This is a genomic window from Streptomyces albicerus, assembly GCF_008905045.1.
Classification (GTDB): domain Bacteria; phylum Actinomycetota; class Actinomycetes; order Streptomycetales; family Streptomycetaceae; genus Streptomyces; species Streptomyces albicerus.
Map to the genome: position 1 here is coordinate 8,245 of NZ_VWMY01000033.1, position 55,362 is coordinate 63,606.

The window sequence follows — 55,362 nt, forward strand, 5'->3', positions numbered from 1 at the left end:
ACGGACATCCCGCCACGTCCCCTCCGGCCGGAACCTACTAAGCCCCGCAAGGGGCACGGGCCCCTTTAGGGGCGCGGGGAACGGCGCGAGCAACCCAAGACGACCGGCACTCGACAACGGGCCCCTTAAGGGGCGCGGGGAACTGCGCGACCAGCCCACGACGGCCCGCACCCGGCGAACCGTCCGAAACCCCCACCCACCCGGGGCGGAGCCCCAGTTTCGGGAAGGGGTGGGGTTGGGGAAGGAAAGGGCCCGCACACCCGCCCGCAGCCGACGTCGTACCCCCCGCCCCCGCCCCGGTAAAGTGCAGCTATGCATGATCTTGGCGTGGGGTTCGGCTACTTGATGCGGGGTCAGCGATGGGTGGCCCGGCACGGGAAGCAGTTCGGGTTCGGACTGATCCCGGGCCTGATCACACTCGTGCTGTATGCGGCCGCACTGACCGCCCTGGCCCTGTGGGGCAGCGACTTCGTCACCTGGTCCACCCCGTTCGCCGACGAGTGGGAAAGCCCCTGGCTGGGCCTCTTCCGAGGATTCCTGACGGCAGTCCTCTTCGCCCTCGCGCTCCTCCTCGCCGTACTCACCTTCACCGCGGTCACGCTCCTCCTGGGCCAGCCCTTCTACGAGAACCTCTCGGAGAAGGTGGACCGGGACGTCTCCCCGGACGGCACGGCCCCCGAGTCGGGCCTGCCCCTGTGGCGCGAGCTGCTGATCTCGGCACGGGACAGCCTCCGGATCGTGGCCAGGGCCCTGGTGTGGGGCGTGCTGCTCTTCGCCCTCGGGTTCATCCCGCTCGTGGGCCAGACCGTCGTCCCGGTGATCGGCTTCGTCGTCACCGGCTTCTTCCTCACCGAGGAGCTGACGGCGGTCGCGCTCCAACGCCGCGGCGTCGTACTCCGCGACCGCCTCACCATGCTCCGTTCCCGCAAGGCCCTGGTCTGGGGCTTCGGCACCCCGCTGGGCCTCGCCTTCCTCGTCCCGTTCGTCGCCGTCTTCCTGATGCCCGGCGCGGTCGCGGGCGCCACGCTGATGGCCCGCGACCTGCTGGGCGAGGAAACCCGTGAGGAGCCCGACGCGGAGGACGAGGAGCCCGCGGGCAGCGACAGCGTCAGTCGGTGACGTCCGCCGCCACCGTCAGGATCGACCGGACCTGAGCGATGATGTCCAGCCGGTTCTGAATGAACTCGGGGTCCGTGACCGTCCCGCTCGCCGGATCCGTGTTGCCCGTGCCGAACTGCAGCACCGGCGTGTGGACGTGCCCGCCGGGGAGTGTGGCGGTGAGGCCCAGCCGGTCCCGCAACAGCGTCGCGCGGTACGCGATCTCGTTGGAGAGGTAGTCCCCGCCACCGCCCGCCCGGGCCGTCGAGCCGGCGGTCGGCCCCTCGGGGCGTACGACGGGATCCGTGCCGCCCGCCGGGATCTCGGTCACCGACGTGTTGTCGTACACGGGGAAGCGACCCGTACTGGCGGCCACGATCTCCTTGTACGGCAAGGTCGTTGACGTCCACTGCGGCTGCGAGGCGGGATCGGTGACGGGGATCGTCTCGGTGCGGGAGAGGTTCTCGTTGTCCGGGAAGCCGCCCCGCCAGGCCCCGTTGGTGCGCTCGACGTCGAAGCGGCCCACCCGCCCCTGGCTGACCGTCGCGAACAAGTCGACACGGGGGAGTTGCGGGCGCAACGTCCGCTCCACCGTGCCGTCGGCGAAGTCCTGCCAGCGGACGGGGAAGACGGCCGTCTCGACGCGGGCGGGACCGTCGGCCGTCTCGATCACCGTGCCGTCGAGCGCCAGCGCCGTCGCGCCGGACGGGTTGGAGATCCGGATGTCCCGGTCCAGCGTGAACGGGTCGAAGCCGGTCACCAGGATCCGCTTGACGCCCTTGCCATGCGGATAGCGGATGGTGTCCTGACCCCGGGAGGTTCGCTCGAGTGACGCGAGAAGGCGGCTGCGTTGGGCTTCGGTGAGGCCGAACTCCGGCTCCCACTGGCGTACTTCGCGGGTCATGCCGAGCCGCGCCCAGTACAGCGGCCGGTCGTCGTCCCGGCTGAGGTCACCGGCCGCCGGGCCCCGGCCCTGCGCCCGGTCGACCGCCCGCTGCCACAGCCGCGCACCCTGCCGTACGACCACGCGCTCGGCCTGCGCGTACGAGCGGGTCTTGCCCAGCGCCCGCGTGAACTCCGGTGCCACCGTGTCGAATCCGGAGCGGGCCAGGATCTCCTGGGGCGCCGCCTTGTCGAGGCGCTGCTCCTCCACGGTGGGCGCGGCGGCGGGATTCTCGGCGGCCAGGGCGGGCGGGGCGGCGAGTCCCGTCAGCAGGGCCAGGCCGAGGGCACCGATCCGAACACGTATGTGCGTCAAGGGAGTTCAGGTCCTTCCGTCGCGAGTGGTGGGGGCCGTCGTCGGATGGCCGCAGTATGCGTGACGGAAGTTTCGTACGCCATGGTGCGTGGTTTCCGAGGTGGGAGTGAGAGGTGGGAGTGATCCGCGCGGCTCACGTGGGAATCCTCGCGGCGGCCGCCCGCAACGCCGCCAGGAACGCCTCCGCGGTGGGCGCGAGCTGCCGCCCCCGCACCGTCGCCGCGTACACCGCCCGCGCGGGAGCGCCCTCGTCGCGGACGGGCAGGAGCGCGATGTCGGGGCGTACGGACTCGGCGGCGAGCGCCGGGATCAGGGTGACTCCGAGCCCGGCGGCCACGTACCCCTGTTTGGCCGTCCACTCGGCGACGACATGCGCCACACGCGGGCGGAAACCGTGCCGCAGGGCCGTGTCGAGGAGTGTGCCCTCGGGGCGGGAGCTGCCGGATATCCAGTCGGCGTCGGCGAGTTGGGGCAGCTCGACGGAGGGGAGGGCCGCGAGCGGATGGCCGGCGGGGACGGCGACGTACAGGGACTCGTCGAGAAGGTGGCGCAGTTCGTACGCGTCCAGCGGGGCGCGGCCCGTCGTGGAGACCACCGCGAGGTCGAGGTCACCGGCGGTGAGACCGTCGAGGAGGGCCGGGGTGAGTCCTTCTTCGCGGGTGAGCAGCACCCCTGGGTGCCGGGCGCGGAACGCGGCGATGGCGCGCGGCACCAGCGCCGCGTCGGCCGTCGCGAACGCGCCGACCCGCAACCGCCCGCCCGCCCCCTCGCGCAGTGCCGTCAACTCCCGCCCCGCGTCCCGCAGTCTCCCGGCCACGGCCTCGGCGTGCGGTGCGAGCGCCCGCCCCGCCTCCGTCAGCCGCACCCCGCGCGGCAGCCGGTCGAAGAGCGGCGTCCCGCCAAGGGCCGCCTCCAGCGAGGCGACCTGCCGCGACACCGCGGACTGCGTCCAGCCGAGCACCCGCCCGGCCACCGTGAACGACCCGTGCCTGGCCACCTCCAGGAACACCCGCAGCCACACGGTCGAGAGGTCGGGCATGTCGTCCGGCCCGGCGGCGTCCACTCCGACGGCTCCGCCGACCAGCGCGTCCGCAGCGTCTCCGAGCTCGTCTCCGATATGCGTTTCAGGCATGTCAGCCATGCTAGACATTCGCTTGTCGCATCGAATGTCCGCGCCTAGCGTCGAGACGACGAGACCGACCGGTAACCGACGTTGAAGGACCGCTGTGCAGACGACACTCGACAATCCATCCTCGGCTCCGCAGCCCGCGAACGCCTATTACTCCCAGGTCGCCCGGGTCGAACTCGACGGCGGGGGAGTGATGTTGTACCTCTCCGGACAGATCGCCGACGGGGACACCCTGGCCGAACAGACCCGCGGCGTCTTCGAGACCATCGACGCCCTGCTCAAGGCGCATGGCGCGACGCTCGCCGACGTCATCAACATCCGTACGTATCTGACGGACATCGGCAGGCTCCACGAATACGGCGCCGTACGAAGGGAGTTCCTCACCGGAACCGCCCCCACCAGCATGACGTTCGAGGTGTCCCGCCTGTTCAAGCCGGAGGCCCTCGTGGAGGTCGAGGTAGTCGCCGCGCTCAGCCCTCGCCGAGCAGAGTGAGGAAGTCCGATTGGTGGTTGCGGTCCCGAGTGCTTCGCAGGCGGCCGAGGCAGGATGGAGACGTCCAGGACTTCAACGAGGAGGCACCGCCATGGCGGGAACCCAGCCCACCCCGGCCGATCGGGCGCGCGAGGCGGTGGTCGGGGCGGCACTCGCGGAACTCGACCTGGACGCGAAGGCGCGGCTGCTCGCCGGACAGGACATGTGGTCCCTGCCCGCACTGCCCGAGATCGGCCTGCCGTCGCTGGTCATGTCCGACGGCCCGATCGGGGTACGCGGCACGCGCTGGACCGCCGACGACCCGTCCATCGCCCTGCCGTCCCCGACCGCGCTCGCCGCCACCTGGGACCCCGCCCTGGCCCGCCGCGCCGGCACCCTCCTCGCCCAGGAGGCCCGCCGCAAGGGCGTCCACGTCCTGCTCGCCCCCACGGTCAACCTGCACCGATCGCCGCTCGGCGGCCGCCACTTCGAGGCGTACAGCGAGGACCCGTACCTGACGGGGCGGATCGGCTCCGCGTACGTGACCGGCGTACAGGAAGGCGGCGTCGGCACCACCGTCAAGCACTTCGTCGCCAACGACGCCGAGACCGACCGCTTCACCGTGAACAACGTGATCTCCGAACGCGCCCTGCGCGAGCTCTACTTGGCCCCCTTCGAAGCCATCGTCGAGAACGCCCACCCCTGGGGCATCATGACCGCCTACAACTCGGTCAACGGCACGACGATGACCGAGCACCGCCACCTCGTGAACGAGATCCTGCGCGGCGAGTGGGGCTTCGACGGCTTCAACGTCTCCGACTGGATGGCCGCCCGCTCGACCGTCCGCGACATCGAGGGCGGCCTGGACGTCGCGATGCCAGGACCGACCACCGTGTACGGCGAGGCGCTCGCCGCCGCCGTCCGCGCCGGAGAGGTGGCCGAGGCCAAGGTCGACGAGGCCGTACGGAACGTTCTGCGGCTCGCCGCCCGCGTCGGCATCCTGGCAGGAGCCGAGCCGGTGATCACCGAGCTGCCCGAACCCGTCGACGGCGAAGCCCTGGCCCGCGAGATCGCCCGCCGCGCCTTCGTCCTCGTACGCAACGAAGGCGTCCTCCCGATCGCCGAAGGCCACTCCGTCGCCCTCATCGGCGCCGCCGCCCGCGACGCCCGCGTCCTCGGCGGCGGCTCCGCCACGGTCTTCCCCGCCCGGATCGTCTCCCCGCTCGACGGCCTCACCGCCGCCCTGCCCGAGGGCACACTGACGTACGCGCTCGGCGCCGACCCCAGCGAGGAACTCGCCGCCGCAGACAAGGGCTTCGAGCTGCGCGCGGTCTGCCGCGACGCCGCCGGCCACGTCGTGGGTACGGGCTCTGCTCCCAACGGCCAGATCCAGTGGATGGGCACCGACCTGCCCGACGGCGTCACCCAGGACAACCTCCACAGCGTCGAACTGACCGGCACGTTCACCCCGCGCGAGAGCGGCCGCACACCTTCGGAATCAAGGGACTGGGCGTCTTCACGCTGACGGTCGACGGCACGACGCACTTCGACGAGGTGCAGCGTGCCGAGAAGGGCGACCCGTTCGTGACGTTCTTCGGCGCACCCGTCGAGCGTGCCACCGTCGAGCTCACCGCCGGGGACACCTACGAGGTGTCACTGCGCCACGTCGTCGTCCTCCCCGAGAACGTCCCCATGCGGGTCATCGGCTTCACGCTCGCCCACCAGGAGCCCCGGCGCGACTCCGACGACCTGATCGCCGAGGCCGTCGAGGCCGCCCGCGCCGCCGACACCGCCGTCGTCGTGGTCGCCACCACCGAACGCGTCGAGTCCGAGGGCTTCGACCGCAAGGACCTCCGGCTCCCCGGCCGCCAGGACGAACTGGTCCGCGCGGTCGCCGCCGCCAACCCGAACACCGTCGTGGTCGTCAACTCCGGCTCCCCGGTGGAACTCCCGTGGCGTGACGAGGTCGCCGCCGTGCTCCTCACCTGGTTCCCGGGCCAGGAGGGCGGCGCCGCCCTCGCCGACGTCCTCACCGGCGCCCACGAGCCCGGCGGCCGCCTCCCCACCACCTGGGGCACCCTCACCGACGCCCCGGTCACGCAGGTCACCCCCGCCGACGGCGAACTCCCCTACACCGAGGACGTGTTCATCGGCTACCGAGCCTGGGAGAGGGCGTCCAGGACCCCGACGTACCCTTTCGGCCACGGCCTCGGCTACACCGACTGGACGTACGACGAGATCGAGGCCGCGGGCACGACGGTCACGGTCCGCATCACGAACTCCGGTACGCGCAGGGGCCGCGAGGTCATCCAGCTCTACGTGACCCCCACCGATCCGGATGCCGCCCGGCCGCCCCGCTGGCTGGCCGGCTTTGCGTCCATCGAGGCGGCCCCGGGCGAAAGCACCGAGGTCACCGTCGAACTCCCCCGCCGAGCCTTCGAGACCTGGGACGAGCAGACCAACTCCTGGACGTACATGAAGGGTTCGTACGAGATCGAGGCGTCCCGCTCCATCGCGGACCGCAGGCTGAGGGCAACGGTGAAACTCTGACCCGCTCTCCCTCAAGCCGGAGGCTTACGCGAAGTCACCACCGCGTACGCCATCTCGGCGAGCCGCGCCTGCCCGTTCTTGCTCGGATGGAACCAGTCCCAGTGACTCAACTGCTTGGTGCCGAAGCGGTACTCGAAGACCGCCCCGCCGTCGAAACGGCATCGGAGATCCTTCGCGCACACTTCCTTCAGCACCGAGTTGTACTCCTCCACCCGATCCTGCACCGTGTCCCGCCGCAGCGTCGCCGCCGAGTCGAGGGCGTCCGCGTCACCGAGCATCGACGGACAGATGCCGAGCTTCCAGATCTGCTTGCTCAGCTGGTTGGTCCGGCCCTCCGACCACAGCCGCTTCAGATCGGGCACGCTCGACACGTACACCTGGGTCTTGGGCAACTCGTCGCGCAGCGTGGTCAGCGCGTCCTCGAACTGGGCGCGGAATTCCGACACCGATGTCATCGCGTCCACCGACGAACGGCAGGCGTCGTTCGCGCCGGCCATCACCGTGACCAGTTCGGGCTTCCTCGTGGCGGCCTGGGCCATCTGGCCGGGCAGGTCGGCCATGCGAGAGCCGGTCACCGCGTAGTTCCAGCTGCGCTGGGCGGCCCCGGCCTTCCCGAGGAGGCGTACCGCGAGGCTGTTCACCTCCGCGTCGGTGCCGGTCGCCCACGAGACCTCGGGGCAGTCGGACAGCACCGAGCAGGCGTCGAAGCCGCGCGTGATGGAGTCGCCGACGGCGGCCAGCGAGCGTGGGCTGCGGTCCCAGGTGGGCGTGGGCTTCGGGGAGGGCTTCACGGCCCGCGCGGTGGTGCCCGACGGTCCTGGGGAGTTGCCGCCGCTGGCGTCGCATCCGGCGAGTCCGCCGACGCCCAGAAGGGCCGCCGCGGCGACCGCGGCGGCACCTCGTGAAGGGTGACCACGCTTCCGCATCCCCAGTTCCCCTCGTTCGTCACGCAACGGCAGCCCACCCCTGGGGCGTCCCCCTGGGTGAAACCTCCGTGTTTCCGGGCGCTGGGACCGACGGTACGTCACACTCCTTGCGCCGCCGCACGGTAGCCTCGCCCCGTGGCGGCCCTGCCACTGACGTTCCGCCAAAGTAACAAGATGCCCGCTCTGTCCGGAGGTCCCAGTGACGACACGTGGAGTTCTCTACGTGCACTCCGCGCCGCGCGCGCTGTGCCCGCACGTCGAGTGGGCAGTCGCGGGCGTACTCGGCACGCGCGTCAGCCTCGACTGGATCCGGCAGCCCGCGGCGCCCGGCACGTGGAGATCGGAGTTCTCCTGGAAGGGCGAGGTCGGCACCGCCTCCAAGCTCGCCTCCGCGCTGCGCGGCTGGCAGATGCTGCGCTTCGAGGTCACCGCCGAACCGTGCGCCACCGCTGAGGGCGAGCGCTACAGCTGCACCCCTGAACTGGGCATCTTCCACGCCGTGACGGGCATCCACGGCGACATCCTGATCCCCGAGGACCGCCTGCGCGCCGCCCTCGTCCGCTCCCAACGAGGCGAAACCCAACTGGAGTCCGAACTCACCAGACTCCTGGGCAAACCCTGGGACGACGAACTGGAGCCTTTCCGCTACGCAGGCGAGGGAGCCCCGGTCCGCTGGCTCCACCAGGTGGTCTGACGTACAAGCCCCGTGCACGGGAGCGCCCCTTCAGGGGCGCGGGGAACTGCGCGATCAGCCCCCACCTCCCGCAGCAGGCCAACAACAGATAACGAACGACGAGTGGCCCGGGTTCCTCAAGGAGGAGCCCGGGCCACTCACCGTCATGACAAAAACGGCCGAATTCAGACCGTACGGAACGCCAGCACCACGTTGTGCCCACCAAACCCGAACGAGTCGTTCAACGCGGCAATCCGCCCCTCGACGGGCAACTTGCGAGCCTCTCCGCGAACGACATCGGCCGCAGCCTCCGCCTCCGGGTCGAGGTTGTCGACGTTGATGGTCGGCGGCGCGATCCGGTGATACAGCGCAAGCACCGTGGCGACCGACTCCACACCACCCGCACCACCCAGCAGATGCCCGGTCATGGACTTCGTACCGGAGACCGCGAAGTGGTCGGTGTCGTCACCGAAGACCTTCCGCAGCGCCTTCAGCTCGGCCACGTCACCGGCCGGCGTGGAGGTCGCATGCGCGTTCACGTGCATGATCTCGGCCGGGTTCAGATCAGTGTTGTCCAGCAGGTTCTGCAAGGCGTGGGCGATGCCACGCCCTTCCGGCTCCGGCTGCACGATGTCGTGGCCGTCGGCCGAGATACCCTGGCCGACCGCCTCCGCGTACACGCGGGCACCGCGCTTGGCGGCGTGCTCGGCGGACTCCAGGACGATGACGCCGGCGCCCTCACCGAGGACGAAGCCGTCACGGCCGATGTCGTAGGGACGCGAGGCGCCCTGCGGGTCGTCGTTGTTCTTGGACATCGCCATCATGTTGCCGAACGCGGCGATGGGCAGCGGGTGGATCGCCGCCTCCGTACCACCGGCGACGACGACGTCGGCGCGGCCGGTGCGGATCATCTCGATGGCGTAGCCGATGGCCTCGGCGCCCGAAGCACAGGCGGAGACCGGGGTGTGCACACCGGCGCGGGCGCCGACGAGCAGACCCACGTTGGCCGACGGGCCGTTCGGCATCAGCATGGGAACGGTGTGCGGGGAGACGCGGCGTACGCCCTTCTCCTTCAGCACGTCGTACTGGTCGAGCAGGGTGGTGACGCCGCCGATGCCGGAGGCGATGACCGCGCCGAGACGGTCGGGGTCGACGTTTCCGTCCTCGCCCGCCGTGTCGGTGTAACCGGCGTCCGCCCAGGCCTCCTTGGCCGCGATCAGCGCGAACTGCGCCGAGCGGTCGAGGCGGCGGGCCTGCGGGCGCGGAATGACCTCGCCCGGCTCCACGGCGATCTGCGCCGCGATACGGACCGCCTGATCGGCGGCCCACTCCTGTTCGAGGGCGCGGACACCGGAACGTCCGGCGACCAGGCCCTCCCAGGTAGAGGCTGCGTCGCCACCCAGCGGTGTGGTTGCGCCGATACCGGTGACGACCACGGTGCGATTGGTCGGGCTCACGGGAATTCTTTCTCCAACGGATACGAGGATTCAGCGGCGCCACCGCCGGGTGGCGGGGCTTGCAGCATCCGGGGTGAGGGGTTACTCAGCCCTGGTGCTCGAGGATGTACTTGGTCGCGTCGCCGACCGTCTTGAGGTTCTTGACGTCGTCGTCCGGGATCTTGACGTCGAAGCGCTCTTCGGCGGCGACGACGACCTCGACCATGGACAGCGAGTCGACGTCCAGGTCGTCGGTGAAGGACTTCTCCAGCTGGACGTCCTCGACCGGGATGCCGGCGATCTCGTTCACGATGTCGGCGAGACCGGCGACGATCTCTTCCTGAGTGGCGGCCATGTCAGGCGCTCCTTCTTGTGTATCCAGAGGGTGTGGCGGTACTCCCGCCCGGAGATGATCCGAACGGTGTGCCTAGGGGAGGGTAACGACCGTCGCGGCGTATACGAGACCCGCCCCGAAGCCGATGACGAGCGCGGTGTCGCCGCTCTTCGCCTCGCCGGTCGCCAGGAGCCGCTCCATCGCGAGCGGAATCGAGGCGGCCGAGGTGTTGCCGGTGGTGCGCACGTCACGCGCGACCGTGACGTGCTCCGGCAGCTTGAGAGTCTTCACCATCGAGTCGATGATCCGCTCGTTGGCCTGGTGGGGAATGAAGACGTCCAAGTCGTCCGCAGTGAGTCCGGCGGCGTCCAGCGCCTCCTTGGCGACCTTCGCCATCTCGAACACGGCCCAGCGGAACACCGCCTGGCCTTCCTGCGTGATCGCGGGGAACTTGACCTCGCCCTTGGAGTCCAGGGGCAGTTGGGAGACGTCACCGATCCGGTAACGGTCCCAGGGCACGGTCTGCTTGATCGTGGCGGCCTTGTCGCCCTCGGAACCCCAGACGGTCGGGCCGATGTGCGGCTCCTGGGAGGGGCCCACGACGACCGCGCCCGCGCCGTCGCCGAACAGGAAGGCCGTCGCGCGGTCCTCCAGGTCGGTGAGGTCGGACAGCCGCTCGACGCCGATGACGAGTACGTACTCGGCGGAGCCCTCGACGATCATGCCCTTGGCCAGGGTCAGTCCGTAGCCGAAGCCGGCGCAGCCCGCCGAGATGTCGAAGGCCGCGGCCTTCGCGGTGCCGAGCTTGTCGGCGATCTCGGTGGCGACGGCCGGGGTCTGGCTGAAGTGCGAGACGGTCGAGACGACCACGGCACCGATCTGCTCGGCGTTGATCCCGGCGTCGGCGATGGCCTTGCCGGACGCCTCGATCGACATGGCGGCGACGGTCTCCTCGTCGTTCGCCCAGTGCCGGGTCTCGATGCCGGAGCGCGAGCGGATCCACTCGTCGGACGACTCGATCCGCTCGAGGATCACCTCGTTCGGCACGACACGGGTCGGGCGGTAGCCGCCGACACCCAGGATGCGCGCGTACGGGGCGCCCTTGCGGGCCTTGATCTTCGACATGCTCTGTCGGCTCCTTACGCGCTCAGGCGGAGGCGTGCTCGGCGATGAGCTCGCGAGCCGCGTCGAGGTCGTCGGGTGTCTTCAGCGCCAGCGTCTTCACGCCGGGCAGCGCGCGTTTGGCGAGACCGGTCAGCGTGCCGCCGGGGCACACCTCGAGCAGCGCGGTCGCGCCGAGTTCCTTGAAGGTCTCCATGCACTGGTCCCAGCGGACCGGGTTGGCGACCTGGCCGACCAGCCGGGAGAGGACCTCCGCGCCGGTGGCGACGGCCTGGCCGTCCCTGTTGGAGACGTACGTGAGCTTCGGGTCGGCGGGGGTGAGCGCCTCGGCGGCCTTCGCCAGCGCGTCGACCGCGGGAGCCATGTGGTGCGTGTGGAAGGCGCCGGCCACCTTCAGGGCGACGATCTTGCGCACCCCCTCGGGCTTGTCCTCGGTCAGCGCGGCGAGTTGCTCCATCGTGCCCGCGGCCACGATCTGGCCGGCGCCGTTGACGTTCGCGGGCGTCAGGCCCAGCTTCTCCAGGTGCGCGACGCTCACCTCGGGGTCGCCGCCGAGCAGCGCGGCCATGCCGGTCTCGGTGACGGCGGCGGCCTCGGCCATGGCGAGCCCGCGGGTGCGGACCAGGCGGACGGTCTCCTCGTCGGGGAGCACTCCGGCGAGCGCGGCGGCGGTGAGCTCGCCGACGCTGTGTCCGGCGATGGCGCCGACCTTGCGGGGCAGCTCCGCCGGGTCGTCGAAGAGCGTGTACGCGGAAACCAGCCCGGCCGCGACCAGCAGCGGCTGCGCCACCGCGGTGTCGCGGATCTCCTCCGCGTCACCCTCGGTGCCGTAGCGGATCAGGTCGACCTTCGCGGCGTCCGACCATGCCTCGAGGGCACCGCGGACACCGGGGAGTTCGAGCCAAGGAGTCAGGAAGCCGGGCGTCTGGGCGCCCTGGCCGGGAGCGACGAGTACGAGCACTCTCACACTCTCTCTTGTGGACGGGCACGGCCGCCCGTGGGGACAGGGACGAAGAACAGGAGGGGGAATTGTAGGGCCCCGACAAAAGCCTAGAGCTGGGGATCTCCATCGGCCAGACGCCCCAGGATCAGCGCGATCCGCAGCGTGAACGCCGACCGTACATCGGAAGGCGACCAGCCGGTGACGTCAGTCACACGTCGAAGCCGGTAGCGCACGGTGTTGGGATGCACGAAGAGCATCCGGGCCGCGCCCTCGAGACTGCTCGCCTGTTCCAGATAGACGCTCAGGGTCTCCAGGAGTGCCGACCCGGCCTCCTCCAGCGGTCTGTAGATCTCCTCCACCAGCTGCTCGCGAGCCGAGGGGTCTCCGGCGATCGCGCGCTCCGGCAGCAGATCGTCCGCCAGCACCGGCCGCGGGGCGTCCTGCCAGGCGAAACACGCCTTGAGTCCGGCGGCCGCGGCCTGCGCGGAACGGGTCGCGGCGAGCAGGTCGGGCACCACCGGACCGGCCACCACGGGCCCCGCGGCATACGGCCCGATCAGGGACTTGGCGACCCCGATCGGGTTGTCGCTGCCGCCCGCGATGACGACGAGCCGGTCGCCGAGCACACCGGTCAGCACCTGGAGCTTGGCGTGCCGGGCGGCCCGCCGGATCGCCTCGACGGTCAGCTCGCTGTCACCGTCGGGAGCCGTACCGAGCACCACGCACACATGCTCGGGCGAGTTCCAGCCGAGCGCCGCGGCGCGGCTGACGGCGCCCTCGTCGGCCTCTCCCGACAGGACCGCGTTCACCACCAGCGACTCCAGCCGGGCGTCCCAGGCGCCGCGCGCCTCGGCGGCCTGCGCGTACACCTGGGCGGTGGCGAAGGCGATCTCCCGTGCGTACACGAGCAGCGCCTCGCGGAGCAGGCCCTCGTCGCCCGGAGCGGCCACCTCGTCGATGGCGCTCTCCATGACCTCGATCGTCGTCCGCACCATCTCCACGGTCTGCCGCAGGGTGATCGCTCTGGTCAGCTCGCGCGGCGCGGTGCCGAAGACGTCCGTGGAGATCGCCTGCGGAGCGTCCGGATGCCGGAACCACTCCGTGAACGCGGCGATACCGGCCTGGGCCACGAGGCCGATCCAGGACCGGTTCTCCGGTGGCATCGCCCGGTACCACGGCAGCGTCTCGTCCATGCGCGCGATGGCCTGGGCGGCGAGACTTCCGGACGACTTCTCCAGCCGCTTCAGGGTCGCGGCATGCGCGTGGGCGGCGCGTGCTGCTCGTTCGGTGTTGCTGGATTCGGGTTCGGGCACGGGACAAGACTGCCTTATCAGGACGGGAGTGTGCGGCGGCGGGTCTCGGGTGAGCGACGCGGCCGTGTGCCGTGCGGGTCTCAGACGAAGGGCTCCGCGGGTCTACGGTGGGTGCGTGATGGACGTACGGCGCGCCGACGAGCGCTACCGCGGAGGCGACCCGGCGGCCGGGATCGAGTCCCTGCATGCCTTCTCCTTCGGCCCGCACTACGACCCGGACAACCTCCGCTTCGGCGCGGTCATCGCCTGCAACGAGGAGCGCCTCGCCCCCGGCGCCGGCTTCGACGAGCACCCCCACAGCCACACCGAGATCGTCACCTGGGTCGTCGAGGGCGAACTGACCCACCGCGACACCACCGGCCACGAGTCGGTGGTACGCCCCGGCGACGTACAGCGCCTCAGCTCGGCGGGCGGAGTCCGCCACGTCGAACGCAACGACGGCGACACCCCCCTGACCTTCGTCCAGATGTGGCTCGCCCCGCTGGAACCGGGCGGCGACCCCGCGTACGAGATCGTCCACGGCATCGCCGACTCCACCCCGTACGCCGTTCCGGAGGCCGCCGCGATGCTCCACGTACGCCGCCTCGCGTCGGGCGAACGGACCGCCGTCCCCGACGCGCCCTTCGTGTACGCGCATGTCGTACGCGGCGAAGTCCTGCTGGACAGCTGGGTGCTGAGCCCCGGCGACGCGGCCCGGATCACGGACGCGAAGGACCTGGAGGCGGAGGCCAGAGGCGAGGCGGAACTGCTGCTCTGGGAGATGGCCTAGGCCGAACGCCTCTACAGCTCGGCGAGTACCGCATCCGTGAACGTGGGCCACGCCTCGACGGCCCACGGTCCGAACGCCCGGTCCGTGAGCGCCACGCAGGCCGCACCCGCGACCGGGTCGATCCACAGGAACGTCCCGGACTGACCGAAGTGTCCAAAGGTCCGGGGAGAGGACGAACTCCCCGTCCAGTGAGGCGACTTGGAGTCCCGGATCTCGAAGCCGAGCCCCCAGTCGTTCGGGTTCTGGTGCCCGTACCCCGGCAGGACGCCCTTCGTGCCCGGGTACTGCACGGTCATCGCCTCGACAACGGTCCGCGGATCCAGCAGTCGCGGCGCCTGCACCTCGGCGGCGAACCGCACCAGATCGTCGACAGTCGAGACACCGTCCTTCGCGGGCGAACCGTCGAGGGACGTGTTCACCATCCCGAGCGGTTCGAGCACGGCCTGCTTCAGATACTCGGCGAAGGGAATCTCCGTCGCCTTCGCGATGTGATCGCCGAGCTGCTCGAACCCGGCGTTGGAGTACAGCCGCCGCTGCCCCGGCGCCGCGGTCACCCGATGCTCGTCAAAGGCAAGCCCACTCGTGTGCGCCAGCAGATGCCGCACGGTCGACCCCTCGGGCCCGGCGGGTTCGTCCAGCTCGACGGCCCCCTCCTCGTACGCCACCAGCACGGCGTAGGCGGCCAGCGGCTTGGTGACGGAGGCAAGCGCGAACCGCTGCGAAGTGGGGCCATGAACCCCGGGCACGGTGCCGTCCGCACGAACGACGGCGGCGGCAGCGGTGGAAACGGGCCACTTCTCGATCAGGGCGAGACTCTGCAAGGACATGCAGAAGAGCCTACGACCACGTGAGGCACCGGGTTCGGGCAGCGCCCTTGTCTTCAGGGGCGCGGGGCTGTATCAATTTGCGGCTCCGCCGCGTGGGCGCGACCAGCCCCCACCGGCCCGCAGTCAAAATCGAAGCCGCATCAACGGATCCGGCGTACGAACAAACCCCATAGACGCATACAGCGGCGCAGCCTCCACCGAGGCGGTCAGATCAATCTGACCGACTCCCCGCTCCCGGAACCACTCCACCAGCGCCTCCATACAGGCCCGCGCATACCCCCGCCGCCGCACATCAGGATCGGTCGCGACGCTGAACACGTATCCGATCCGCCCGTGCGGATTCCCGGCCCGCCCGATCCGGTACTCCAAGGTCCCCACGACAAGAGCCCCGAGCGCCCCCACCCGCTCAGGGTGATCGACGACGAACGCCGCGAAACACCCGTCAGGATCGGCCAGTCGACCCCGTACTGTGGCCAGGGACTCGGCCTGCCAGGCGGTGGAGGTATCCGCCCCGGCCATCGAGTCGATCATCACCTGACGCAGCCGCAGCAGCTCCTCGGCATCCTCGGGCACAGCCCGGCGTACGAGACTCATGATCGGCACCGTAGCCAGGGCAGCGCGACCAAGTCGACGGAATTTCACCAGAATCCGCTTGCTTGGAGTGCACTCCAAGGTTTTAGCGTTGAGGCCATGACGGTGATGGAGACCACGGACACCAGGACCGACAGCTGTGCAGGCCTACCGCACGCGGAGCGGCGTCCGGACGGCCAGGACCAGTACACGATCAGCGAGGTCGTGGCCTTCACCGGCCTGACGGCGCACACCCTCCGCTGGTACGAGCGCATCGGGCTGATGCCGCACATCGACCGCTCGCACACCGGCCAGCGCCGCTACAGCAACCGCGACCTCGACTGGCTCGACCTCGTCGGCAAGCTGCGGCTGACGGGGATGCCGGTCGCGGACATGGTGCGGTACGCGGAGATGGTGCGGGAGGGAGACCACACGTACGCCGACCGCTTCGAGCTCCTCGAGGCGACCCGCCGGGACGTGCGGTCGCGGATCGCCGAGCTCCAGGACACCCTTGCCGTGCTCGACCGGAAGATCAATTTCTATGCGGACGCCGGGCGGGCCCTGGCGTCGGAGAGGTCCCGATGACGGACAGCAGGATCGCGAAGGCAGAGCTCGGTACGGGCGGCCCCGAGGTCGGGGTGCAGGGCCTCGGCTGCATGGGCATGAGCTTCGCGTACGGCCCGACGGACGCCGAGGAAGCGCGGGCCACTCTGGAGCGCGCGCTGGAACTCGGCGTGACGCTCTACGACACGGCGGACGCCTACGGCCAGGGGGAGAACGAGAAGTTCCTGGCGCCGTTCTTCAATGCGCACCGCGACGAGGTCGTCATCGCGACGAAGTTCGCCCTGACGATCCCGCCGGACGACCCGACCCGGCGGATCATCCGCAACGACCCGCCGTACATCCGCCAGGCCGTCGAGGCGAGCCTGAAGCGCCTGGACGTCGACGTGATCGACCTCTACTACATGCACCGCCGTGACGTGAACGTCCCCATCGAGGAGACCGTCGGCGTCATGGCCGAGCTGATCCGCGAGGGCAAGGTCAAGCACCTCGGCCTCAGCGAGGTCACGGGCGGCGAACTGCGTGCCGCGCAGGCGGTGCACCCGATCGCGGCCGTCCAGTCGGAGTGGTCGCTGTTCAGCAGGGACATCGAGGCGAGTGTCGTCCCGACGGCCCGCGAGCTGGGCGTGAGCCTGGTCCCGTACTCCCCGCTCGGCCGAGGCTTCCTCACGGGTTCCTTCGTGAACGCCGAGAAGGACCTGACCGCCGACGACTTCCGCCGCCAGCAGCCCCGCTTCACGGGCGACAACGCGGCGGCGAACGCGGCCCTGCTGGAGCCGATCCGGACGGTGGCACAGGCCCACGACGCCTCGGTGGGCCAGATCGCCCTGGCATGGGTCCAGCAGCAGTCAGCGCTGCACGGCCTCCCGGTCATCCCCATCCCGGGCACCCGCAAGCGGACGCGTATCGAGGAGAACACGGCAGCGACCAGGATCGTACTGAGCGAGGACGACCTCAAACTGCTGGACCCGATCGCCACCCAGGTAGCGGGCAACCGCTACGCGGACATGACGTTCACATCGGCGGGCAGGGAGTAGCCAGGTTGTTTGAGGGGGCGCCCGGGGTGCTTGCCTTTAGGGGCGCGGGGAACTGCGCGACAAGCCACGACGAACCCGCAGCTTCTCAACGCACCCAGCTGCCCCCTAAAGCTCAGCCAGCAACTCGGCCTTCTTCGTCGAGAACTCCTCATCCGTAACCAACCCCGCCTCATACAACTCGCCAAGGTGCCGAATCCGCTCGGCGATATCGGCAGGATCCCGCCGAGGGGCGGCCCCCTCAGACTTGAGAGGGGCCGGCCCCGCCGCCCGCACGGCACCCAACACCGCCGCGGCGAACGGCAACGACTCATGAACCGGCCCATACCCGAGCCCAAAGACAACAGCGGCCGGATCCTGATCCGCCTGAGCCGGCTGCGAAGCCCCCGTATCGCGCCGAAGAAGCCGCAGATGCCCCTCGAACACCTCAGGTGACCGCCACTCGACACCACACAGGTCGGACACGGTGAAACTCTGGTCGCCGGACTTCCACTTCGCGGACGACGCCCCCGTCCAGAACCACCGGAAGTGCACGGACTTCCCGTCGAAGGACGCCTTCCCGTCGTACGCCTTGAACTGCAGCGGCGCTTCGGGCGGTTGCACCAGATACCGCTCGGGCGGTCCCGTGTCCTCGGGCGCGAGGAGGGCGCGCAGCTCGTCCGCGTAGTACTCGGCGAGCGTCTCGCGCTCGGCGGGCAGCACCAGCCGATAGGGGTCGGACCCCTCCTTGAGCTGTCCCGCGGCCGCCTCCATGAGCGGATCCGCCCCCGGCCTCGGCTCGGCGCGCAGGACGACCGTCCCGCGCTTGCCGGGCGTCAGCGTCACCGCCGCGATCGCGTCGAGCGGGATGCGGCGCTCACCGAGCGCCTGGAACAGCTTCGGCGTGCGGATCCCCCGTTCGAAGCGGATGAGCACGGAGTCGGACTCGAACTCCCAGGCGGCATGAAATCCGGCCAGTACGTCACCCATGCGGGCCATCGTATGCGGCATGCGCTTCCTAGTCCCCTCCCTGAGCAGACCGCACTTTCTTCGTTCTCTACGCGCGTCCGACTTCAGCCGTGTCGGACAAACCCTTCCGGCACACGTCATCCTCGTGTGCGCAGCGCACCGCGCGGTACGCACCAATGCCGATCTCGGCGAAGTTCCGCAGGCTGTCGGTGCCCGGCTCGAAATAGCCGGTGTGCCCCTTGGCGCCGCGCGAGGACAGCACCCGCGCACCGAACTCCGAGGACATCGGATCGGCCCCGTGACCGAGCCCGCCGACCTTCAGATGCGGTACGTCCTGGATCCAGTCGTCGGAGTCCCGTACGGCCCACACCCGGGCGGAGGTGTCCAGCTGCGCGGCCCTCTCGACCCGCATCCCGGGACTGCCCGCCACCGCGATGTCTGAGACCCGGGACGGCAGCGAGTGCGCGGCGACACCGCAGACCACGGATCCGTAGCTGTGGCAGTACAGCGCCACGCTCGAGCTGCCGGGCAGCGCCCGTACGAGAGAGTTGAGGCGGACCGCGCCTTCCTCGGCGCGAATCCCGGTGGCCGCGTCCATCCCGAGTCCGCTGGGCGCCGTGTAGTCGGCCCACGCGATCACGGCCGTACGCGTTTCGGGACTCGCCATCCGCTCGGCCTGGTGGAGGGCCTTCGCCATGCCGACGGGCGCGGAGTACTGGTGGTTGGTGCGCTGGAAGGTCAGTACGTCGGTGTCGACACCCGGCACCACCACGGAGACCCGCTCGGCCTTGCCGAGGTCGCCGAAGACCTCCGCGACCCGGCCCGAACCCAGCGGGTCGAAGGCGAGGATGCGGCGCTCCTTGCCCAGCAGGTCCTCGTACCGGTGCATCCGGCGGCCCGCCTCGTGCTGTCCGGTCGCCGAGAGCCGGTCGTCGTGCATGCGTTTGAGCTCGACCTTGCGTGCCTGGTCGAGGGCGATGCGGTTGGCGCGGTAACGGAGTTTCACCGGCGCCCCGTTCATGTTGCCGACCGCGAGCGGATAGCGGGCGGCGAGCCGGGCGCGCTGCCCCGCGTCGAGCGAGGCGAAGAAGCGGGCCAGCCGGGCGGGCGTCATGTCGTCCGGGTCCGGCAGCCGGTGGCCGCCTATGTGACCGCGTTCCCAGGCGGACAGGGAGGCCGCGAGCGGTGTGGCGGCGCCCCGGTGGTTGCGCACGGCTGTCCAGCCGGTGGTCGCGAGCATCACGAACACCACGGCCAGCGCGAGCAGCATGCGCCAGACGTTGAGTTGGGGGGTGGAGTCGAAGGAAGTCACTGAAAGGACACACTAGGAGAACGAGAGTGTCTCGCGTTAACCGAGTGAGACGGATCACGTTTCGGGAGGGGTAATTGGGTTAAACCGGGCGCACCTTGGGTTGATCGTCACGCTGTGTATGCGCAACTTGGTGCCTTTCGCGTACGGGAGTATGACCCTGTGTGCGGGCGGAGTTACTCCGCGTCCGCACCGCCGCGCCCGTCGTCCGTGTGCCAGTTCTCCGCCAGCGCGGGCCCCACCTGGTCGAGATATGAGGCGGTCAGCTCGCGCATCGCGTCCACGCTGAAGTCCTCACCCGCGCCCCACAGTCGGCTCGTCAGTCGCATCACTCCGCCGAACAGGGCCACCGCCACGCGCGGGCGCGGATCGGTGTCGACGTCGAGCCCCTCACGCTCCGCGATCACCCGGGCCAGCTCCTCCTCCAGGCTCTCCTGGCGGCGCAGATGGGGTGCGAGCAGCGCGGGTGTCGACTCGATCAACTGGAAGGTGCGCAGGTGCAGTTCGAGCGGGATGACGGCCTCGACGGCGTCCCCGATGGTGTCCCAGCTCGCCATGACGGCCCGGCGCAGTGCCTCCAGCGGGGGCTCGTGGGACGGTCGCCCGCGCACCGCCTTGACGAAATGCGACTCCGCGGTCGCCTGCACGGCGAAGGCGACCTCCTCCTTGCCGGCGAAGTAACGGAAGAACGTGCGCTGAGAGACGTCGACGGCCTCGACGATCTCGTCGACGGTCGTCTGCTCGTACCCCTGGGTCGTGAACAGCTCCAGAGCGGCCCGCACCAGCGCGTCCCGGGTGCGCTGCTTCTTGAGCTCGCGCAGCCCCGGCCGTGACGCCGTGTCCATGGGACCTCTTCTCGTCTTCCGCTGAACTTCTTCTTCGTCCTTGCGGCCTTCTTCTTTGTCCTTCCTGCGGGTCGCAGGTGGCCGTCCGTCCAGCTCAGCCTATCCGTGAGTGACGTGACAGTTACCGACTTGTGAATTGGTTTGTCAACTGTCAGTGGCTGTCATTAGCCTCGAACGTATGACTAGTCAGACCACCGTCGACACGACGGGCCCGGCCGACAAGGCCTCGCCCGCCGCCTCCGGCCCGACCCCGGGCAAGGGGCTGCGCGGCCACCCCTGGTACACCCTGTTCACCGTGGCCGTGGGCGTGATGATGGTGGCCCTGGACGGCACCATCGTGGCCATCGCCAACCCCGCCATCCAGAAGGACCTGAACGCGAGCTTCGCGGACGTTCAGTGGATCACCAACGGCTACTTCCTCGCGCTCGCGGTCACGCTCATCACGGCGGGCAAGCTCGGCGACCGGTTCGGCCACCGGCAGACCTTCCTCATAGGCGTGGTCGGCTTCGCGGCGGCCTCGGGGGCCATCGGCCTGTCCGACAGCATCGCCCTCGTGGTCGTCTTCCGGGTGTTCCAGGGACTGTTCGGCGCGCTGCTGATGCCGGCCGCGCTCGGTCTGCTGCGGGCCACTTTCCCGGCCGAGAAGCTGAACATGGCGATCGGTATCTGGGGCATGGTCATCGGCGCCTCCACCGCCGGCGGCCCGATCCTCGGCGGTGTGCTCGTCGAGCACGTCAGCTGGCAGTCCGTCTTCTTCATCAACGTGCCGGTGGGCATCCTCGCGGTCGTCCTCGGCGTGGTGATCCTGACCGACCACCGCGCGGAGAAGGCGCCGCGCTCCTTCGACCTGCTCGGCATCGGCCTGCTGTCCGGCGCCATGTTCTGCCTGGTCTGGGCGCTCATCAAGGCCCCGGAGTGGGGCTGGGGCGACGGCCTGACCTGGACGTTCATCGTCGTCTCCGTGGTCGGCTTCGGCCTGTTCGCGCTCTGGGAGACCAAGGTGCGCGAGCCGCTCATCCCGCTCACGCTCTTCCGTTCCGTGGCGCTGTCCGCCGGTGTCGTCCTGATGGTCCTCATGGCCATCGCCTTCCTGGGCGGCCTGTTCTTCGTCACCTTCTATCTGCAGAACGTGCACGGTATGAGCCCGATCGACGCGGGCCTCCACCTCCTCCCGCTCACCGGCATGATGATCGTGGGCTCGCCCGCCGCGGGCGCGATGATCACCAAGACGGGCCCGCGTATCCCGCTCGCGGGCGGCATGGTGCTCACCGCCGTCGCCATGTACGGCATGTCCACGCTGGACACGGGCACCTCCGGCGCGGTCATGTCGATCTGGTTCGCCCTCCTCGGCCTCGGCCTCGCGCCCGTCATGGTCGGCGCCACCGAGGTCATCGTGGGCAACGCGCCGATGGAGCTCTCCGGTGTCGCCGGAGGCCTCCAGCAGGCCGCGATGCAGATCGGCGGCAGCCTCGGTACGGCGGTCCTGGGTGCCGTGATGGCCTCCAAGGTCGACGGCGACCTCGCGGGCAACTGGGCGGACGCGGGGCTCCCGAAGCTCAACCCCACCCAGCTCGACCAGGCCGCGGAGGCGGTCCAGGTCGGCGCCGCCCCGGTGGCACCGGGCACCCCGCCCGAGGTCGCCGAGAAGATCACGGGCGTCGCGCACGACACGTTCATCTCCGGCATGAGCCTGGCGAGCCTCGTCGCGGCCGGCGTCGCCGTCGTGGCCGTCTTCGTCGCCCTCCTCACCAAGAGGGGCGAGAACGCGGATGCGGGCGCGGGGGTCGGACACGTCTAGGTGTGCCGTCCGGACAGCACATCTGGCCGCGCCTCACCGCCATCTCCCGCCCGGCCCCGCCGAGTTCACTCGGCGGGGCTTTCGCCTATCCGGGTGACGCCGTCCCGTATGACTTTCATATCGACCGCGCCGCAGGTCAGAGTGTGCTCTCAACTGATCCGTACGAAACGGGCAGTTCGGTGAGGCCGTGGCGCGCTGCCGGAGGGGGGCAGCGCGTCGCGGAACCCAAGAAAAAGTACGGGTCTGAAGCGAATGGACCGGGGTACTCGGCTGCCGAGCCCGAACCGGCCGGCATCCGGCCGGCTCAGAGGTCCAGGGAGTTGATGATGGCGGGCTTTGGTCACACCACGCGCAAACACCCTCGCTCACGTCGCCGAACGTGGTCACGGAGCGGGCCGGACCGCGCGACGCTCGGAATCATCGGAGTCATCTGCGCGATCGCCGGTTTCTTCGTGCTGGGGATCATCCTCGGCCCCGTGGCGATCGCCTGCGGCTGGCTCGCCATGGGACGCCGCTGGAACGGCGCCCGCCCGGTACCGGCACTCGTGGCCCTGGTACTGGGCGCAATCGACACCGTCCTGGCGATTGTGTGGATCGCCGGAACGGCAGCCCCCGGGAACGGAGTGTTCTGACCACCCGGGGCAAGGTGAGGGAACGGTCCCCCGCGCCCCGCTTCTGGGGGCGCGGGGGACCGCGCACCTTTTAGGGACGCGGCAACTGCGCGCGCGTGGGGACGCGGGGAGCCGGGCGCATTTTTGGGGGCGCGGGGGACTGCGCAATCTTTAGGGGCGCGAGGAACTGCGCGACCAGCCCCCACCCACCCGCACCCGACAAACAACCTCCGCAGCCCTCACCCCAACCGCTCCTTCGCGGCAGCGCCCGGCTCGGACAACGCGGCCACCTGCGCCCGCAGAGCCCGTACCTCCTCCGCCAACGCCTCGATCGCCGCGGTCTGCCGCCGCTCCTCCACGTTCTCCGACTCGAACCGCGAAATGAACCACGCCGCGATATTGGCGGTCACCACACCGAGCAGAGCGATCCCGGAGAGCATCAGCCCGACCGCTATCACCCGCCCGAGCCCGGTGGTCGGGGCGTGATCCCCGTACCCCACGGTCGTCATCGTGGTGAACGACCACCACAACGCGTCGCCCATCGTCCTGATGTTGCCGTCGGGCGACTCCCGCTCGACGGACAGCACGGCGAGCGAGCCGAACATCATCAGCGCCACCACGGCCCCCACCACGTACGTGGTCAGCTGTACCTGCGAGGCGATCCGGGCCCGCTGCCCGACGAGCAGCAACGTGGAGACGAGCCGAAGCAGCCGCATCGGCTGGATCAGCGGCAGCAGCACCGCACACAGATCGATCCAGTGCGTACGGACGAACTCCCACCGCCGCTCGGCGAGAGCGAGCCGTACGAGATAGTCCAGGGCGAACGCCCCCCACACCACCCACTCCACCGCCGTGCACCAGGAGATCACCTCCCGACCGGCGGTGGGCCACACGATCGGCACGGCGTACGCGACGGCGAACACCACCGCAAGCCCCAGCAGCAGCCGCTGCGTACCCTGCTCCCAACGGACCTGCGCCGATTGCTCATTCATGGACGCATCGTAGAAAACGTGAAGGGGCGGTGGGCCCGACGGTCCACCGCCCCTTCACGCACTGTGCCAGCACGCCTCGTCAGGAGCGCCCCTCAAGGGGCGCGGGGCTGAGTCGATTTGCGGCTCCGCCGCGTGGGCGCGACCAGCCCCCACAACCCGCAGACAACAACGGTCTACGCGTCCCCGCCCGCCGCACCGGGGTCGGCCGCCGCAACATCCAGCAACTGATACCGGTCGATCGCCTGCTTCAGCACCGACCGGTCGACCTTGCCCTCGCGGGCGAGTTCCGTCAGGACCGCCACCACGATCGACTGTGCGTCGATGTGGAAGAAGCGGCGGGCGGCGCCGCGGGTGTCGGCGAAGCCGAACCCGTCCGCACCCAGCGACTGGTAAGTCCCCGGAACCCACCGCGAAATCTGGTCCGGAACCGACCGCATCCAGTCGGAGACGGCCACGAACGGCCCCTGCACCCCCGACAACTTCCGCGTCACATAAGGAACCCGCTGCTCCTCCTCGGGGTGCAGCAGATTGTGCCGCTCCACCTCGACGGCCTCGCGCCGCAGTTCGTTCCAGGAGGTCGCCGACCAGACGTCGGCCCGTACGTTCCACTCCTCGGCGAGGATCTTCTGCGCCTCGACGGCCCACGGCACCGCGACACCGGACGCCATGATCTGCGCCGGGATCGATCCCGAAGTCCCTTCCGAGAAGCGGTGGATGCCCTTCAGGATGCCGTCGACATCCACGTCCGCCGGCTCGGCGGGGTGCTGGATCGGCTCGTTGTAGACCGTGAGGTAGTAGAAGACGTCCTCACCGTGCGGATGCTCGTCGGACGAGCCGTACATCCGCCGCAGCCCGTCCTTCACGATGTGCGCGATCTCGAAGCCGTAGGCCGGGTCGTACGCGACACAGCCCGGGTTCGTGGAGGCGAGCAGCTGCGAGTGGCCGTCCGCGTGCTGAAGACCCTCCCCGGTCAGAGTCGTACGTCCCGCGGTCGCGCCCAGTACGAAGCCGCGCGCCAGCTGGTCGGCCATCTGCCAGAACTGGTCGCCGGTGCGCTGGAATCCGAACATCGAGTAGAAGACGTACACCGGGATGAGCGGCTCGCCGTGCGTCGCGTACGCGGAACCGGCCGCGATCAGCGAGGCCGTACAGCCCGCCTCGGAGATGCCGTCGTGCAGCATCTGCCCGGTGGGCGACTCCTTGTACGCGAGGAGCAGCTCCCGGTCGACGGCCTCGTACTGCTGCCCGAGCGGGTTGTAGATCTTCGCGCTCGGGAAGAACGAGTCCATGCCGAACGTGCGGTACTCGTCGGGCGCGATCAGTACGAACCGCTTGCCGATCTCCTTGTCCCGCATGAGGTCCTTGAGCAGCCGCACGAACGCCATGGTCGTGGCGATCGACTGCTGACCCGAGCCCTTCTTCACACTCGCGTACGTCTTGTCCTCGGGCAGCGCGAGCGGCTTCGACCGCACGACACGCGTCGGGACGTACCCGCCGAGCCCCTTGCGGCGGTCGTGCATGTACTGGAGCTCCTCCGAGTTCCGGCCCGGGTGGTAGTACGGCGGGGCGCCGGACTCCAGCTCCTTGTCGGAGATCGGCAGGTGCAGCCGGTCGCGGAAGCCCTTGAGGTCGGCGACCGTCAGCTTTTTCATCTGGTGGGTCGCATTGCGGCCCTCGAAGTTCGGGCCGAGGGTCCAGCCCTTGACGGTCTGGGCGAGGATCACGGTCGGCTGGCCGGTGTGCGCCTTGGCCGCCGCGTACGCCGCGTAGACCTTCTTGTGGTCGTGACCGCCGCGCCCGAGGTGCAGGATCTGGTCGTCGGTCATGTTCTCGACCATGGCCCGCAGCCGGTGGTCGTCACCGAAGAAGTGCTGGCGGATGTACGCGCCTGTCTCGGTGGCGTACGTCTGGAACTGGCCGTCGGGCGTGGTGTTCAGCCTGTTGACGAGCACACCGTCGCGGTCCTGCGCGAGCAGCGGGTCCCAGGTGCGGTCCCAGACCAGCTTGATGACGTTCCAGCCGGCGCCGCGGAACTGCGACTCCAGCTCCTGGATGATCTTGCCGTTGCCGCGCACCGGGCCGTCGAGGCGCTGGAGGTTGCAGTTGACGACGAAGGTGAGGTTGTCCAGGCCCTCGCGCGCGGCGATCGACAGCTGGCCGAGCGACTCCGGCTCGTCCATCTCGCCGTCGCCGAGAAACGCCCATACGTGGGACTTGGAGGTGTCCGCGATGCCGCGCGCCTCCATGTAGCGGTTCATGCGGGCCTGGAAGATCGCGCCGAGCGGGCCGAGACCCATGGAGACGGTCGGGAACTCCCAGAAGTCCGGCATCGACCGCGGGTGCGGGTACGACGACAGGCCGTTGGGCGCCTTGGACTTCTCCTGCCGGAAGGCGTCGAGCTGCTGCTCGCTCAGCCGGTCCAGCATGAACGCGCGGGCGTAGATACCGGGGGACGCGTGCCCCTGGAAGAAGATCTGGTCGCCGCCGTCGCCCTCGTCCTTGCCGCGGAAGAAGTGGTTGAAGCCCACGTCGTAGAGCGAGGCGGAGGAGGCGAAGGTGGCGATGTGGCCGCCGACGCCGATACCGGGGCGCTGGGCCCTGGACACCATCACGGCCGCGTTCCAGCGGGTCGCGTTCAGGATCTTGCGCTCGATCTCCTCGTTGCCGGGGAAGAACGGCTCGTCCTTGGTGGCGATGGTGTTGACGTAGTCCGTGCTGCGCATCTCGGGCACGGCCACGCGCTTCTCGCGGGCCCGCTCGATCAGCCGCAGCATGAGATAGCGGGCCCGCTCCCGGCCGCGCTGGTCCACGGCGGCGTCGAGGGAGTCGAGCCACTCCTGGGTCTCTTCGGGATCGAAGTCAGGGACCTGACTCGGAAGGCCGCCAATGATGATCGGGTTGCGATCGGGTCCGGAAGCCACGCTGTTCCTTCGCTCTCAGGGGCCGCTTTTTCTCGGTTTTTTCTCGGGGTTCTCTCTGGTTACCTGGGTCTCTGCGCCGTTCCCCATCGTGTACCTCGGGACCGGAAACGTCATCTCTACCGAGAGGTAACCGAGACGTTCGTCCCGTTCCCCCAAGGGCGGGCCCGGCAAATCGCAACGATACGCCCGACCCGTGACGCGTACCGCAAAGCCTTTCGAGTCCCGTACCCTCGTAGGGTTCGGAACTTCACAAACCGGGCAGATCGGTGTGGTGTGCGTCACCTATGGCTGGGATCCGCTGCCTGGAGTTGCGGCGACACGGCCGGGATCGTCACCGTTTCGGCGGTCTCGACGGCCGGGTACTTGCGCGATCCGTCCCGCCCGTGTGGACTACGGCCAATGCTTCGCGCACGCGCGTGGCTTGAACTTCCCCAAGCTCCAGGCTTCGCCCGAGCAGGGGGAGACCCCATTACCGAACATGATCAGGAGGCAACCCGTGAGCGCGACCGCGGACCACGCGGAGGAGCGGACGAGCCTGGCCGCCAGGCTGGGATTCCAGCCCGAGCAGGTGGTCCAGGAGATCGGCTTCGACGACGACGTCGACCAGGAGCTCCGCTCGGCCATTGAAGAAGTAATCGGCAGCGAGCTCATGGACGAGGAGTACGACGACGTCGCCGACGCCGTGGTGCTCTGGTTCCGAGACGACGACGGCGACCTGACGGATGCGCTGGTGGACGCCACCACGTACGTCGAAGAGGGCGGCGCTGTCCTGCTGCTGACGCCGAAGACCGGCCGAGACGGTTATGTGGAGCCCAGCGACATCGCCGAAGCTGTGACGACCGCGGGTCTGTCCCAGACCAAGGGCATCAGCGTGGGGAAGGACTGGAGCGGCACGAAGCTGGCGACGCCGAAGACGGCAGCCAAGAAGCGCTGAGCCGCAACCGAGGCCAGGAGGCCCCCGCCGACATCCGTCGGCCGGGGCCTCGTCCATGGGCGGGCGGGAGCGCTGCGTAGGGTGGGCGTCACCCGAACAGCCCGACGGAAGGGATGCAGGATCATGGCGATCGAGGTCGGCGACAAGGCCCCGGACTTCGAGCTCAAGGACAACCACGGCGCCACCGTGAAGCTCTCCGACTTCCGTGGCGCGAAGAACGTGGTGCTGCTCTTCTACCCCTTCGCCTTCACCGGTGTCTGCACGGGCGAGCTGTGCGCCCTGCGCGACAACCTGCCGAAGTTCTCCGACCGCGACACCCAACTGCTCGCCGTCTCCAACGACTCCATCCACACGCTGCGCGTCTTCGCCGAGCAGGAGGGCCTGGACTACCCGCTGCTGTCCGACTTCTGGCCGCACGGCGAGGTCTCGCGCGCGTACGGCGTCTTCGCCGAGGACAAGGGCTGCGCGGTGCGCGGCACCTTCGTCATCGACAAGGAGGGTGTCGTCCGCTGGACCGTCGTCAACGCCCTGCCGGACGCGCGCGACCTGAACGAGTACGTGGCGGCCCTGGACACCCTGTGACCCCCTTGTGATCCCGACACTCTGGGATTCTTCACGCCCAGGGCCTGCGGCAGTGGGGAACCCCTCACTAGGATCGACACGTTGATCCGATACCAACGCACTACGGGGCTCCCCGCCCCTGGACACCAATGGGAGGACTCGTGGGAGTCAGCCTCAGCAAGGGCGGCAACGTATCGCTTTCGAAGGAGGCGCCGGGCCTTACCGCGGTCATCATCGGTCTGGGGTGGGACGTCCGTACCACCACCGGCACCGACTTCGACCTCGACGCCAGCGCCATCCTGGCGGGCACGGACGGCAAGGTCACCAGTGACGCCAACTTCGTGTTCTTCAACAACCTGAAGAGCCCGGACGGCTCGGTCGAGCACACCGGGGACAACATCACCGGTGAGGGAGAGGGCGACGACGAGCAGATCAAGATCAACCTCGTCGGCGTACCGGCCGACATCGACAAGATCGTGTTCCCGGTGTCGATCTACGACGCCGAGAACCGCCAGCAGTCGTTCGGCCAGGTGCGCAACGCGTTCATCCGCGTCGTGAACCAGGCGGGCGAGGCGGAGATCGCCCGGTACGACCTGTCGGAGGACGCCTCGACGGAGACCGCGATGGTCTTCGGCGAGCTGTACCGCCACGGCGCGGAGTGGAAGTTCCGTGCCATCGGCCAGGGATACGCCTCGGGCCTGCGCGGCATCGCGCAGGACTTCGGCGTCAACGTCTGAGCCACTTCGGGATCGACGTCCGATCCACTGTCGGGGTCGACGTCCGACCCCGAGCCGCTTCATCATTTACCGTCCGGCGCCGCACACTTCCAGTGCGGCGCCGGACGTGCTCGACAACCCAATGGCTTGACCGGGGAGGACCAGGATCATGGGCGTCACGCTCGCCAAGGGGGGCAATGTCTCCCTCTCCAAGGCCGCACCGAACCTCACACAGGTGATGATCGGGCTCGGCTGGGACGCGCGCTCCACCACCGGAGCCGACTTCGACCTCGACGCCAGCGCACTGCTGTGCAACTCGGGGCGGGTGCTCGGCGACGAGTGGTTCATCTTCTACAACCAGCTCAAGAGCCCGGACGGCTCGGTCGAGCACACCGGTGACAACCTCACGGGTGAGGGCGAGGGCGACGACGAGTCCCTCCTGATCGACCTCTCCAAGGTGCCCGCCAACGTCGACAAGATCGTCTTCCCGGTCTCGATCCACGACGCCGACAACCGGGGCCAGACCTTCGGACAGGTCAGCAACGCCTTCATCCGCGTCGTCAACCAGGCCGACGGCCAGGAGCTCGCCCGCTACGACCTCTCCGAGGACGCCTCCACGGAAACAGCGATGATCTTCGGCGAGGTCTACCGCTACGGTGGCGAGTGGAAGTTCCGGGCGGTGGGTCAGGGGTACGCGTCGGGGCTGCGGGGCATCGCCCTGGACTTCGGGGTCAACGTTTCGTAGAACCGGGTCCGCGGGAGGCACCCCGGGTGATGACTCCGGTGATGTCGGAGGGTCGGCCGCCGTGTTCCGGAAGCAGGGTCTCCGGTGTGGCTGAAAGTGCGTCACCGGCGTCCGCACCCTCTGGACCTGCGACTCTCCGGGTGAGGTGGCCCGGCCCTCTCGTCCGGAGGGTCGGCCCTCTAGACTTTGTGGTCAATGTTTCGTAAAGCCGGGTACGGCGGGGGGAAACCCCCTCCGGACTTCGTCCGGGGGTAACCCCTCAACTCATGATTGGGTAGCCAGTGGTTCTGAAAACCTTCGGCTGGTCGTTCGCGGTCACCGCGCTCGGCTTGGTCGCAGCGGTGCTGATCGGCGGATGGACCGCGTTCGGGATCGTGCTGATCCTGTCCATCCTCGAGATCTCGCTGTCCTTCGACAACGCGGTGGTCAACGCCGGAATCCTGAAGAAGATGAGCGCCTTCTGGCAGAAAATCTTCCTCACCATCGGCATCCTGATCGCCGTCTTCGGAATGCGGCTGGTCTTCCCCGTCCTGATCGTCGCGATCAGCGCCTCGCTCGGCCCCATCGAGGCGGTCGACCTGGCACTGAACGACGCGAACCGTTACGAGGAACTGGTCACGGACGCCCACCCGTCGATCGCGGCCTTCGGCGGTATCTTCCTGTTGATGATCTTCCTCGACTTCATCTTCGAGGACCGTGACATCAAGTGGCTCCACTGGCTGGAGCGCCCGCTGGCCAAGCTCGGCAAGGTCGAGATGCTGTCGGCCTGCATCGCGCTGATCACCCTGCTGATCACCGCGCTGTACCTTGCCCCGAAGGCGCACCTGCACGCCGGGTCCGCCGACAAGGCGGAGACGGTGCTGCTCTCCGGCGTCGCCGGTCTCATCACGTATCTGGTCGTCGGCGGGCTCTCCGGTTTCTTCGAGAACCGCCTCGAGGAAGCGGAGGAGCGCGAGCACGAGGCCGAGGAGGAGGCCAAGCAGGAGGGCAAGAAGGTCACCGGCATGGCACTCGTCGGCAAGGCCGCCTTCTTCATGTTCCTCTACCTCGAGGTCCTGGACGCGTCCTTCTCCTTCGACGGTGTCATCGGTGCCTTCGCCATCACCAACGACATCATCCTGATGGCACTCGGCCTTGGCATCGGCGCCATGTACGTCCGGTCGCTCACCGTGTACCTGGTCCGCCAGGGCACTCTCGACGACTACGTCTACCTGGAGCACGGCGCCCACTACGCCATCGGCGCCCTCGCCACGATCCTGCTCATCACCATCCGTTTCGAGGTCAACGAGATCATCACCGGCCTCATCGGTGTCATCCTGATCGCCTGGTCCTTCTGGTCCTCCGTCCGCCGCAACCGGGCGATCGCGGCGGCCGAGGGAAAAGCTGAGTCCTCGGGCGAGAAGGCCGAAGTCTCGTCCGGGGTGTGACACCGGTCCGTGTGAGGAACGCTCTGTGAGGGGCGGCCGCCGAGGGAGTCCTCGCGGCCGCCCCGGCGTATTGGTCCGGTTCTTCGGCAAGGTGAACAGGTAAGCGTGGGGGCGGGAATGAGCTTCTGGGAAGGCTTGTGGCGCGGCGGGCGTTCGACGCCGTTCGACTCGGGCAGCGCGGCGTCCAACTCCATCGAACTGACCAAACGGAACCAGACGATCTCACTCACCAAACAGGGTGCGGCCAACGGAAACCTGCGCATCAACCTGTCCTGGCGGATGCGCACTTCCGACATAGGCGGCGCCCAACGGGGCAGCCTGCTGCGCCACCCCTTCCAGGCCTTCAAGCCGGAAGTGGTGCAGGCGCACACCCAGAGCATGGTCAACGTCGACCTCGACCTGGGCTGCATGTACGAGCTCACGGACGGCACCAAGGGCGTCGTCCAGCCGCTGGGCAGCTTCTTCGGCGAGCTCAACTCCGCGCCGTACGTGAAACTCAGCGGCGACGACCGCTTCGGCTCGGGATCGGGCGAGACGATCTTCGTCAACCTCGACCACCGCGACGAGATCAAGCGGCTCCTGGTCTTCGTCTACATCTACGACCAGACCCCCGCGTTCGACCGTACGCACGCGATCGTGACCCTCTACCCGAGCAACGGCCCCCGGATCGAGGTGGGCCTCGACGAGCGGCATCCGCAGGCCAGGTCCTGCGCGGTGGTCATGATCGAGAACGTGAAGAACGAACTCGTGGTGCGCCGCGAGGTGAAGTTCGTCTACGGCTTCCAGGCCGAGCTCGACCGGCTCTACGGCTGGGGGCTTCAGTGGGGGCGCGGGTACAAGGCGAAGGCCGACCGCTGACGTGGCGCTGCCGCTGGGCTTGGCGGGGGTGCCTCAGGGCTCGGTTCGTCAGGTTCGTTGGCGGCTGCGGGTTGTGCCTGGCTGGTCGCGCCCACGCGGCGGAGCCGCACATGTCACAGCCTCGCGCCCCTTTGGGGGCCTTGGGGCACCCCTAGCGCCCCTAGCGGCCGAGGAACTGGGGGCCCTGTGGGGGGAGCTTGAAGTCGGGGTCGGGGAGGGCGCCCACCGGCTGGGGGTAGCCGTAACCCGACTGTGCGGCCGCTGCCGGCTGGGGTGGGGCTGTTTGTGGGTAGCCGTAGGCAGGCTGGCTGGTGGGCTGGGGGTAGCCGTACGCCGGCTGGGCGGCGGGTGGCTGTTGGCGGGTGGGCTCTCCGGCCGGGGCGGCCGGGGGATAGCCGTAGGACGGCTGCGCGGGCTGTGGGGGCATCTGGGGCAGCTGGGTGGGCTGCTCGGGCGGCAGCGGCTGCGAACCGAGGGGCGCGCCGGACGCCGGCTCCTCCTCGGGGTCGGGCTCTTCCACCGAGATGCCGAAGTCGGACGCCAGACCCTCCAGACCGTTCGAGTAGCCCTCGCCGAGTGCCCGGAACTTCCAGCCCTCTCCGCGCCGGTACAGCTCGCCGCAGATCAGCGCGGTCTCCTTGCCGGTCGTCGGCTTGATGTCGAAGTGCGCCAGCGGCTCACCGTCCGCGAGCGTGGCGTCGTACAGCAGGATCCGCAGGGCGCTGACCCGGTCGAAGGTGACGCCGTCGGCGGAAGCGACAAGGAGAATTCGTCCCACACCGTTGTCAACGCCCGCCAGATCCGACTGAATCGTGTCGGTGAGACCCTCGGCGACGCGCTTCTTGCCGAGTCGCCAGACCTTGCCCGAGGGGTGCCGGGGCTGGTTGTAGAAGACGAAGTCCTCGTCGGATCGCACACGACCGTCGGGGCCGAGGAGCAGCGCGGAGGCATCCACGTCCGGGACACCCCGTCCCGGCGTCCAGCGCAGCACGGCGCGCACCGCAGTGGCGTCCAGCGGGACGTTCGACCCCTTCAGCATCGCGTGCGTCATGCGGTCATCCTGCCTTCTCGGTCCTGGTCACGACAACGCGGGGGTGTCCTCTCGCCGGGCCTGACAGGCGGGCGGACGACACAATGGTGTTTGTCTGCGTTACCTGAATTTCATGCCCGGTGGGAACCCTTGACATGGATCTCTACGTACTATTACCGGCCACATATCGTCAGGCCTTCTAGCCGCCCCGGGGGAGACTCATGCGTCATTTCGGGCACATCGCCCCTGAGGTGCGGGAGCGCCTCTTCCATCAGGAGCCGTGCGTCTTCACCGCGGACTCCCCGGCCAGAGTGCTCGCCGCGGCTCTCGGAGCCACCCTCTACAGCCCCGCGACCAGACCGAAGCTGGCCGACGACATCGTGAAGCAGACCGGCCGCGGCGTCGTCTCGATGGTGCTGTGCCTGGAGGACTCGATCGACGACGCGGAGGTCGACGAGGCCGAGGAGAACCTGGTCCGGCAGTTCGAGGATCTGGCCGAACGCTGCCCGGAGACCGAGCTTCCACTGCTGTTCTTCCGGGTCCGAGCGCCCGAGCAGATCCCCGACCTCGTCCGGCGGCTCGGCTCTTCCGTACGGCTGCTGTCCGGATTCGTACTGCCGAAGTTCACCGAGGAGCGGGGAATCCCGTTCCTGGAGGCGCTCACCGCGGCTGAGGCCGCGAGCGGGCGGCGGCTGTTCGCCATGCCCGTTCTCGAATCGCCCGACCTGCTGTACCGGGAGTCGCGGGCGGACACCCTCGCCGGGATCTTCCGGGCAGTCGACAAATACCGCGACCGGGTGCTCGCGCTGCGGCTCGGCGTCACCGACTTCTGCTCGGCGTACGGGCTGCGCAGGGCGCCCGACATGACGGCGTACGACGTGCAGATCGTGGCGTCCGTGATCGCGGACGTGGTGAACGTGCTCGGACGGGCCGACGGCACCGGTTTTACGGTGACCGGACCCGTGTGGGAGTACTTTCGGGTGCAGGAGCGCATGTTCAAGCCGCAGCTGCGCCGGAGCCCCTTCACACCGGAGGCCGAGGACCTGCGCACCGCGTTGATCGAGCACGACATGGACGGGCTGCTGCGCGAGATCTCGCTGGACCGGGCCAACGGTCTGCAGGGCAAGACCTGCATCCACCCCTCGCACGTCCTGCCCGTGCACGCCCTCTCCGTCGTCAGCCACGAGGAGTTCAGCGACGCCCAGGACATCCTGCGGCCCGAGCGGGGCGGCGGGGGTGTGCTGCGGTCCGCGTACACGAACAAGATGAACGAGGTGAAGCCGCACCGCGCCTGGGCCGAGCGCACCCTCCAGCGCGCCGAGGTCTTCGGCGTCACCAACGAGGACATCGGCTTCGTGGAGCTGCTCGCCGCCGGAATCCCCGGCTGACACACGCTGAGACACAAGGAATCCATGGACAACGCTGTGAACGACGGGACCGAGGCCGGGACCGGATTCGGAACCGGAGACCGCCTGGAGACCGGAGACCGCCTTGGGGCCGGAGACCGCCTGGAGACGGGAGACCGGCTTGGGGCCGGAGACCGCCCGGGGACGGGCGCCCGGCCCAAGGCCGGCGTCGGCTCCGGCACTGGCTCCGGGGCCGGATCCGTGGCCGGGGGCGGCTCGGGCACTGGCTCCGGGGCCAGGGGCGAGTCCGGGGCCGGAAACGACGTCCGGGTCCGGGCCGGTGTCTGGTCCGGGGCGGGATTCCGGCCCGGTACCAGGGCTGGGGCTGAGGCCGGGGCTCGGTCCGCGGCCGACGCCGGAGGCCCGTCCGGGGGGCGCGGCGGGGCCGACGGCGAGGTCTGGTCCGGATCCTGGGTCGCCGAGCGGCTCGGGGTCGAGCTCCTCGGGGACGAAGGGCTTGGGGAGCTGCTGGGGCTGGCGCTCCGGCGTAACCCCAAGCGGGCGCATCTGCTCGTGTCGAACGTGCTGGGCAAGCACGTACCGCAGTCGCCCGCCGTCGTGTACGGGTACGGGTTCGCGCTCGGGCTCCGCGTGCGCGCTCTGCTCGGTGAGGACGAGGCTCGGCGGGCCGTCGTCCTCGGGTACGCCGAGACGGCCACCGGGCTCGGCCACTCGGTCGCGGACGGCGTGGGCCTCGCGCCCTGCCTCCACTCGACCCGGCGCCCGGTCGACGGCGTCGCGCGGGCGGGCGGCTTCGAGGAGTCCCACTCGCACGCCACCTCGCACCTGCTGCTCCCGGAGAACCCGGACCTGCTGGCCGACGACGGCCCGCTCGTCCTCGTCGACGACGAGTTCTCCACCGGCAACACCGTCCTCAACACCATCCGTGACCTGCACGAACGCTATCCGCGCGGCCGGTACGTCATAGTCGCCCTGGTCGACATGCGCTCGGCCGCGGACCTCGGACGCCTGGAGGACTTCGCCCGCGAGATCGGCGCCCGCGTCGACCTCGTCACCGCGGCGAGCGGGACCGTACGGCTCCCCGAAGGGGTACTGGAGAAGGGGCAGGCCCTGGTCACGCGGTACGAGTCCGCCGGGCGCGCGGATGCCTCGGCCGGGACCGGAGCGGGGCCCGCCGAGCCGGCGGCCCCGGTCGAGTCCGGCGGGGGCTCTGTCGGTCAGGCGGTGTTCGCCGAGCCCGGTGCCGACGCCGCCGCGCAGTCCGGGTCGGCCGGGTCGGCCGATCCGGGGCGAGCGGCTCACAAGGCCGCCCCGAGCGTTCCGGCGGCGCCCGGCATGCCGCCCCTGCGTGTCGAGCTCGAATGGCCCGTCGGGATACCCGACGGCGGCCGGCACGGCTTCACGCCCGAGCACCGCGGACGGCTGGAGCAGGCCCTGCCCGCCATGGCCGGGCGGATCGCCGACGCGCTGCCGGACGGCGCCCGCCGCGTCCTCGTGCTCGGCTTCGAGGAGCTGATGTACGCCCCGCTGCGGCTCGGTGTCGCCCTGGAGAAGCTGACCGACGCCGAGGTCCGGTACTCCACGACCACCCGCTCCCCGGTGCTCGCCGTCGACGACCCCGGCTACGCGATCCGCACCCGGCTCGTCTTCCCCGCCCACGACAACCCGGCCGACGGCCCCGGCGAGCGCTACGCCTACAACGTCGCGGGCGCCGGTTTCGACGCCGTCGTCGCCGTGGTCGACTCCGCCGCCGACACCCCCGAACTGCACGCTCCCGACGGCCTGTTGGCGCGGCTCGCCGCGCACACACCGAGCGTGCTGCTCGCCGTCGTCCCGTCGTACGTCCCCGCACGGCCGTCCACCGAAAGGCCCTCCATGCTGCCCGAGCCCCTCCGCGGCCCCGACTTCTCCTCGTACGCCCCAGACGAGGTCGGCTGGCTGCTGCAGGATCTCTCGGACACCCGGCTGGAGGCACCGACGGAGGAGCGCGAGGAGGCCATCCAGAGCGGCGGCGCCCATTACGCGGAGTCGCTCCCGGTGGAATACCAGCCGAGCCCCCAGTACCAGGAGCTTTTCCACAGCGCGCTCGCCGCCTCGGCCACCCGCATCGCCCAGGCGGTCGGCGTCGTCACGGAGACCGTGCTGGCGGAACGCTCGCCGCGCCCCGGCGGCGTTGTCCTCGTATCGCTGGCCCGCGCCGGCACCCCCGTCGGTGTGCTGATGCGCCGCTGGGCGCAGCACCGCCACGGCCTCGACCTGCCGCACTACGCCGTCTCCATCGTGCGTGGCCGCGGCATCGACGCCAACGCGCTGCGCTGGCTCGCCGCCCACCACGACCCGGCCGACGTCGTCTTCGTGGACGGCTGGACCGGAAAGGGCGCCATCACCCGCGAACTCGCCCAGGCCATCGAGGAGTTCGAGACCTCCGACGGCATCACCGGCTTCGACCCGGAGATAGCGGTCCTCGCCGACCCCGGTTCCTGCGTGCGCACGTACGGCACCCGTGAGGACTTCCTCATCCCCTCCGCCTGCCTCAACTCGACGGTCTCCGGGCTCATTTCGCGTACGGTGCTCCGCGCCGACCTGGTCGGGGAGCACGACTACCACGGCGCGAAGTTCTACCGCGAGCTCGCCGGCACGGATGTCTCCGTGGCCTTCCTGGACGCCGTCTCGGCCCGCTTCGGCGAGGTCGAGGACGCGGTGGACCATCAGGTCAAGGAGCTGCTCTCCACCGACCGCACCCCGACCTGGGTGGGCTGGGCGGCAGTTGAGCGCATCAGCGAGGAGTACGGGATCCACGACGTGAACCTCGTCAAGCCCGGCGTCGGCGAGGCGACCCGGGTACTGCTGCGCCGCGTCCCCTGGAAGATCCTCGCCCGGGCCGGAGCGGGCGCCGACCTCGACCATGTACGCCTGCTCGCCGAACAGCGCGGCGTACCCGTCGAGGAGGTGGCCGAACTCCCGTACACCTGTGTCGGGTTGATCCACCCCAAGTACACGCGCGGAGCGACCGGCGCCGACGGCAAGGCGGTGACGGTCTGATGACGAACGCCGACCCGATGCCGAACGCCGCCGACCCGATGCCGAGCCCTGGCCTGACGACGAATCCGGGTCTGACGACGAACCCTGGTCTGATGACAAACCCCATCCCCTCTCCCAAAGTGCTCGTTGCCAGTGACCTCGACCGCACGCTCATCTACTCCGCCGCCGCGCTCGCGCTGACCATGCCCGACGCGCGGGCGCCCCGGCTGCTCAGCGTCGAGGTCCACGAGAGCAAGCCGCTGTCGTACATGACCGAGACCGCGGCCGGACTGCTCGCCGAACTCGGCGACGTGGCCGACTTCGTGCCGACCACGACCCGAACCCGCAAGCAGTACCAGCGCATCCAACTCCCGGGCCCCGCCCCGAAGTACGCCATCTGCGCCAACGGCGGCCACCTCCTCGTCGATGGTGTCTCCGACGAGGCGTGGCACGCCCGCGTGACCGAGCGGCTCGCCCGTGAGTGCGCCCCGCTCGACGAGGTGCGCGCGTACATGGAGTCCACCTCCGACCCGGCCTGGGTGCGCAAGCACCGCGTCGCCGAGGACCTCTTCGCGTACGTCGTCGTCGAGCGCGAACTGCTCCCCGAGGACTGGGTGAAGGAGCTGGCCGTCTGGGCGGAGAACCGCGGGTGGACCGTCTCCCTCCAGGGCCGCAAGATCTACGCCGTACCGAAGCCGCTCACCAAGAGCGCCGCCATGCGCGAGGTCGCCCGCCGCACGGGAGCGACCCTTGCGCTCGCGGCCGGCGACTCCCTCCTCGACGCCGACCTGCTGCTCGCCGCGGACCGCGGCTGGCGTCCCGGCCACGGCGAACTGGCCGACGTCGGATGGACGGCCCCCGGTATCACCTCTCTTCCGGAACGGGGTGTCGCCGCGGGCGAGCGGATCCTGCGGGAATTCCTGCGGGAGGCTCGATAGGGGCTCCGGCGGCTCCGGCGGCTCCGGCGGACGATGCTGCGGGTGCGTCCCGTTCCTTCTCCACCGGGACGCGGCGCCGGCCGCCCCGTCCCGGCCTGAACAGCCGTATGCCCGCGAAGAGCAGCACCGCGAGCACCGCCGCGACCAGTACCACCTTCGAGTACGCCGACACATAGCCGCTGACCTCCGTCCAGTTCTCGCCGAGCAGATAGCCGGCGAGAACGAAGACGGTGTTCCAGATCGCGCTGCCCAGCGTGGTCAGGCCGAGGAAGACGGGCAGCCGCATGCGCTCGACGCCCGCGGGCACGGATATCAGGCTGCGGAAGATCGGGATCATGCGCCCGAAGAACACGGCCTTGGTGCCGTGCCGGGCGAACCACGCCTCCGTCCTCTCTATGTCCGCGACCTTCACCAGCGGCAGCCGGGCCGCGACCGCCACCGTGCTGTCACGGCCGAGCAGCGCCCCCACGCCGTACAGCGCGAGCGCACCTATGACGGAACCGGCCGTCGTCCACAGCAGTGCCGCGAACAGGTTCATCTGCCCGGTGCTCGCCGCGAACCCCGCGAGCGGCAGGATGACCTCGCTGGGCAGGGGCGGGAAGAGGTTCTCCAGGGCGATGGCGATCCCCGCGCCCGGCGCCCCGAGCGTGTCCATGAGGCTGTTGATCCACTGAGGCGCGCCGCTGTCCGCCGCGACGCCGGCTGCGATGGCTGTCATGCAGCTCACGCTAGAAAATCGAAGCTGAAGAGACCCTGAGGTCGACCGCAAGGTTCCGGGCGGTCAACCCCGGAAGCCATGAAGTCCGGAGTCAGCTGCAGCAGCCCCCGCCGCAGCAGCCGCCTCCGCCTCCGCTGCCGCCGCTCGCGCGGGGCGCGGGGGCCGCGGCCGAGCCGCCGACCGCGACCGTCGACAGCAGCTTCACCGTGTCGTCGTGGCCGGCGGGGCAGGCCGCGGGGGCGGACGACTCGGCCATCGGACGGCTCTTCTCGAAGGTGTCGCCGCAGGTCCGGCAGCGGTACTCGTAGCGAGGCATGGGCACAGGTTAGCGGGTGCTCCCCTCGTCTCCCATGGGAGTGGCTTCGCCTGCCGGGGGAGTGGCGTCGCGCTCGACCGAGGCCGCTCTGGCCGCTCCGGTTGCATTGGTTGCCTTGGCCGCCCTGGTCAGGGCCCTCGCCCGGAGCCCTGCCCTGAGTCGCTGCTCGCGGGCGGCCTGTTCGGGGTGGCGGGCCCGCCAGTACGGGTTGTCGTGCGGCAGGGCCGAGCCGACTCGCCCGTACATCCCGAAGAACATCAACAGCACTCCGACCACAAAGCTGAACAGCACATTCTGGATGCGGAAGGCGAGGAAGTTGAGGCCCGTTTCGAGGAGGGCGAGGTTCACGAAGCCGCTGAGGATGAAGAGGACTCCGAGCACCATGTTGAGCGTCGAGGCGAAGTTACCGCCGATCACCATGCCGACGAAGAGCAGCAGCCCGACGCAGATCGACAGCACGCTGAGCGCGCCGTTCGTGTTCAGCCCCGCGACCGTGTCCCCGCGGGTGTCGAAGAAGCCGACCTTGTCGATCACCCCCAGGATCCCGAAGGCGAGCAGCACGAGACCCATCAGCCCGGCGCCGATCCGGTAGAACCTGCTGAGGCGATGGTCGACCGGCAGACGCTCATCGAGCCTGATCCGCCGCCTCGGGGCCGTACGAAGCACGTGCGTGACCATGTCCGCCTCCTCGGGCGCGAGCGGAGGCCGTGCGTATCCTCAGCATCCGCCCGGAAAGGCCGTAACGCCAACGTGTAGGAGGGCCCCGTAGGGGCGCGAGGAACTGCGCGACCAGCCCGCGACGGCCCGCACGTCACCACCGGCCCTCGCGATCACCGGCCCTCGCGCGGAGCGGTCACGCCCCGCCCCCACGCTCCTCCCGAATCTGCGAAACCACCCGAGTCACAGTCCCCCGCACGGCCTCCAGCTCGGTCAGGAAATGCCAGTAATCAGGGTGCCGCCCCTCCAACGTCCCGATCGCCCGCTCCAGACGAGTCACCGAGTCATCAAGAGGCCGCGCATGCCGGGGGTCGGGCGTATGGCGCCCGGCCATCGCCAACCGCTGCGCATCCCGGATCGCGAACCGCGTACGGTCGATCTCCCGCTGCGGGTCCTTCGACACCTCATTCAGTCGCCGCAACCGGTCCCCGGCCGCGGACACGGCCTCATCGGTCGTGTTCAGCAGCGCCCGAACCGTGGACAACAGCGACGTCGCGTCCGCCCACCGCTGCTCCTCACGCGCGGACCGCGCCTCCGCCAGCTTCCGCTCGGCCTGCCGCACGGTCTCCGCGGCCTGGTCCGGTACGTGCTGCAGGTCCTGCCAGCACGCGGCCGTGAACCGGCGCCGCAGCTCGCTGAGCACCGGGTCCACCTGTCCGGAGCGGGTGGTGAGGGCCTGCGCGCGCGTACGCAGCGAGACGAGACGGCGGTCGATCTCGGCGGCCCGCTCCGGCAGCCGCTCGGCCTCCGCGCGCACCGCCTCCGCGTCCCGCGCGACCCGGTCGGCGCGCTCCAGCGTCTCGGGCACGCCGTGCTGCCCGGCGCCCTGGTTGAGCTTGGTCAGGTCGGGGCCGAGGGCGGCGAGGCGGGCGGCGAGGTCGTCCGCCTTTAGCCCCGAGCCCCGTACGGCATCGAGCGCGTTCGACGCGGCGAGCAGGGACTGGCGGGCCCGCTCGACGGCCGGGGCGAGGCGGGCCAGCTGGGTCTCGGCCTTGCCGAGGAGCGGCCCGAGCCCCTCCTCGAAGCGGTCCAGCTCCTTCTTGACCCGGGCCAGCTCCTCCTTGGCCTTGGTCAGCTCGGTGCGGGCGTGGGCGGCGACGGAGGCCTCGAGGTCGTCGCGGTCGAGGTCGTGGGCGTCGACCGCGCTGATGTACGTACTGCTGGCCTCGTCGATATGGCGGCCGAGCGTCTCGAAGCCGGAGACCGCGCGCCGGGCGGCGGGGGAGTCGTCGACGGCCGTGATGGTCTCGATGGAGATCCGCAGGTCACGCTGCGCCGTGTCGAGTTCGTAGAACGCGGCCGCCGCGGCGTCCTTCGCCGCCTGTGCCTCGGCCCGCTGGCTCTCGGAGCGTCCGCCGAACCAGCGACGCGTGCCGCCGCCGGCGAACGCGGCGGGCAGTGTGAGGGCGAGCAGCGGGAGCGGGAGGAGCACCAGGGCCAGCAGGTCACGGCCAGCACCGCGCGCCCCCGTGGCCCTGAACCCGGCACGGGGGCGAGGTAGTTGCTGTGCGCATGGCACAAACGGCGTGTACGGCTGCGAAGGTGTCGCCGTCACATCCCTCTCCCGTGCTGTCATCCGCCTTGCCCGGTGTCATTCTCCCACCAGGTAAGGACGAACACACGGGCCGGTTAGTTCGCGGTACGCACCGTGACTTTCCCGTCCTGCGTGTGGGCGGACACCACATGCGAACTGCGCTCGTCACGGGGTACTGAAACATCCACGCCCCCGTCGTCTGTATCCGCCGTGACGCGGTACGTCGCGTCCGGCAGCCCGATGGTCAGGGAACCGTCCTGCCCGCGTGCCGAGACCCGGTCCGGTACGGCGGTGAGGTCGAGCCGCACCGAGCCGTCCCGCGTGTTCACGTCCACCCGCCGGGAGTCGATGCCCGTCGCCTTGACCGAACCGTCGTCGGTACGCAGCGTGAGCGGTCCCGAGGCGTCCTCGACCCGTACGGAGCCGTCACTCGCCTGGATGCTCAGCGCCTCCTTGAAGCCGCTGGCCCGCACACTGCCGTCGTCGTCCTTCACGGTGACCGCCACGCCGCGCGGCACCTCGATCCGGTGCTTGGCCGAGCAATCGGCGACCACGCCCGAGCAGTGCATACGGAGCTTGAGCGTGTCGTCCTTCATGGCCCAGGTGACCTTTGGGTCCCCGCCGATGGCGACCTGGCCCTCGAACCACCGAGTGACCTGCACCTTGTCGACATCCGCGGCGACCAGCTCAAGCGCGGAGTCGTCGGAGTCGACGGTCAGCGTCCGACCACTGAGCGCGAACGAACCCTTCTCCGGATCCTTGTCGTCCCCGGCACTGGCCCCACACCCGGAGGCGAGCAGACCGACGGCGACGACCCCCGCTCCAGCGGCGGCGAGTGAAAGCCGGCGACGACGGGTGGTGACGGACCTGCCCGAAGGCCGCATACGACCGGCCGAAGGACGATGACGAGTGCTCATGGCGGGATTCCCCCTGATTCGGATGTCCTCGGCCGCACGGTGTGGCCTGGACACTCTTCGACCGTACGGAGCCGGGCCTTGCCGGGGGATCCGGACCACTCCCGGATCCGGGGTGGGGTAAACCCCCGCATGCCACAGAACCGCCGGCCGGTCCCGGTTTCCGGGACCGGATACGGGTTTGCGGGGCACTGCCCCGGGCAATGTAGGCTGTCGACTCGTCCCGGGCGCGTAGCTCAGTGGTAGAGCGCCGCCCTTACAAGGCGGATGTCGGCGGTTCGAAACCGTCCGCGCCCACCGGGCCTAAGTAGCAGGTCAACGCAGTAAAGCGGCCCCCCGGAGTGATCTCCGAGGGGCCGTCCCTGTGATCAAAGTCCACTAAAAGTCCACAACCCCCAGCGATCTTGCACTTCCGATCACTCGAATGGGTGACTGAATTGGCGGTAGACGCCACCTAGAGTTCCCAGCAGGACGAGGACGGCGCAGCTCCCCAATGCGCGCCAGACAGAGGCTCGTCGTCACCTGCGGTGTCCGGGCGGGGAGGCCCGGCTCGCGGGCGGCGACCCCCGCCGACCTACTCGGCGGGGGTCGTCTGAGGCAAACGTAGACCGCCCCACCCCGGCGAGGGGGTGGGGCGGCGTGCTCTGACCGAGTCAGAGCGATGGATGACGCATCGCGGCGGACAGAGGTACACCACGCGCATCATCCTGCCCGCAACCGGTCGAGCCGGAGCGGGCGTTCGGGCTGGGGGGTGGCATGTGCCTGGAGCACGAGCCCCCAGCTTGCTTAGGCGGCCACCGCGGCTTCAACGCGGCACGGCGGGGACCACACAGACGAGTCCGGCGATCGCTCACGCTTGCGGTGACATATCCATGATCACATAAAGCCTGGTGACACCAGGCTGACTAATAATCACGCAGGTCAGAGCGTTTGTCGAGTGTCCAGCGACCTGACCGAAGACCCATGGCTTCACGACCGGCAGCGCATCGGCAGGGCAATCCGAGACGCGCGTATGACCCACAACCTCACCCAAGAGGCCGTCTTCCTCGCCGTCCCGATGAACCGCAGCTACTACCAGGACATCGAGGCCGGCGATGGCAACCCGACGATCGACACCCTGTTGGCGATCGCCTCCGTCATCGGCGTGCCCCTCGCTGAACTCGTGAGGTGACGGGCGACCGCCCACGGGACATGCGGGGCGGCCGCCCTTCTCGCGGTCGGCCACGGGGCCGGCGGCGAGAGCATCAGGTCCGCGTGCCCACCGCGAGCGTGTCGCAGTTGGACAACTGGACGATTGCCCGCAGGACGATCGCGGTACGGCGCTCGTCCAGATCCATGAAGCGGACGAGGCTGGTCTGGTGCCCGACGCCTGCAATCGAGAGCACGAGGTCGAGGAACGCGCGCTCATCGTCCTCCAGGCCGAGGCCGTAGAGGCGGCCCACCACGTGCTCCCATGTGCAGCGTGTCGTCCCGTCGCCGGGCTCCCAGACGATGGCCTCCTGTACGGACTTCCGCGCGAGGATGTGACCCTCCTCGGCGAGCGCTGCCACCGCTACCCGCTGACGCGGGTCAGAGGTCGAGGCGAGCAGCCGCTCGCTGAGGGACGGCTCGACTGCCTCATCGGTGGAGGGGTCAACTGTGAGCGTCATCGGACTCCTCCACCGTCGCCAGCCCGTCGAGCAGGTTCTCGTAGTGGTCGCACAGGGCGCTCAACACCCGTGCGAGGCGCCGGGCGTAGGCAGCAGCGCCGCTCAGGCCAGGACCGGGCTCCGCCCGGAGCTTGCCGCGCACCTCTGCGATGCAGGCCAGTGCGCAGTACCGAGGGATGCTGTCCTCGTGGTACCTGTCGGCTACCTGTTCGACCTCCGGGGCCAGCAGCTCCAGGTGCCCGCGCAGTGTGCCGGTGAGCGTGTCCAACTCGCTGGCGGCCGGGGGCATCGCGTCCGGGGCGGCGTCGGGGCCGAGGAGGATCTGCGCGGTCTCGCGCATCAGCGAGAGGTCCAGCGGCCGTGTTTCTACCTCGGGCGGGTGGGCTGTACTTTGCCTCATGTGGGCGCTCCTTGCAGCGTCGGCCACGCCCCGGGAGGTTCCACCGCCTCGCCGGGGTTTTCTTTTCCCACCCGACGCTAGGAGTGTGATGTGCGGCACTGCCAACGATGTGCAGATCTGTGCAGGGTGCTCACTCGGACTGTCGATCACTGCCGAGGCGGTCTTGACCGGCTAGTCCACCGGGGCGACGGTAGTGCACACAACTGCACAATCCGTGGATGGAGGAAGCCATGCCGCTACTGTTCATCGGCATCGACCCGAACACCGGGGACAAGCAGAGTCCCACCGTCTGGGTCCACCAGGAGAAGCTAGAGATCGTCATCCAGGGATGGGAGGCGGGGTCCGAACTGGAGGCGGAATGCGCCGCCTTCGAGGTACCGGGCCACGGAACGGGAATCCCCGAGGGCGAGGCAGTGATCCGGATTCCGGCAAGGATGGCGCAGATGCTCAGGGAGGCGTGCGATGCCGTCGAGCGTGCCAGCCTTCGATGACCTGATCGCCAACTGCCGGCGGGCCGTGCACCTCGAGATGCGCGATTCCTACGCGGTCGACTACGAAGAAGGGCCCTTCGCCGACTGGCGGGCAGGGTTCCGCCACGACCCCGCCGACCGTGAGTCCTGGTGGCGTCCCTGGCTGGACCTGATCCAGGACACCGTCGCCCGCGGCGCCGAGGTACGCCGGGCGCGGATCGTGTCCGAACCGGTCAGCGAGTACACCCGCTTCCTGTACGACAACACGTTCACCAATGTCGCCGCCGGCGAACAGATCCGGTGGCTGCCCCGCCGCCGAGCATCAGACATCGCCCTGCCAGGAAACGACTTCTGGCTGTTCGATGACGAGTGGGTCCACTGGAACCACTTCGCCGGTGACGGATCGTGGACGGGCGAGGAGATCACCAACGATCCGGCCTCCGCCAAGCTGTGCGCCGAGGCCTTCGAGGCCGTCTGGTCTCGAGGTATCCCGCACGACCAGTACGAGATCCACTGACAGCACGCACCGGACAGGCCAGCTCACATGCCCATCTCTCCGTCCTCGGCTGCCCAGGCAGCCCGGGAAGTCGTCGCGCTCCGGCTGCGTGACATCCGAAAGAGCGCCGGACTGACGGTCGTTGAGCTGGCCAGCCAGTGCGGCTGGCACCATGCCAAGACGTCGCGCATCGAGAACGCCCTCACCGCGCCCTCAGCCAAGGACATCCGCGCCTGGGCCGCCGCCTGCCAGGTAGCCGAGCAGGCCGAGGACCTGATCGCCCAGTCGCTGAACGCTGAGTCGATGTACCGCGAGTGGCGCCACCAACTACGCCGCGGTATGAAGCAATTGCAGGACAGCGTCGTCGAGTTCTTCCACGAGACCAGCCTCTTCCGCATCTACTCCTCAACCATGGTGCCGGGCCTCCTGCAGACAGAGGGATACGCGGCCGCGCTGCTCAGCAACATCGCCGACTTCCGTGACATCCCGATCAACGATGGTGCCGCGGCAGCCGCCGCCCGCGTCGATCGCTCGCGGATCATCCACGAACCGGGGCACCACTTCGTCATGGTCATCGAGGAGGCCGTCCTCTACTCGCAGCTGGGGGACGCCGACGCGATGGCCGCACAACTCGGCTACCTCCTCACCTCCGGTGCCCTGCCGCAGGTGTCCCTGGGAATCGTGCCCATGGCCACACCTGGGCGGAGCCAGTGGCCGATCGAGACCTTCCACGTCTACGACGACACCCTCGTCTCGGTGGAGTTCCTCTCGGCCGAGGTGAATATCACCCAGCCCTCGGAGATCGTCCTGTACCTGAAGGCCTTCGAGCGGCTGCGGAACATGGCCGTGTACGGCGGCGACGCACGCGCCCTGATCGTGAAGGCTATCGACGCGCTGCGCTGACCCAGGGCATGACGAAAGGCCCCCTCCCGCCCGAAGGCGAGAGGGGGCGATTCAGCGGCCGAGGAGCGCGAACAAGCCCGTACCAGCGCCGATGGCGCCCGCGACGATGCTCACCGTCTGAAGCGGCCACCGGCGCTGCTCCAGCGAGCGGAGGCGGGTCTCATGGTCTTGGATCTGGGCGCCCTGGCTGGCGAGTCCGTCCAGCTTCGTGTCCATGCGGGTTACGGCGTCGTGCAGGGATCTCATCTCCTGATACATCTGCGCCGAACTGATGTAGACCCCAGGGTCCGAAGAGGCGGTCACCCGAAGACCTGCGAAGCCGGGTCTTTGCTGGCGGGAAGGGTTGAAGCGGTGCCCTTCCGGCCAAGCCGACCGGCCACCCACGACTTCGCCGACGCTGCCACAAGCGCCACAGGAGCCGCCCACCACACGGGAAGATCTGCAACCTCGACGACCGCCAGGCCGAGAGCAGCCTCAGCGCCGGTCCACCCCGCGCGCTCAGCCAAATCGAGCACCAGTTTGCTATTCATGCATCATTCCTTCACATCAAAGCCACGGCGCGCGCCGAGCTTGCTGAGACTGCTTTTGCCAGGCAGCCCGTCGGCGTCGTCGCCGCGCCAGCCGCAGCGCATCTGCCACAGCCCGTAGGCGGCCTGAGTCGCGGTGCCAAAGTGGCCGTCCGCGAGCGAGCGCGCGAGGAGGCCTTCGGCGACGAGGGCGTTCTCGACGACCTTGACGCCCGCGTACGAGACAGGGGTGCCACTCTTCGGCGGGTCCGCCTTCGCCGCGGCGAGGAGCTTCGAGAGGTCGACGACCGGCCGGGCCGTGCCGGGCCTCGTCTCCACGGGCTTTCCGCCGCCCGGGCGGGGCGCGCCCTTCTGCGCCCACGCGTAGATGACATCGCCAGGGCACGTGGTCGCGTGGCCGTCGCGGTGGCCGCCGATCCACGATCCGGCCGGCCCTTCCGTGCGGCAGTACTCGATGGCGTCGCGGGCGCCGTGCAGCTGCGCGTCCGGCGGCTTGGTCAGCCCGGAGGAGCCGACCATCAAAAGGACTGCGTAGTCCTGCTCGTTCAGTGTGGTGGTGCCGTTCGCGGAGTTCCGGCGGCGCAGGCCGCGGCCCTCGTACACGGAGCCGTGGGTGCAGACGACGAAGCTGTAGCCGATGTCCGACCAGCCGTTTCCGTCCATGTGCTGCGCCTGGATCTGCCGCACGTAGTCGTCGCACTTGTCGTGCGCGCGGTCCGTGTAGGCCGTGCCGAGGTAGTGCAGCTTCACGCCGCGGCGGGCTCGGCTGTACGGCGTCGCCCCGTTCGGTGTGCGGTAGGCGCGCGCTCCCCACGCAGCGCGGGTGACGAGCTTCATCAGCGGTCCCCCGTTCGCGGTGCGGAGTGCCAGCCCGCCTGATACGACACACGCGCAGCGACGGTCCACGCGGTTTGGATCTCCTCGCCGAGGTCCTCCCACGCAGGCATCGCCCGACCGTCGTGCGTGCGCCCGCCAGTCGTCTCGCCGTACGCGGCATAGGCCTTCTGCCCGAGGTCGGGCGGGATCGGATGCTGAGCCATGGGCCCTCCAGGGCATGAGAAAGGCCCCGGCCGGACGGCTCGGGGCTGCGGTGGTTGGTCGGACGAGCGACTACGCGGCTTCGAACAGGACCCAGGCGATGACGGACGTTTCCGCCTCATCCGACGTGATCGTGAAGCCGACGCCGGGATCCTTGGTGACCGACAGGTGTCCGAGCGTGCCGCCCGGCTCCTGCCGGAAGTGGTCGACGCGGGTGGTCGCGGTCACGCTGGTGTTCGGGACGGTGACCGTACCGCCCACCAAAGCGGCCACGCCCTGACGGCCGTTGAGGCCCTCAGCGATCGCGATGCCACCGCCGACAGCGCCGAGGTTGAGGGCCTTCGCCTGTCCCGACCAGACGCTCCACTGGCCGTTGGACTGGCCAGAGCCGAGGATGGCGTAACCCGCGGCTTCCCAGCCCTCGTTGAACACATCGACCGGGGCGTTGGTCGGGCCCGTCCGTTCGCCAATGTTCGGGCCGCGGCGCAGGACCGTGTTGCCGCCGCCGTCACTCCAGCCGTCGGTAGCGGCGTGCAGGAACCCGGAGGAGACGGACACGTAGGTGCAGCCGGTGAAACGGGCGCCGAACATCGGCGAGTTGGTCTGGGTGCCGTTGTCGTCCACGCCCGGGTAACAGGTGACCAGGCCGACGACTACGGGCACGGTCGCGGCGTTACAGGCCAAGCCCGCGTAGTTGCCGCCGCCCGCGCCGCCGTTGCGGCCGTCGCGCCGGGTGTGGAGGTTCTCGATCTGGATCGGCCCGTTGCCGACCGCGTCGATCAGCACGCCGTTGAACCCGTTGCGGTCCGTCGAGCAGTCACCCAGAAGCATGCCGCCGGAGCCGGTGCCGGTCGCCCAGTCGCCGGTGATGTGGAACCCGTTTGCCGCGTTCCACTCGGCGCGGCAGCCGATGGCCTGCGAGTTGGCGGCGTTGTTGATCTCGAAACCGTTGGCGCCGTTGCCGATGGCCTGGCAGTCGATGAGGGTGATGTCCGTCATCACCTGCATGTGGATGCCGTGCCAGCCGCAGTTGTCGACCATCACCCGGTGGCAGCGCCACGAGTAGGGGAAGAAACCCGCGTTGAACTGGGTGTTGATGCCCGCGCCGGTGACCTTGCGGATCGTCACGTCCCTCAAGGCGACGTTCTGGATATTGCCCTTGGCCAGGATCCCGTCGATGCCCGGGGTGGCGACCGCCGACCCGTCGATCATCACGTTCAGGATGCGGTGCTCCGCCGAGATGGTGGAGTAGCCGCCCTCGGCCTGGTCGAGGAACTTGATGACGGAGTCGCCGACGAATGACGCCAGGGGCGCGATGTAGCACGGCGGATCGACCAGCCCGACCACTGTCATCAGGTTGGTGTGCGTGCCCATCAGGGTGACCGCGGGCGGGATCGTCAACGGTGCGCTGGTGCGGTACGCGCCCGCGGGCAGGTACACGATGCCGCCCATCGGGCAGGCAGCGAGCGCGGCCTGGATCGCGGCGGTGTCGTCGGCAGCCCCGTCGCCCTGCGCGCCGAAGTCCTTGACGTTCAGCCAGTCCCTTACAGACGGGGTGATCGTCGCGCCGCTGGTGACGCTGCGCGCCTCGATCCACGCCCGGCTCGCGCCGCCCGCGTCCGCCCACATGCCCGTCACGCCATCAGGCCCGGAGAACTCGGGGATGGCCCCGAACTCGTCCGCAGTCACCTGCGTGACCGGGGCGCTGGAAGCGTCGAGGAGGTCGGTGTACTGGGTGCCGCCGTCGGAGTCGTCCCAGAAGGTGATGACGGCGCCCGCCGCTACTGCCCACAGTCCGTCGGAGGGCTGGACCACGTAGTCGGCGAGACTCGCGCCGAATGTTGAGCGTGCCATGATCAGTCCACCGCCCAACTGACGTCACCAGGCTGTACGTGATCGCCCGTCGCGATATCTGGTTTCTGTGTCAGGTATGCCTGGCCTGGCGTGGCGTGGTTGGCGGGATAGATCGTGATGCGGCCGATCCGCGTGCCGGTGATGTAGCAGGTGGCGTAGACGTTGCGGGTGGGGTGCCGGTATTCGGCCGGGATGAGGACGGGCAGGCGGCTGTCGACGGTCCCGTCAAGGGCCCCGCCTGTGCGCTGGAACTGGCCCAGGCGGAAGTGCACGCTCCCGTTGCGGAGCTCCAGCACGGGCTCCACGATCCACGACCACGCGGGCAGGGGCGACGCGGCGGAGACGACGTCGCTGCGGGAGGACACAGTGGTCCAGGCTGCGCCGTACCACAGGACCACCCGCTTGGTGTCGGTCTGGTAGTGCAGCTCCCCAATCCCAGGCACGGAGTTGGGGCGGGCCGACAGCTGTGGCCGGATGCCCCGGCCGAGGTACAGCTCGTTGCGGGTGACGGTGACGGAGCCCGCGCCGCTGAGGAGCGTCACCTGGGCCAGGGCAATCTCGTACACGCCGGTCACTGGCGGGTCCTGTACCAGCGCGGGGATTCCCGCGCCCGGGGTGCCCTGGCGGATCGCGGCGCGCACGGTCCAGCTCGAGCGGTCCAGGCGCAGCACCACCCAGTCCATGCGGGTCTGCCCGGAGTCGTTGGGCGCGATGGGCAGGCTGTCGCCGTCGCCGGACGTCCAGAAAAAGCCGCGCAGGGATCCGGCCTGGTTGGCCCGGACGTTGACAGTCAGCCCGGCACCCGCCGTGACGACCGGTTCCAGGGTGGGGTCACCGATGACGCCGTTGTCCACGAAGGGCGAGGCCATCTGCTCGTACTCGGCGTCCGTGACATTGCGATTGTTGTGGACGGGTGACGGCCAAGAATCTTGGGCCACTGCTACCTCGCTTCCAGTCGGCCGAGCCTGCGGCCGAGCTCACGTACCAGCCGCACCATCTGCGGATCACTGGTGGCCTCAGGGGAGCCGACCAGCGACGTGACGTACTCGCCGCTGTTCGGGGTGGCGTGCAGGTGGATGGACCGCACCAGGTCGGCCACTTCCACCCCGGTCGGCAGCGCGACCGTGACGCGGTCGCCGAGGCCGTAGTCCCGGCCGGCCTTCAAGTCCTCGGTGTCGACGGTGATGGTCGCGAGTTCCACCGGCGCTGACCCGCCCGCGAGGGCCTCGGTGCCGTCCTGGGTGAGCTCGCCGTTGGTGTCGTTGTCGGCGCTGCCGTTGACGAGCTGCTCGACGCGCCACCACAGTGCGGCCGCCGCGGTGTCGGCGACCTCGACGTAGGCACGGGGGGTGGCCTGGTCCGAGCCGGTCACCAGCGCGTGCGTCACCGTTGGCGCGCTGAGTTTGTAGGTGACCGCGCGCAGGTTCCCCAGGCCCTCGCTGAAGCGGGCGGTCGATGTCCGGTCGACCGGCGCATACACCTCGAACTCGATCTGCGTGGCGGTCTGGCGGGTGCGGAAGCCCAACCCGCCGCCGTCGATCGCCACCCTGCGACAGGTCGCGAGGAGACCTTCCAGGCGGGTGTTGACGCTCGTCGTGGTGCCCACTCCGGCCAGCGTGGCGAGGGCGAAGTCCGGGATCCGCCTTGCCACCAGGGCGCCGGGCCCGCAGTTCTCGTTGACGAGCGTGCGGATGATGATCTCGGCGTTGGTGGACAGGATCTGCCGGGCCGTGGCTGGCTGCGCGCTCCAGGCGGACGCCGGGGCGGGCCACGTGAGATAGCCGGCCGGACGCGCCAGGTCGTCGGCGAAGTTCACCCGCACCTTGCCCGGCGGGGCCTCGCCTTCGCCGCCGATCCCCCATGTGAAGTCCTGCGGGATCTCCATGGGGCCAGCCATCCAGATCTCCCCGTCGCGGATGACGACGAGCCGGTTGCCGGGCTGGAGTTGGTTCATCACGTAGGGGTGGGCGACCAGGTCCACGCTGCCGCTGCCGGGCTCGTTGAAGCGCAACGTCACATCCAGCGACGTCCAGTCGGCGAGCGGGTCGCCCTGCACGGTCAGGGCCTGGTTGGTGACGAGGAGCTGGATCGCCACGGCCACCCCCTCACGCGGTCTCGTACCTCGGGTTGAAGGCCAGGTCGACCGCAGAGCCGGGGCCGGAGCCGTCCAGCTGGAACGTCACCGCGTTGTCGCCCGGGTCCAGGCCCCAAAGCACCGCTTGCGGCCAGTTCAGAGCGCCGATCCAGTTCGAGCCGTCCTGGTAGCGGACCTGGACGGGATCGGTGCGTACGGCGACCTTCTGGCCATCGAGGAGGCCCCCGTGCCCGACGGCTGGGGCGCTGGGGTTCAGCACGAACGACTCAGTGAACGTCGTGCCGTCGGCGCGCTGCCGCGTGACGGTGAACGTGACCAGACTCGCGGGGCCGGTGATCGTCCATTCCGGCCAAACGACCACGTCGCTCGGGTTGTTCACGACCGTCGCGCCGAGGACTTGGCTGGACGACACCGACGGGAACGGCTCCAGGAAGTCTTCGCCCACTCCCTGCTCGCGGTGCACCATCACCGACACCGGGTCCACCCAGTACGGGTCCTCACACCACAGGGTGAGGACCGCGGTGTCCGCAATCCGGCCCGTCGTGCTCCTCCCGAGCCCGTCGAAGCCCTCCCGGTAGTAGACCTCGATCTGCCTGCGGGTTCCGTCCGGGCGGGCGATCTCCAGCACCCCGGGCCCCTGTCCCGGTCGCAAGGTGCGGGTGAATGCCGCCGCGAGCCGCCGCCACCGCTCCACGAACTCGAGATGGTTCGCCCCGTAGACGCGCAGAGGCCAGGTGATCGCGCGAGGTTGCGCCTGCGCGTGGCGCAGCCGAGCGCCCCCGCGCGGGTGTGCGTCCGTGGCCAGCTGGTACGGCGCAGCCCCCAGCCCGTCCACGCCGTCGGCGAGGGTGTACCAGCCCAGCGCGCGGCTCGTCAGCGGCCACACGCCGCCGGAGGGGTCGTAGTAGGTGACCGAAGGCCGGCCGAGTTCGGGTCCGCCACCTCCGCCGCCGGCAGGTGGCTCACCGGGGTCCGGCGGGGTGGTGACCGGGGCAGCGATCAGCGGCATTTACCGTGGCCTCCCCAGTCGAGCGAGTGCCTCCTGGCGGCGCTGGAGCGCCTCCAGGTCCTGCAGCGTCATCTCTCGCTGCGTCAGGTTGTAGGTGGTGGTCGGGCTGTAGACGCTGCCGCTGGGCTGAGCTCCCATGCCCGCTGGAACGGCAGCCATCGGCATGCCGCGCAGGTCCGTGGTCAGGCCTTGCAACTGCTTGCGGAGCGACGGGGTTTGTAGGTCGATGCCGCGCTGGAACCCTTCGATGAGTAGGCGTCCGGCTGGGGTGAGGATCTTCGCGTCCAGGTCCGCGGGGCCCTTCCAGTCCGGGAGGTTGCTGGTGAGCCCGGACAGAACGCCTTCCACGCTGGGAATCATCGACTGAATACCGTCGATGAACCCACTGATGAGGTCCTGACCTGCGCCGATCAAGGCTCCGGCGATGCCGGAGAGCTGAGCGCGCGCGATGCCCGGGAGCCGCCCGAGCTGCTCGCCCACGTCGCCGAGCATCCCCCGCACAGCCCGCAGCATCCCGCTCGCGGCCCGCTGCCCCGAGTCGATCGTCTGGTTCATGAAATCGAGGGCGAAGCCCCTGACCCTGCCCGGGAAGGCGCTCCAGGCACGGACCTGGGAGTCGATCATTCGTTGGGTCAGGTCAGCTGCGGCCTCTTGCGCTGACGAGAAGTCGCCCTGCAGCAGATCCACCAAGATCATGAGTGCCGGAACGACGACCTCGCCGATGAACTCGGCCATGTCACTCAGGACGGGCAGGAGCAGAAGCTGAAGCCCCTCGGCCACCATCTGTACGCCGGGGGCAACGGCGCGGATGACCTCGGCAAGCAGTTGGATCAGTGGCACCAGGCTGGGCAGGAGCGCGACGATCAGCTCGCTCGCGAGTTCGATCAAGGGCAGCGCCGCAATGATCAGCTCGCCGAACGCTGCGGCTGCCTCGATAAGGACCGGCCCCAGGGCGGCGAGGATCGGCTGAAGCGCCTCACCCAGGGCGACCACCAGCGCCTGAATCGGCGGACCAAGCTCGGTCAGGATCGGCGCGATCAGACCAAGCGCCTGCCCCAGCAACGGAGCCGCGGTCTCCGCGATCAACGCCATGGTCCCGAACAGGGCCTTCAGCCCGTCCTGCACCTCCGGCGACGCGAACGCCTCCGCGAGCGCCCCAGTGACCTCCTCCAGCGTGCCGATCAGGCCCCCACCGGAGACCGACGCCGCATCGAAGATCGAGCCGATGATGGAGCCGACGTTCATGGCGACGTCGACCAGGTCGCCGATCAGGTCGATCGCGTCCTGGATGGCGTCCTGCATCCGTCCGGACTCGAACGCGGCGCCCAGCTTCTGGCCGATCTGGTTGGCCGAGTGCGCGGCCGCCGCAGTGAGGCCCTCGAACGACGGGCCGGCGGCCGCGGCGATCTGTCCCAGCGCCGTGACGACGATGCCAGGCAGGCCGCTGAGGTTGCTCAGCCCCTTGGAGGCCGAGCCCATCGCTTTGCCGAGCGTGCCGTTCTCCGCCAGTTCGCGGGCCGCACCCATCGCGCCGGCGGCCATGTCACCCAGCGCGGTAGCGGTGTTGAACAGCTCACGCCGCAGCACCGGCAGCACGCTCTTGGCGGTGCGCTCAAAGTTCTCGGAGAGCCCGCGGAAGAACTCGTCCTGGACGGACTGTTGGACTTCCTTCCATGCGGGGGCGATGTCGCGTACGGCGAGCGCGAAGGCCTTCGCCTCCGGGCTGAGCTGCTTGAGGGCCTCGTTGAACTCCTCGGCCTTGGACGGGTCCAGGGCCGCGGACAGGGCGTCGTCCATGCCCTGGGTCGCGAGCTTGACGACGAACGTGGCCTGCTTAAGCGCGAGCATCGCCGTGACCCCGACCGCGCCCGCAGGAGCGATGTTGGCCAGCGTGGCGACCAGACCAGCGGCGGCCGGAGCAGCTGCGCCGAGCATCGCCGCGATCCGGCCGACCGACATCGCAACCCCACCGAGGCTGCCGGCCATGCCCGCGATCCGGCCCAGCGACAGGGTGAACCTGTCGCCCTCGTTGGTGCCCGTTGCCAGCCCGGCCGCGATCAGGTCGCCGCTGGTGGCGAACTGGCCGTTCAGGTGGCGCAGGCGGCCCTCGGTGTCGCGCTGGAAGCCCCGCATGGCCAGTTCGGCGTCGGACAGGCCTCGCCGCATGCCGGAGTCGTCCGCCTGAATCAGGCCGACCAGATCACCGATGACGAGGGAGGACACCTGAAGCACCCCCGTCCGCTGTTGAGTTATCTGTGCAGGGCGGCTCTGATCTGGTCGGGTTCTTCGATCACACGGATCTCGTCACCGGCCACCTGGCGGAACACCGACTGCGGGGAGAGGCCGTTGAGGTAGACCGCGAACTGGCGGCGGGTCAGGCGCGCGAGCTCTTCCGGGCGGAGGTGGTACTCGCGGCGGAAGTCGGCCTCGATTGCCCACCAGTACTCGCGGACGGCTTTTTGGAGACGGCTCTCCTCGCGGCGCGGTTCGGGCTCTGGGCTTTTCCCTTGAGCTCCTTCGTGACGCGCTCCAGCGCCTCCGCGAAGGTGATGTCGTCGCCGGACGCCTGCGCCATGCCCCACAGAAGGACGGTCATCAGCTGCCGTGTGCCGATCTTCGGCGGGGCCAGCCACTTCTCAGCGGCCTCCTCGCCGAACAGCATGGCGATCAGCTCCGCAACGTCCTC

54 protein-coding genes, 1 tRNA gene and 1 pseudogene (1 of these 56 only partly in view) are annotated in these 55,362 nt (G+C 69.6%); 23 read left to right on the forward strand and 33 right to left on the reverse strand.

Annotation, left to right across the window (positions count from 1 at the left end):
• Positions 1-312 precede the first annotated feature (312 nt).
• Positions 313-1,119: an EI24 domain-containing protein gene (locus GAS53_RS28455; RefSeq protein ID WP_151480579.1), complete on the forward strand. Its 807-nt coding sequence runs from the start codon at positions 313-315 to the stop codon at positions 1,117-1,119.
• On the opposite strand, the gene GAS53_RS28460 is transcribed toward GAS53_RS28455, so the two are convergent.
• Positions 1,109-2,356 (reverse strand): pyroglutamyl-peptidase I family protein, encoded by a 1,248-nt coding sequence (locus GAS53_RS28460; RefSeq protein WP_151480580.1) that lies wholly within the window; start codon positions 2,354-2,356, stop codon positions 1,109-1,111. The two genes, GAS53_RS28455 and GAS53_RS28460, sit on opposite strands and share 11 nt — an antisense overlap.
• Positions 2,357-2,489: 133 nt before the next feature.
• The gene (locus GAS53_RS28465; protein WP_151480703.1) at positions 2,490-3,395 is read right to left on the reverse strand and encodes a LysR family transcriptional regulator; all 906 of its coding nucleotides are present in this window, start codon (positions 3,393-3,395) and stop codon (positions 2,490-2,492) included.
• 187 nt (positions 3,396-3,582) lie between these two features.
• On the opposite strand from GAS53_RS28465, the gene GAS53_RS28470 reads away from it, so the two are divergent.
• Positions 3,583-3,978 carry a RidA family protein gene (locus GAS53_RS28470; RefSeq protein ID WP_151480581.1) on the forward strand — a complete coding sequence of 132 codons (396 nt, stop codon included), beginning with the start codon at positions 3,583-3,585 and terminating at the stop codon, positions 3,976-3,978.
• A gap of 91 nt (positions 3,979-4,069) precedes the next feature.
• A pseudogene (locus GAS53_RS28475) lies at positions 4,070-6,507 on the forward strand (glycoside hydrolase family 3 protein).
• 11 nt (positions 6,508-6,518) lie between these two features.
• On the opposite strand, the gene GAS53_RS28480 reads toward GAS53_RS28475, so the two are convergent.
• Complete coding sequence (locus GAS53_RS28480; protein ID WP_151480582.1) at positions 6,519-7,433, reverse strand: SGNH/GDSL hydrolase family protein; 915 nt, start codon at positions 7,431-7,433, stop codon at positions 6,519-6,521.
• A 199-nt stretch (positions 7,434-7,632) separates the two neighbouring features.
• Between GAS53_RS28480 and GAS53_RS28485 the strand changes: the two genes are divergently transcribed.
• The gene (locus GAS53_RS28485) at positions 7,633-8,127 is read left to right on the forward strand and encodes a DUF3145 domain-containing protein (protein ID WP_151480583.1); all 495 of its coding nucleotides are present in this window, start codon (positions 7,633-7,635) and stop codon (positions 8,125-8,127) included.
• A gap of 164 nt (positions 8,128-8,291) precedes the next feature.
• Here the strand turns inward: GAS53_RS28485 and GAS53_RS28490 are convergent, their stop codons facing one another.
• From GAS53_RS28490 to GAS53_RS28510, 5 genes are all read right to left on the reverse strand, one after another.
• The gene (locus tag GAS53_RS28490) at positions 8,292-9,563 is read right to left on the reverse strand and encodes a beta-ketoacyl-[acyl-carrier-protein] synthase family protein (protein WP_151480584.1); all 1,272 of its coding nucleotides are present in this window, start codon (positions 9,561-9,563) and stop codon (positions 8,292-8,294) included.
• Positions 9,564-9,648: 85 nt separating this feature from the next.
• Entirely contained in the window at positions 9,649-9,897 is a 249-nt protein-coding gene (locus GAS53_RS28495) for an acyl carrier protein (protein ID WP_151480585.1), read from the reverse strand.
• A 72-nt stretch (positions 9,898-9,969) separates the two neighbouring features.
• Positions 9,970-11,001 (reverse strand): ketoacyl-ACP synthase III, encoded by a 1,032-nt coding sequence (locus GAS53_RS28500; protein WP_151480586.1) that lies wholly within the window; start codon positions 10,999-11,001, stop codon positions 9,970-9,972.
• A gap of 22 nt (positions 11,002-11,023) precedes the next feature.
• Positions 11,024-11,959 (reverse strand): ACP S-malonyltransferase, encoded by a 936-nt coding sequence (locus GAS53_RS28505; protein ID WP_151480704.1) that lies wholly within the window; start codon positions 11,957-11,959, stop codon positions 11,024-11,026.
• 89 nt (positions 11,960-12,048) lie between these two features.
• Positions 12,049-13,254, reverse strand: coding sequence for a PucR family transcriptional regulator (locus GAS53_RS28510; RefSeq protein ID WP_151480587.1), 1,206 nt, complete (start codon positions 13,252-13,254; stop codon positions 12,049-12,051).
• 115 nt (positions 13,255-13,369) lie between these two features.
• On the opposite strand from GAS53_RS28510, the gene GAS53_RS28515 reads away from it, so the two are divergent.
• On the forward strand, positions 13,370-14,023 hold the full coding sequence (locus GAS53_RS28515; protein WP_192583326.1) for a pirin family protein: 654 nt from the start codon (positions 13,370-13,372) through the stop codon (positions 14,021-14,023).
• An 11-nt stretch (positions 14,024-14,034) separates the two neighbouring features.
• Here the strand turns inward: GAS53_RS28515 and GAS53_RS28520 are convergent, their stop codons facing one another.
• Together GAS53_RS28520 and GAS53_RS28525 are read right to left on the reverse strand one after the other, a co-directional pair.
• A complete protein-coding gene (locus GAS53_RS28520; protein WP_151480588.1) occupies positions 14,035-14,850 on the reverse strand; it encodes a serine hydrolase domain-containing protein in 816 nt (271 codons plus the stop codon).
• A gap of 123 nt (positions 14,851-14,973) precedes the next feature.
• Entirely contained in the window at positions 14,974-15,444 is a 471-nt protein-coding gene (locus GAS53_RS28525) for a GNAT family N-acetyltransferase (RefSeq protein ID WP_151480589.1), read from the reverse strand.
• A 96-nt stretch (positions 15,445-15,540) separates the two neighbouring features.
• Between GAS53_RS28525 and GAS53_RS28530 the strand changes: the two genes are divergently transcribed.
• Positions 15,541-16,005 (forward strand): MerR family transcriptional regulator, encoded by a 465-nt coding sequence (locus GAS53_RS28530; protein ID WP_151480590.1) that lies wholly within the window; start codon positions 15,541-15,543, stop codon positions 16,003-16,005.
• A complete protein-coding gene (locus GAS53_RS28535) occupies positions 16,002-17,018 on the forward strand; it encodes an aldo/keto reductase (protein ID WP_151480591.1) in 1,017 nt (338 codons plus the stop codon). Before GAS53_RS28530 ends, GAS53_RS28535 begins: the two co-directional genes overlap by 4 nt.
• Positions 17,019-17,123: 105 nt before the next feature.
• Here GAS53_RS28535 and GAS53_RS28540 read toward each other — a convergent pair whose 3' ends face one another.
• From GAS53_RS28540 to GAS53_RS28550, 3 genes are all read right to left on the reverse strand, one after another.
• The gene (locus tag GAS53_RS28540; protein WP_151480706.1) at positions 17,124-17,993 is read right to left on the reverse strand and encodes a DUF4429 domain-containing protein; all 870 of its coding nucleotides are present in this window, start codon (positions 17,991-17,993) and stop codon (positions 17,124-17,126) included.
• A gap of 58 nt (positions 17,994-18,051) precedes the next feature.
• Positions 18,052-19,275 (reverse strand): alpha/beta hydrolase, encoded by a 1,224-nt coding sequence (locus GAS53_RS28545; protein ID WP_151480592.1) that lies wholly within the window; start codon positions 19,273-19,275, stop codon positions 18,052-18,054.
• A 173-nt stretch (positions 19,276-19,448) separates the two neighbouring features.
• Positions 19,449-20,117, reverse strand: coding sequence for a TetR/AcrR family transcriptional regulator (locus GAS53_RS28550; protein WP_151480593.1), 669 nt, complete (start codon positions 20,115-20,117; stop codon positions 19,449-19,451).
• A gap of 178 nt (positions 20,118-20,295) precedes the next feature.
• On the opposite strand from GAS53_RS28550, the gene GAS53_RS28555 reads away from it, so the two are divergent.
• Together GAS53_RS28555 and GAS53_RS28560 are read left to right on the forward strand one after the other, a co-directional pair.
• Entirely contained in the window at positions 20,296-21,915 is a 1,620-nt protein-coding gene (locus tag GAS53_RS28555; RefSeq protein ID WP_151480594.1) for an MFS transporter, read from the forward strand.
• Between the two features lie 323 nt (positions 21,916-22,238).
• Positions 22,239-22,547: a small hydrophobic protein gene (locus GAS53_RS28560; protein ID WP_151480707.1), complete on the forward strand. Its 309-nt coding sequence runs from the start codon at positions 22,239-22,241 to the stop codon at positions 22,545-22,547.
• A gap of 218 nt (positions 22,548-22,765) precedes the next feature.
• Here the strand turns inward: GAS53_RS28560 and GAS53_RS28565 are convergent, their stop codons facing one another.
• Both GAS53_RS28565 and aceE read right to left on the reverse strand, forming a co-directional pair.
• Positions 22,766-23,518, reverse strand: a complete 753-nt coding sequence (locus GAS53_RS28565) for a potassium channel family protein (RefSeq protein ID WP_151480595.1) — start codon at positions 23,516-23,518, stop codon at positions 22,766-22,768.
• 173 nt (positions 23,519-23,691) lie between these two features.
• On the reverse strand, positions 23,692-26,439 hold the full coding sequence (gene aceE, locus GAS53_RS28570; protein WP_151480596.1) for a pyruvate dehydrogenase (acetyl-transferring), homodimeric type: 2,748 nt from the start codon (positions 26,437-26,439) through the stop codon (positions 23,692-23,694).
• Between the two features lie 496 nt (positions 26,440-26,935).
• On the opposite strand from aceE, the gene GAS53_RS28580 reads away from it, so the two are divergent.
• The 6 genes from GAS53_RS28580 (at position 26,936) to GAS53_RS28605 (ending at position 31,680) form a co-directional block, all read left to right on the forward strand.
• Positions 26,936-27,373 carry a DUF3052 domain-containing protein gene (locus GAS53_RS28580; protein WP_055519877.1) on the forward strand — a complete coding sequence of 146 codons (438 nt, stop codon included), beginning with the start codon at positions 26,936-26,938 and terminating at the stop codon, positions 27,371-27,373.
• Positions 27,374-27,496: 123 nt separating this feature from the next.
• Positions 27,497-27,955, forward strand: coding sequence for a peroxiredoxin (locus GAS53_RS28585; protein WP_151480597.1), 459 nt, complete (start codon positions 27,497-27,499; stop codon positions 27,953-27,955).
• A 140-nt stretch (positions 27,956-28,095) separates the two neighbouring features.
• Positions 28,096-28,671 (forward strand): TerD family protein, encoded by a 576-nt coding sequence (locus GAS53_RS28590; RefSeq protein ID WP_151480598.1) that lies wholly within the window; start codon positions 28,096-28,098, stop codon positions 28,669-28,671.
• Positions 28,672-28,819: 148 nt separating this feature from the next.
• Entirely contained in the window at positions 28,820-29,395 is a 576-nt protein-coding gene (locus GAS53_RS28595) for a TerD family protein (RefSeq protein WP_151480599.1), read from the forward strand.
• Between the two features lie 281 nt (positions 29,396-29,676).
• Positions 29,677-30,822, forward strand: a complete 1,146-nt coding sequence (locus GAS53_RS28600; protein ID WP_151480600.1) for a DUF475 domain-containing protein — start codon at positions 29,677-29,679, stop codon at positions 30,820-30,822.
• Positions 30,823-30,939: 117 nt separating this feature from the next.
• Positions 30,940-31,680, forward strand: a complete 741-nt coding sequence (locus GAS53_RS28605; protein ID WP_151480601.1) for a TerD family protein — start codon at positions 30,940-30,942, stop codon at positions 31,678-31,680.
• A gap of 160 nt (positions 31,681-31,840) precedes the next feature.
• Here the strand turns inward: GAS53_RS28605 and GAS53_RS28610 are convergent, their stop codons facing one another.
• Positions 31,841-32,731, reverse strand: a complete 891-nt coding sequence (locus GAS53_RS28610) for a TerD family protein (protein ID WP_151480602.1) — start codon at positions 32,729-32,731, stop codon at positions 31,841-31,843.
• Between the two features lie 200 nt (positions 32,732-32,931).
• On the opposite strand from GAS53_RS28610, the gene GAS53_RS28615 reads away from it, so the two are divergent.
• The 3 genes from GAS53_RS28615 to GAS53_RS28625 all read left to right on the forward strand — a co-directional run bounded on the left by GAS53_RS28615 (position 32,932) and on the right by GAS53_RS28625 (position 38,036).
• Positions 32,932-34,098, forward strand: coding sequence for an HpcH/HpaI aldolase/citrate lyase family protein (locus tag GAS53_RS28615; RefSeq protein WP_151480603.1), 1,167 nt, complete (start codon positions 32,932-32,934; stop codon positions 34,096-34,098).
• Positions 34,099-34,122: 24 nt separating this feature from the next.
• Positions 34,123-37,119 carry a phosphoribosyltransferase gene (locus GAS53_RS28620; protein WP_225859136.1) on the forward strand — a complete coding sequence of 999 codons (2,997 nt, stop codon included), beginning with the start codon at positions 34,123-34,125 and terminating at the stop codon, positions 37,117-37,119.
• Between the two features lie 92 nt (positions 37,120-37,211).
• Positions 37,212-38,036, forward strand: coding sequence for an HAD family hydrolase (locus GAS53_RS28625; RefSeq protein WP_151480604.1), 825 nt, complete (start codon positions 37,212-37,214; stop codon positions 38,034-38,036).
• Here GAS53_RS28625 and GAS53_RS28630 read toward each other — a convergent pair.
• From GAS53_RS28630 to GAS53_RS28650, 5 genes are all read right to left on the reverse strand, one after another.
• Entirely contained in the window at positions 37,963-38,754 is a 792-nt protein-coding gene (locus tag GAS53_RS28630; protein ID WP_192583328.1) for a DedA family protein, read from the reverse strand. The genes GAS53_RS28625 and GAS53_RS28630 overlap by 74 nt on opposite strands.
• Positions 38,755-38,845: 91 nt before the next feature.
• The gene (locus GAS53_RS28635) at positions 38,846-39,070 is read right to left on the reverse strand and encodes an FmdB family zinc ribbon protein (RefSeq protein ID WP_151480606.1); all 225 of its coding nucleotides are present in this window, start codon (positions 39,068-39,070) and stop codon (positions 38,846-38,848) included.
• Positions 39,071-39,079: 9 nt separating this feature from the next.
• Positions 39,080-39,748, reverse strand: a complete 669-nt coding sequence (locus GAS53_RS28640; RefSeq protein WP_151480607.1) for a DUF4383 domain-containing protein — start codon at positions 39,746-39,748, stop codon at positions 39,080-39,082.
• Positions 39,749-39,923: 175 nt separating this feature from the next.
• The gene (locus GAS53_RS28645) at positions 39,924-41,342 is read right to left on the reverse strand and encodes a hypothetical protein (RefSeq protein ID WP_151480608.1); all 1,419 of its coding nucleotides are present in this window, start codon (positions 41,340-41,342) and stop codon (positions 39,924-39,926) included.
• Positions 41,343-41,416: 74 nt separating this feature from the next.
• Positions 41,417-42,205: a DUF4097 family beta strand repeat-containing protein gene (locus GAS53_RS28650; protein WP_151480709.1), complete on the reverse strand. Its 789-nt coding sequence runs from the start codon at positions 42,203-42,205 to the stop codon at positions 41,417-41,419.
• Between the two features lie 255 nt (positions 42,206-42,460).
• On the opposite strand from GAS53_RS28650, the gene GAS53_RS28655 reads away from it, so the two are divergent.
• Together GAS53_RS28655 and GAS53_RS28660 are read left to right on the forward strand one after the other, a co-directional pair.
• Positions 42,461-42,532: transfer RNA gene (locus tag GAS53_RS28655), tRNA-Val, on the forward strand.
• Between the two features lie 640 nt (positions 42,533-43,172).
• Entirely contained in the window at positions 43,173-43,406 is a 234-nt protein-coding gene (locus GAS53_RS28660; RefSeq protein WP_225859138.1) for a helix-turn-helix domain-containing protein, read from the forward strand.
• A 73-nt stretch (positions 43,407-43,479) separates the two neighbouring features.
• Here GAS53_RS28660 and GAS53_RS28665 read toward each other — a convergent pair whose 3' ends face one another.
• Complete coding sequence (locus tag GAS53_RS28665) at positions 43,480-43,884, reverse strand: hypothetical protein (protein WP_151480610.1); 405 nt, start codon at positions 43,882-43,884, stop codon at positions 43,480-43,482.
• Entirely contained in the window at positions 43,868-44,284 is a 417-nt protein-coding gene (locus tag GAS53_RS28670; protein WP_151480611.1) for a DUF6415 family natural product biosynthesis protein, read from the reverse strand. Before GAS53_RS28670 ends, GAS53_RS28665 begins: the two co-directional genes overlap by 17 nt.
• Before the next feature lie 230 nt (positions 44,285-44,514).
• Here GAS53_RS28670 and GAS53_RS28675 point away from each other — a divergent pair, with 230 nt between their 5' ends.
• The 3 genes from GAS53_RS28675 to GAS53_RS28685 are packed head-to-tail and all read left to right on the forward strand — an operon-like array spanning position 44,515 to position 46,153.
• Positions 44,515-44,775, forward strand: coding sequence for a hypothetical protein (locus GAS53_RS28675; protein WP_151480710.1), 261 nt, complete (start codon positions 44,515-44,517; stop codon positions 44,773-44,775).
• Entirely contained in the window at positions 44,747-45,271 is a 525-nt protein-coding gene (locus tag GAS53_RS28680; protein WP_151480612.1) for a DUF6879 family protein, read from the forward strand. The genes GAS53_RS28675 and GAS53_RS28680 overlap by 29 nt, the downstream gene beginning before the upstream one ends.
• A gap of 27 nt (positions 45,272-45,298) precedes the next feature.
• The gene (locus GAS53_RS28685; RefSeq protein WP_151480613.1) at positions 45,299-46,153 is read left to right on the forward strand and encodes a helix-turn-helix domain-containing protein; all 855 of its coding nucleotides are present in this window, start codon (positions 45,299-45,301) and stop codon (positions 46,151-46,153) included.
• A 51-nt stretch (positions 46,154-46,204) separates the two neighbouring features.
• On the opposite strand, the gene GAS53_RS28690 is transcribed toward GAS53_RS28685, so the two are convergent.
• From GAS53_RS28690 to GAS53_RS28735, 10 genes are all read right to left on the reverse strand, one after another.
• On the reverse strand, positions 46,205-46,369 hold the full coding sequence (locus GAS53_RS28690; RefSeq protein WP_225859139.1) for a hypothetical protein: 165 nt from the start codon (positions 46,367-46,369) through the stop codon (positions 46,205-46,207).
• 83 nt (positions 46,370-46,452) lie between these two features.
• The gene (locus GAS53_RS28695; protein ID WP_151480614.1) at positions 46,453-46,683 is read right to left on the reverse strand and encodes a hypothetical protein; all 231 of its coding nucleotides are present in this window, start codon (positions 46,681-46,683) and stop codon (positions 46,453-46,455) included.
• A gap of 3 nt (positions 46,684-46,686) precedes the next feature.
• Entirely contained in the window at positions 46,687-47,517 is an 831-nt protein-coding gene (locus tag GAS53_RS28700) for an N-acetylmuramoyl-L-alanine amidase (RefSeq protein WP_151480615.1), read from the reverse strand.
• On the reverse strand, positions 47,517-47,720 hold the full coding sequence (locus GAS53_RS28705) for a hypothetical protein (RefSeq protein WP_151480616.1): 204 nt from the start codon (positions 47,718-47,720) through the stop codon (positions 47,517-47,519). The genes GAS53_RS28700 and GAS53_RS28705 overlap by 1 nt, the downstream gene beginning before the upstream one ends.
• Before the next feature lie 70 nt (positions 47,721-47,790).
• Positions 47,791-49,572 carry a right-handed parallel beta-helix repeat-containing protein gene (locus GAS53_RS28710; protein WP_151480617.1) on the reverse strand — a complete coding sequence of 594 codons (1,782 nt, stop codon included), beginning with the start codon at positions 49,570-49,572 and terminating at the stop codon, positions 47,791-47,793.
• A gap of 2 nt (positions 49,573-49,574) precedes the next feature.
• Positions 49,575-50,510 (reverse strand): hypothetical protein, encoded by a 936-nt coding sequence (locus tag GAS53_RS28715; protein ID WP_151480618.1) that lies wholly within the window; start codon positions 50,508-50,510, stop codon positions 49,575-49,577.
• 2 nt (positions 50,511-50,512) lie between these two features.
• A complete protein-coding gene (locus GAS53_RS28720) occupies positions 50,513-51,667 on the reverse strand; it encodes a siphovirus ReqiPepy6 Gp37-like family protein (RefSeq protein WP_151480619.1) in 1,155 nt (384 codons plus the stop codon).
• A gap of 10 nt (positions 51,668-51,677) precedes the next feature.
• Positions 51,678-52,676 carry a phage tail family protein gene (locus GAS53_RS28725; RefSeq protein WP_151480620.1) on the reverse strand — a complete coding sequence of 333 codons (999 nt, stop codon included), beginning with the start codon at positions 52,674-52,676 and terminating at the stop codon, positions 51,678-51,680.
• Positions 52,677-54,899 (reverse strand): phage tail protein, encoded by a 2,223-nt coding sequence (locus tag GAS53_RS28730; RefSeq protein WP_225859140.1) that lies wholly within the window; start codon positions 54,897-54,899, stop codon positions 52,677-52,679. It abuts the gene before it with no gap.
• A 151-nt stretch (positions 54,900-55,050) separates the two neighbouring features.
• On the reverse strand, positions 55,051-55,362 hold the 3' portion of the coding sequence (locus GAS53_RS28735) for a hypothetical protein (protein WP_151480622.1). It continues 168 nt past the right edge of the window; only the last 312 of its 480 coding nucleotides appear in the window; the start codon falls outside the window, past its right edge; the stop codon is at positions 55,051-55,053.

What these genes read in the sequence shown, in the direction of transcription:
- GAS53_RS28650 (WP_151480709.1), bottom strand. Translation starts at nt 42,205, where the DNA reads ATGCGGCCTTCGGGCAGGTCCGTCACCACCCGTCGTCGCCGGCTTTCA.
- GAS53_RS28625 (WP_151480604.1), top strand. Translation starts at nt 37,212, where the DNA reads ATGACAAACCCCATCCCCTCTCCCAAAGTGCTCGTTGCCAGTGACCTC.
- GAS53_RS28480 (WP_151480582.1), bottom strand. Translation starts at nt 7,433, where the DNA reads ATGCGGAAGCGTGGTCACCCTTCACGAGGTGCCGCCGCGGTCGCCGCG.
- GAS53_RS28690 (WP_225859139.1), bottom strand. Translation starts at nt 46,369, where the DNA reads ATGGACACGAAGCTGGACGGACTCGCCAGCCAGGGCGCCCAGATCCAA.
- GAS53_RS28640 (WP_151480607.1), bottom strand. Translation starts at nt 39,748, where the DNA reads ATGGTCACGCACGTGCTTCGTACGGCCCCGAGGCGGCGGATCAGGCTC.
- GAS53_RS28565 (WP_151480595.1), bottom strand. Translation starts at nt 23,518, where the DNA reads ATGAATGAGCAATCGGCGCAGGTCCGTTGGGAGCAGGGTACGCAGCGG.
- GAS53_RS28630 (WP_192583328.1), bottom strand. Translation starts at nt 38,754, where the DNA reads ATGACAGCCATCGCAGCCGGCGTCGCGGCGGACAGCGGCGCGCCTCAG.
- GAS53_RS28700 (WP_151480615.1), bottom strand. Translation starts at nt 47,517, where the DNA reads ATGAAGCTCGTCACCCGCGCTGCGTGGGGAGCGCGCGCCTACCGCACA.
- GAS53_RS28605 (WP_151480601.1), top strand. Translation starts at nt 30,940, where the DNA reads ATGAGCTTCTGGGAAGGCTTGTGGCGCGGCGGGCGTTCGACGCCGTTC.
- GAS53_RS28595 (WP_151480599.1), top strand. Translation starts at nt 28,820, where the DNA reads ATGGGCGTCACGCTCGCCAAGGGGGGCAATGTCTCCCTCTCCAAGGCC.
- GAS53_RS28635 (WP_151480606.1), bottom strand. Translation starts at nt 39,070, where the DNA reads ATGCCTCGCTACGAGTACCGCTGCCGGACCTGCGGCGACACCTTCGAG.
- GAS53_RS28540 (WP_151480706.1), bottom strand. Translation starts at nt 17,993, where the DNA reads ATGGCCCGCATGGGTGACGTACTGGCCGGATTTCATGCCGCCTGGGAG.
- GAS53_RS28530 (WP_151480590.1), top strand. Translation starts at nt 15,541, where the DNA reads ATGACGGTGATGGAGACCACGGACACCAGGACCGACAGCTGTGCAGGC.
- GAS53_RS28680 (WP_151480612.1), top strand. Translation starts at nt 44,747, where the DNA reads ATGCCGTCGAGCGTGCCAGCCTTCGATGACCTGATCGCCAACTGCCGG.
- GAS53_RS28550 (WP_151480593.1), bottom strand. Translation starts at nt 20,117, where the DNA reads ATGGACACGGCGTCACGGCCGGGGCTGCGCGAGCTCAAGAAGCAGCGC.
- GAS53_RS28685 (WP_151480613.1), top strand. Translation starts at nt 45,299, where the DNA reads ATGCCCATCTCTCCGTCCTCGGCTGCCCAGGCAGCCCGGGAAGTCGTC.
- GAS53_RS28455 (WP_151480579.1), top strand. Translation starts at nt 313, where the DNA reads ATGCATGATCTTGGCGTGGGGTTCGGCTACTTGATGCGGGGTCAGCGA.
- GAS53_RS28665 (WP_151480610.1), bottom strand. Translation starts at nt 43,884, where the DNA reads ATGACGCTCACAGTTGACCCCTCCACCGATGAGGCAGTCGAGCCGTCC.
- GAS53_RS28560 (WP_151480707.1), top strand. Translation starts at nt 22,239, where the DNA reads ATGATGGCGGGCTTTGGTCACACCACGCGCAAACACCCTCGCTCACGT.
- GAS53_RS28555 (WP_151480594.1), top strand. Translation starts at nt 20,296, where the DNA reads ATGACTAGTCAGACCACCGTCGACACGACGGGCCCGGCCGACAAGGCC.
- GAS53_RS28465 (WP_151480703.1), bottom strand. Translation starts at nt 3,395, where the DNA reads ATGCCCGACCTCTCGACCGTGTGGCTGCGGGTGTTCCTGGAGGTGGCC.
- GAS53_RS28495 (WP_151480585.1), bottom strand. Translation starts at nt 9,897, where the DNA reads ATGGCCGCCACTCAGGAAGAGATCGTCGCCGGTCTCGCCGACATCGTG.
- GAS53_RS28695 (WP_151480614.1), bottom strand. Translation starts at nt 46,683, where the DNA reads ATGAATAGCAAACTGGTGCTCGATTTGGCTGAGCGCGCGGGGTGGACC.
- GAS53_RS28615 (WP_151480603.1), top strand. Translation starts at nt 32,932, where the DNA reads ATGCGTCATTTCGGGCACATCGCCCCTGAGGTGCGGGAGCGCCTCTTC.
- GAS53_RS28525 (WP_151480589.1), bottom strand. Translation starts at nt 15,444, where the DNA reads ATGAGTCTCGTACGCCGGGCTGTGCCCGAGGATGCCGAGGAGCTGCTG.
- GAS53_RS28585 (WP_151480597.1), top strand. Translation starts at nt 27,497, where the DNA reads ATGGCGATCGAGGTCGGCGACAAGGCCCCGGACTTCGAGCTCAAGGAC.
- GAS53_RS28620 (WP_225859136.1), top strand. Translation starts at nt 34,123, where the DNA reads ATGGACAACGCTGTGAACGACGGGACCGAGGCCGGGACCGGATTCGGA.
- GAS53_RS28670 (WP_151480611.1), bottom strand. Translation starts at nt 44,284, where the DNA reads ATGAGGCAAAGTACAGCCCACCCGCCCGAGGTAGAAACACGGCCGCTG.
- GAS53_RS28675 (WP_151480710.1), top strand. Translation starts at nt 44,515, where the DNA reads ATGCCGCTACTGTTCATCGGCATCGACCCGAACACCGGGGACAAGCAG.
- GAS53_RS28535 (WP_151480591.1), top strand. Translation starts at nt 16,002, where the DNA reads ATGACGGACAGCAGGATCGCGAAGGCAGAGCTCGGTACGGGCGGCCCC.
- GAS53_RS28710 (WP_151480617.1), bottom strand. Translation starts at nt 49,572, where the DNA reads ATGGCACGCTCAACATTCGGCGCGAGTCTCGCCGACTACGTGGTCCAG.
- GAS53_RS28500 (WP_151480586.1), bottom strand. Translation starts at nt 11,001, where the DNA reads ATGTCGAAGATCAAGGCCCGCAAGGGCGCCCCGTACGCGCGCATCCTG.
- GAS53_RS28705 (WP_151480616.1), bottom strand. Translation starts at nt 47,720, where the DNA reads ATGGCTCAGCATCCGATCCCGCCCGACCTCGGGCAGAAGGCCTATGCC.
- GAS53_RS28520 (WP_151480588.1), bottom strand. Translation starts at nt 14,850, where the DNA reads ATGTCCTTGCAGAGTCTCGCCCTGATCGAGAAGTGGCCCGTTTCCACC.
- GAS53_RS28610 (WP_151480602.1), bottom strand. Translation starts at nt 32,731, where the DNA reads ATGACGCACGCGATGCTGAAGGGGTCGAACGTCCCGCTGGACGCCACT.
- GAS53_RS28725 (WP_151480620.1), bottom strand. Translation starts at nt 52,676, where the DNA reads ATGCCGCTGATCGCTGCCCCGGTCACCACCCCGCCGGACCCCGGTGAG.